Annotated in this window: 56 protein-coding genes (2 of these 56 cut by a window edge); 31 read left to right on the top strand and 25 right to left on the bottom strand. The window is 69.4% G+C overall.

What is annotated here, in order from left to right; translation table 11 throughout:
* Positions 1-5 carry the 5' portion of a quinolinate synthase NadA gene (gene nadA, locus DM194_RS22760; protein ID WP_425457325.1) on the bottom strand. It extends 1,045 nt beyond the left edge of the window, so only the first 5 of its 1,050 coding nucleotides appear in the window; the start codon lies at positions 3-5; the stop codon falls past the left edge of the window.
* Positions 6-136: 131 nt separating this feature from the next.
* On the opposite strand from nadA, the gene DM194_RS28495 reads away from it, so the two are divergent.
* From DM194_RS28495 to DM194_RS22705, 12 genes are all read left to right on the top strand, one after another.
* Entirely contained in the window at positions 137-313 is a 177-nt protein-coding gene (locus DM194_RS28495; protein WP_176581488.1) for a hypothetical protein, read from the top strand.
* A 171-nt stretch (positions 314-484) separates the two neighbouring features.
* Positions 485-1,093, top strand: coding sequence for a TorD/DmsD family molecular chaperone (locus tag DM194_RS22755; protein WP_111069858.1), 609 nt, complete (start codon positions 485-487; stop codon positions 1,091-1,093).
* Complete coding sequence (locus tag DM194_RS22750) at positions 1,090-1,296, top strand: twin-arginine translocation signal domain-containing protein (protein ID WP_111069857.1); 207 nt, start codon at positions 1,090-1,092, stop codon at positions 1,294-1,296. Before DM194_RS22755 ends, DM194_RS22750 begins: the two co-directional genes overlap by 4 nt.
* Before the next feature lie 19 nt (positions 1,297-1,315).
* Positions 1,316-4,222, top strand: coding sequence for a formate dehydrogenase subunit alpha (locus DM194_RS22745; protein ID WP_111069856.1), 2,907 nt, complete (start codon positions 1,316-1,318; stop codon positions 4,220-4,222).
* A 29-nt stretch (positions 4,223-4,251) separates the two neighbouring features.
* Positions 4,252-4,887 (top strand): formate dehydrogenase FDH3 subunit beta, encoded by a 636-nt coding sequence (gene fdh3B, locus DM194_RS22740; protein ID WP_111069855.1) that lies wholly within the window; start codon positions 4,252-4,254, stop codon positions 4,885-4,887.
* A 44-nt stretch (positions 4,888-4,931) separates the two neighbouring features.
* Complete coding sequence (locus DM194_RS22735; protein ID WP_111069854.1) at positions 4,932-5,936, top strand: formate dehydrogenase subunit gamma; 1,005 nt, start codon at positions 4,932-4,934, stop codon at positions 5,934-5,936.
* Between the two features lie 185 nt (positions 5,937-6,121).
* A complete protein-coding gene (adh, locus tag DM194_RS22730) occupies positions 6,122-7,642 on the top strand; it encodes an aldehyde dehydrogenase (RefSeq protein WP_111069853.1) in 1,521 nt (506 codons plus the stop codon).
* Positions 7,643-7,733: 91 nt separating this feature from the next.
* Positions 7,734-8,129 (top strand): DUF779 domain-containing protein, encoded by a 396-nt coding sequence (locus DM194_RS22725; protein WP_111069852.1) that lies wholly within the window; start codon positions 7,734-7,736, stop codon positions 8,127-8,129.
* 135 nt (positions 8,130-8,264) lie between these two features.
* Positions 8,265-9,458, top strand: coding sequence for a nitric oxide-sensing protein NosP (nosP, locus tag DM194_RS22720; RefSeq protein ID WP_111069851.1), 1,194 nt, complete (start codon positions 8,265-8,267; stop codon positions 9,456-9,458).
* A gap of 3 nt (positions 9,459-9,461) precedes the next feature.
* Complete coding sequence (locus DM194_RS22715) at positions 9,462-11,300, top strand: hybrid sensor histidine kinase/response regulator (protein WP_111069850.1); 1,839 nt, start codon at positions 9,462-9,464, stop codon at positions 11,298-11,300.
* Positions 11,301-11,366: 66 nt separating this feature from the next.
* Complete coding sequence (locus DM194_RS22710) at positions 11,367-12,086, top strand: endonuclease III domain-containing protein (RefSeq protein ID WP_111070274.1); 720 nt, start codon at positions 11,367-11,369, stop codon at positions 12,084-12,086.
* A 226-nt stretch (positions 12,087-12,312) separates the two neighbouring features.
* The gene (locus tag DM194_RS22705) at positions 12,313-12,498 is read left to right on the top strand and encodes a hypothetical protein (protein WP_111069849.1); all 186 of its coding nucleotides are present in this window, start codon (positions 12,313-12,315) and stop codon (positions 12,496-12,498) included.
* A gap of 61 nt (positions 12,499-12,559) precedes the next feature.
* On the opposite strand, the gene scpC is transcribed toward DM194_RS22705, so the two are convergent.
* Both scpC and DM194_RS22690 read right to left on the bottom strand, forming a co-directional pair.
* Positions 12,560-14,068 (bottom strand): succinyl-CoA:acetate CoA-transferase ScpC, encoded by a 1,509-nt coding sequence (gene scpC, locus DM194_RS22700; protein ID WP_111069848.1) that lies wholly within the window; start codon positions 14,066-14,068, stop codon positions 12,560-12,562.
* A gap of 721 nt (positions 14,069-14,789) precedes the next feature.
* The gene (locus tag DM194_RS22690; RefSeq protein ID WP_111069847.1) at positions 14,790-15,425 is read right to left on the bottom strand and encodes a LysE family transporter; all 636 of its coding nucleotides are present in this window, start codon (positions 15,423-15,425) and stop codon (positions 14,790-14,792) included.
* Positions 15,426-15,888: 463 nt separating this feature from the next.
* Here DM194_RS22690 and DM194_RS22680 point away from each other — a divergent pair, with 463 nt between their 5' ends.
* The gene (locus DM194_RS22680) at positions 15,889-16,665 is read left to right on the top strand and encodes a DUF1194 domain-containing protein (RefSeq protein ID WP_111069845.1); all 777 of its coding nucleotides are present in this window, start codon (positions 15,889-15,891) and stop codon (positions 16,663-16,665) included.
* Between the two features lie 27 nt (positions 16,666-16,692).
* Here DM194_RS22680 and DM194_RS22675 read toward each other — a convergent pair whose 3' ends face one another.
* A complete protein-coding gene (locus tag DM194_RS22675) occupies positions 16,693-16,881 on the bottom strand; it encodes a hypothetical protein (protein ID WP_246024598.1) in 189 nt (62 codons plus the stop codon).
* Between the two features lie 289 nt (positions 16,882-17,170).
* On the opposite strand from DM194_RS22675, the gene DM194_RS22670 reads away from it, so the two are divergent.
* Entirely contained in the window at positions 17,171-18,565 is a 1,395-nt protein-coding gene (locus DM194_RS22670; RefSeq protein ID WP_111069844.1) for an ethanolamine ammonia-lyase subunit EutB, read from the top strand.
* Entirely contained in the window at positions 18,562-19,326 is a 765-nt protein-coding gene (eutC, locus tag DM194_RS22665; RefSeq protein ID WP_111069843.1) for an ethanolamine ammonia-lyase subunit EutC, read from the top strand. Before DM194_RS22670 ends, eutC begins: the two co-directional genes overlap by 4 nt.
* A gap of 35 nt (positions 19,327-19,361) precedes the next feature.
* On the opposite strand, the gene DM194_RS22660 is transcribed toward eutC, so the two are convergent.
* The 3 genes from DM194_RS22660 to DM194_RS22650 all read right to left on the bottom strand — a co-directional run bounded on the left by DM194_RS22660 (position 19,362) and on the right by DM194_RS22650 (position 23,937).
* Positions 19,362-20,588 (bottom strand): polyhydroxyalkanoate depolymerase, encoded by a 1,227-nt coding sequence (locus tag DM194_RS22660; RefSeq protein WP_111069842.1) that lies wholly within the window; start codon positions 20,586-20,588, stop codon positions 19,362-19,364.
* Between the two features lie 251 nt (positions 20,589-20,839).
* Entirely contained in the window at positions 20,840-21,649 is an 810-nt protein-coding gene (locus tag DM194_RS22655; protein ID WP_111069841.1) for an endonuclease/exonuclease/phosphatase family protein, read from the bottom strand.
* Positions 21,646-23,937 (bottom strand): VTT domain-containing protein, encoded by a 2,292-nt coding sequence (locus DM194_RS22650; protein WP_111069840.1) that lies wholly within the window; start codon positions 23,935-23,937, stop codon positions 21,646-21,648. Before DM194_RS22650 ends, DM194_RS22655 begins: the two co-directional genes overlap by 4 nt.
* 255 nt (positions 23,938-24,192) lie before the next feature.
* Between DM194_RS22650 and DM194_RS22645 the strand changes: the two genes are divergently transcribed.
* From DM194_RS22645 to DM194_RS22635, 3 genes are read left to right on the top strand one after another with little or no spacing between them, the layout of a single operon-like run.
* The gene (locus tag DM194_RS22645) at positions 24,193-24,957 is read left to right on the top strand and encodes an ABC transporter permease subunit (RefSeq protein ID WP_111069839.1); all 765 of its coding nucleotides are present in this window, start codon (positions 24,193-24,195) and stop codon (positions 24,955-24,957) included.
* Positions 24,958-24,973: 16 nt separating this feature from the next.
* On the top strand, positions 24,974-25,765 hold the full coding sequence (locus tag DM194_RS22640) for an ABC transporter permease subunit (protein WP_111069838.1): 792 nt from the start codon (positions 24,974-24,976) through the stop codon (positions 25,763-25,765).
* Positions 25,762-27,471 carry an oligopeptide/dipeptide ABC transporter ATP-binding protein gene (locus DM194_RS22635; RefSeq protein ID WP_111069837.1) on the top strand — a complete coding sequence of 570 codons (1,710 nt, stop codon included), beginning with the start codon at positions 25,762-25,764 and terminating at the stop codon, positions 27,469-27,471. Before DM194_RS22640 ends, DM194_RS22635 begins: the two co-directional genes overlap by 4 nt.
* A 106-nt stretch (positions 27,472-27,577) precedes the next feature.
* On the opposite strand, the gene DM194_RS29005 is transcribed toward DM194_RS22635, so the two are convergent.
* Both DM194_RS29005 and DM194_RS22625 read right to left on the bottom strand, forming a co-directional pair.
* On the bottom strand, positions 27,578-28,201 hold the full coding sequence (locus DM194_RS29005; protein ID WP_111069836.1) for a cold-shock protein: 624 nt from the start codon (positions 28,199-28,201) through the stop codon (positions 27,578-27,580).
* Positions 28,202-28,456: 255 nt separating this feature from the next.
* A complete protein-coding gene (locus tag DM194_RS22625; protein WP_111069835.1) occupies positions 28,457-28,954 on the bottom strand; it encodes a YchJ family protein in 498 nt (165 codons plus the stop codon).
* 204 nt (positions 28,955-29,158) lie between these two features.
* On the opposite strand from DM194_RS22625, the gene DM194_RS22620 reads away from it, so the two are divergent.
* From DM194_RS22620 to lhpI, 4 genes are all read left to right on the top strand, one after another.
* On the top strand, positions 29,159-29,824 hold the full coding sequence (locus tag DM194_RS22620) for a ribonuclease HII (RefSeq protein WP_111069834.1): 666 nt from the start codon (positions 29,159-29,161) through the stop codon (positions 29,822-29,824).
* Between the two features lie 89 nt (positions 29,825-29,913).
* Positions 29,914-30,996 (top strand): site-specific DNA-methyltransferase, encoded by a 1,083-nt coding sequence (locus tag DM194_RS22615; RefSeq protein ID WP_111069833.1) that lies wholly within the window; start codon positions 29,914-29,916, stop codon positions 30,994-30,996.
* Between the two features lie 88 nt (positions 30,997-31,084).
* Positions 31,085-31,468, top strand: coding sequence for a dihydroneopterin aldolase (locus tag DM194_RS22610; protein WP_111069832.1), 384 nt, complete (start codon positions 31,085-31,087; stop codon positions 31,466-31,468).
* Between the two features lie 35 nt (positions 31,469-31,503).
* A complete protein-coding gene (gene lhpI, locus DM194_RS22605; RefSeq protein WP_111069831.1) occupies positions 31,504-32,406 on the top strand; it encodes a bifunctional Delta(1)-pyrroline-2-carboxylate/Delta(1)-piperideine-2-carboxylate reductase in 903 nt (300 codons plus the stop codon).
* 63 nt (positions 32,407-32,469) lie between these two features.
* Here lhpI and DM194_RS22600 read toward each other — a convergent pair whose 3' ends face one another.
* From DM194_RS22600 to DM194_RS22585, 4 genes are all read right to left on the bottom strand, one after another.
* Positions 32,470-32,958 (bottom strand): hypothetical protein, encoded by a 489-nt coding sequence (locus DM194_RS22600; RefSeq protein WP_111069830.1) that lies wholly within the window; start codon positions 32,956-32,958, stop codon positions 32,470-32,472.
* A gap of 110 nt (positions 32,959-33,068) precedes the next feature.
* Complete coding sequence (locus DM194_RS22595; RefSeq protein WP_111069829.1) at positions 33,069-33,767, bottom strand: phosphatase PAP2 family protein; 699 nt, start codon at positions 33,765-33,767, stop codon at positions 33,069-33,071.
* Positions 33,768-33,847: 80 nt separating this feature from the next.
* Positions 33,848-34,801 carry a D-2-hydroxyacid dehydrogenase family protein gene (locus tag DM194_RS22590; RefSeq protein WP_111069828.1) on the bottom strand — a complete coding sequence of 318 codons (954 nt, stop codon included), beginning with the start codon at positions 34,799-34,801 and terminating at the stop codon, positions 33,848-33,850.
* Positions 34,802-34,814: 13 nt separating this feature from the next.
* Complete coding sequence (locus tag DM194_RS22585) at positions 34,815-35,795, bottom strand: phosphoribosylaminoimidazolesuccinocarboxamide synthase (RefSeq protein WP_111069827.1); 981 nt, start codon at positions 35,793-35,795, stop codon at positions 34,815-34,817.
* Positions 35,796-35,900: 105 nt separating this feature from the next.
* On the opposite strand from DM194_RS22585, the gene DM194_RS22580 reads away from it, so the two are divergent.
* Positions 35,901-36,665, top strand: a complete 765-nt coding sequence (locus DM194_RS22580; protein ID WP_111069826.1) for a 4'-phosphopantetheinyl transferase family protein — start codon at positions 35,901-35,903, stop codon at positions 36,663-36,665.
* A 44-nt stretch (positions 36,666-36,709) separates the two neighbouring features.
* On the opposite strand, the gene DM194_RS22575 is transcribed toward DM194_RS22580, so the two are convergent.
* The 6 genes from DM194_RS22575 to DM194_RS22550 form a co-directional block, all read right to left on the bottom strand.
* Positions 36,710-38,137, bottom strand: coding sequence for a S41 family peptidase (locus DM194_RS22575; protein ID WP_111069825.1), 1,428 nt, complete (start codon positions 38,135-38,137; stop codon positions 36,710-36,712).
* A 311-nt stretch (positions 38,138-38,448) separates the two neighbouring features.
* Complete coding sequence (locus DM194_RS22570) at positions 38,449-39,171, bottom strand: sugar transferase (protein ID WP_246024597.1); 723 nt, start codon at positions 39,169-39,171, stop codon at positions 38,449-38,451.
* A 133-nt stretch (positions 39,172-39,304) separates the two neighbouring features.
* Positions 39,305-40,351 (bottom strand): hydrogenase expression/formation protein HypE, encoded by a 1,047-nt coding sequence (gene hypE / locus DM194_RS22565; protein ID WP_111069824.1) that lies wholly within the window; start codon positions 40,349-40,351, stop codon positions 39,305-39,307.
* A gap of 52 nt (positions 40,352-40,403) precedes the next feature.
* The gene (locus DM194_RS22560) at positions 40,404-40,649 is read right to left on the bottom strand and encodes a HypC/HybG/HupF family hydrogenase formation chaperone (RefSeq protein ID WP_111069823.1); all 246 of its coding nucleotides are present in this window, start codon (positions 40,647-40,649) and stop codon (positions 40,404-40,406) included.
* A gap of 17 nt (positions 40,650-40,666) precedes the next feature.
* Positions 40,667-41,710: a hydrogenase nickel incorporation protein HypB gene (gene hypB, locus DM194_RS22555; protein ID WP_111069822.1), complete on the bottom strand. Its 1,044-nt coding sequence runs from the start codon at positions 41,708-41,710 to the stop codon at positions 40,667-40,669.
* A 93-nt stretch (positions 41,711-41,803) separates the two neighbouring features.
* Positions 41,804-42,997 (bottom strand): nickel-dependent hydrogenase large subunit, encoded by a 1,194-nt coding sequence (locus DM194_RS22550; RefSeq protein WP_246024596.1) that lies wholly within the window; start codon positions 42,995-42,997, stop codon positions 41,804-41,806.
* 309 nt (positions 42,998-43,306) lie between these two features.
* Between DM194_RS22550 and DM194_RS22545 the strand changes: the two genes are divergently transcribed.
* The 5 genes from DM194_RS22545 to DM194_RS22530 all read left to right on the top strand — a co-directional run bounded on the left by DM194_RS22545 (position 43,307) and on the right by DM194_RS22530 (position 47,318).
* Complete coding sequence (locus DM194_RS22545) at positions 43,307-44,170, top strand: DUF3618 domain-containing protein (protein ID WP_111069821.1); 864 nt, start codon at positions 43,307-43,309, stop codon at positions 44,168-44,170.
* Positions 44,171-44,182: 12 nt separating this feature from the next.
* Positions 44,183-45,244, top strand: coding sequence for a YihY/virulence factor BrkB family protein (locus tag DM194_RS22540; RefSeq protein ID WP_111069820.1), 1,062 nt, complete (start codon positions 44,183-44,185; stop codon positions 45,242-45,244).
* Positions 45,245-45,537: 293 nt separating this feature from the next.
* Entirely contained in the window at positions 45,538-45,702 is a 165-nt protein-coding gene (locus DM194_RS28310; RefSeq protein ID WP_162630172.1) for a hypothetical protein, read from the top strand.
* A 234-nt stretch (positions 45,703-45,936) separates the two neighbouring features.
* On the top strand, positions 45,937-46,635 hold the full coding sequence (locus DM194_RS22535) for a hypothetical protein (protein ID WP_246024595.1): 699 nt from the start codon (positions 45,937-45,939) through the stop codon (positions 46,633-46,635).
* An 86-nt stretch (positions 46,636-46,721) separates the two neighbouring features.
* Entirely contained in the window at positions 46,722-47,318 is a 597-nt protein-coding gene (locus DM194_RS22530; protein ID WP_111069818.1) for a HutD/Ves family protein, read from the top strand.
* Positions 47,319-47,427: 109 nt separating this feature from the next.
* Here DM194_RS22530 and DM194_RS22525 read toward each other — a convergent pair whose 3' ends face one another.
* On the bottom strand, positions 47,428-48,759 hold the full coding sequence (locus tag DM194_RS22525) for a GH1 family beta-glucosidase (protein ID WP_111069817.1): 1,332 nt from the start codon (positions 48,757-48,759) through the stop codon (positions 47,428-47,430).
* A gap of 2 nt (positions 48,760-48,761) precedes the next feature.
* Complete coding sequence (locus tag DM194_RS22520; protein WP_111069816.1) at positions 48,762-49,100, bottom strand: acyl carrier protein; 339 nt, start codon at positions 49,098-49,100, stop codon at positions 48,762-48,764.
* 268 nt (positions 49,101-49,368) lie between these two features.
* On the opposite strand from DM194_RS22520, the gene DM194_RS22515 reads away from it, so the two are divergent.
* Entirely contained in the window at positions 49,369-50,790 is a 1,422-nt protein-coding gene (locus DM194_RS22515; RefSeq protein WP_246024594.1) for a nucleobase:cation symporter-2 family protein, read from the top strand.
* Here the strand turns inward: DM194_RS22515 and yddG are convergent.
* The gene (yddG, locus tag DM194_RS22510) at positions 50,787-51,740 is read right to left on the bottom strand and encodes an aromatic amino acid exporter YddG (RefSeq protein WP_111070270.1); all 954 of its coding nucleotides are present in this window, start codon (positions 51,738-51,740) and stop codon (positions 50,787-50,789) included. The two genes, DM194_RS22515 and yddG, sit on opposite strands and share 4 nt — an antisense overlap.
* A gap of 184 nt (positions 51,741-51,924) precedes the next feature.
* Here yddG and DM194_RS22505 point away from each other — a divergent pair, with 184 nt between their 5' ends.
* Positions 51,925-52,665, top strand: a complete 741-nt coding sequence (locus DM194_RS22505; protein WP_246024593.1) for an AraC family transcriptional regulator — start codon at positions 51,925-51,927, stop codon at positions 52,663-52,665.
* Here the strand turns inward: DM194_RS22505 and DM194_RS22500 are convergent.
* Both DM194_RS22500 and DM194_RS22495 read right to left on the bottom strand, forming a co-directional pair.
* Positions 52,662-53,351 (bottom strand): alpha/beta fold hydrolase, encoded by a 690-nt coding sequence (locus DM194_RS22500; RefSeq protein WP_111069813.1) that lies wholly within the window; start codon positions 53,349-53,351, stop codon positions 52,662-52,664. The two genes, DM194_RS22505 and DM194_RS22500, sit on opposite strands and share 4 nt — an antisense overlap.
* 121 nt (positions 53,352-53,472) lie before the next feature.
* The gene (locus DM194_RS22495; RefSeq protein WP_176581486.1) at positions 53,473-54,090 is read right to left on the bottom strand and encodes a DedA family protein; all 618 of its coding nucleotides are present in this window, start codon (positions 54,088-54,090) and stop codon (positions 53,473-53,475) included.
* Positions 54,091-54,301: 211 nt separating this feature from the next.
* Here DM194_RS22495 and DM194_RS22490 point away from each other — a divergent pair, with 211 nt between their 5' ends.
* Positions 54,302-54,709, top strand: coding sequence for an Lrp/AsnC family transcriptional regulator (locus DM194_RS22490; RefSeq protein WP_246024615.1), 408 nt, complete (start codon positions 54,302-54,304; stop codon positions 54,707-54,709).
* On the opposite strand, the gene DM194_RS22485 is transcribed toward DM194_RS22490, so the two are convergent.
* A protein-coding gene (locus tag DM194_RS22485; protein ID WP_111069812.1) for a winged helix-turn-helix domain-containing protein crosses the window boundary here: on the bottom strand, positions 54,669-55,142 show its end. 813 nt of this gene lie beyond the right edge of the window; 474 of the gene's 1,287 nt are visible here — the last part of the coding sequence; its start codon lies off the right edge, out of view; it ends in the stop codon at positions 54,669-54,671. The two genes, DM194_RS22490 and DM194_RS22485, sit on opposite strands and share 41 nt — an antisense overlap.

Genomic DNA, 55,142 nt, shown 5'->3' with positions numbered 1-55,142 from the left:
ACCATATTTGCTCTTTCAGAGCATATCAAGCGGAAAAGAGGATCGGGCAACATTCCGTCTTCGCCGGTGTTATCGCCGCCGTGGGTCGGACCTGTATCGGGTCTGGCAAGTTCGCGTGCTGTCCGGAGATTCGCCGATGAAAGCCTTCCTCGCCGCGCTCTGCGCCATCGTGGTCCTGGCCACCGGGGCATGGGCGCTCCTGCCGACCATGTTCGCCCGATACGCCGACGAGACCTTCGCCGCCGCCAGCGTGCGGGTGGGAGAAGAGGCATCCATCGGGCAGCGCAACTTCTCCGGCCTTCCGCAGAAGTGATGCCGGCGGTCATCGATGATGACCGCGGGTACCCGGGCCGACAGGGGAAAGGATTATTCCGGCCGGGTTGCCTCGACCGGATGGAGGCAACCTTTGTCCCTGTCGGCGGTTATCCCAGATGAGACCAAACATGGCCTTTGGGTTTTGTCGGGAACGGCTTGCGGGAGTGTGATGACGGTTCATGATCCGGAAAGCGGCGCGGACGGCCTGCGCGCCGACGTCTACCGTCTGCTGGCGCTGACGCTGGCGGCGCCGCCGTCCGCCGATCTTCTGGGACTGCTCGGCGGCCTCACGGGCGATGGCACGGCGATGGGCCGCGCCTTCGACGACCTCGCATCGCGCGCCCGCGCCGCCAGTCCGCGGGAGGCGGAGCGCGAGTTCAACACGCTGTTCATCGGCGTCGTCCAGGGCGAACTGGTGCCCTACGCCTCCTACTACCGCACCGGCTTCCTGACAGACCGGCCGCTGTCCGCCCTGCGCGCCGACCTGCAGGCGTTGGGGCTGGAGCGCGCGCCCGACGTGTCGGAGCCGGAGGACCACATCGCCGCGCTCTGCGACGTGATGGCGGTGCTGATCCGCGAAGGAGCCGATCCGGCGGTGCAGCGGCACATGCTGGACAGCCACCTGACGCCCTGGGCCGGGCGCTTCTTCCGGGATCTGGAGGGGGCGGAGGCCGCCGCCCTCTATCGCCCGGTCGGCACCATCGGCCGCCTGTTCCTGGAGATCGAGGGCGAAGCGCTTACCGGACAAATCGACCAGCTGGAGGGAGCCGACGCATGAAGACGCCAGAACCCCCGCGCAATCCCCTGCAGCGCCGCGATATCCTGAAAACGCTGGGATTGGGCGCGGCCGGCGCCGCCGCGGCCACCGTGCTGCCCGGCGGCGAGGCGGCGCAGGCCATGGAATCGCCGCAGGAGCAGGTGAAGGCCCGCTACCGCGAAACCGAACACGTCAAGCGCTTCTACGCGCTGAACCGCCTCTAGAGCGGTCCGGAGGGTGTCCATGCTGGTCAAACGGTCCTCAGCGAAAGCGTCGCGCGCCAAGCGGTCCGGTCTGTTCGGGGCGCTGTCCGACAGCCTGGAGTCGGGCGTCAGCCGCCGCGGCTTCCTGCGCCGCTCCGGCCTAGCCGCGGGCGGCATCGCCGCCGTCGGCGCGCTGCCGGGCGGCATGATCCGCAAGGCGGAGGCGGGTCCGATCCTGCCGAACATCGAGGTGGTGACGCGCAAGAACGTCTGCACCCACTGCTCGGTCGGCTGCACCGTGATCGCGGAGGTGCAGAACGGCGTCTGGGTGGGGCAGGAACCGGGCTGGGAAAGCCCGATCAACCAGGGCACCCATTGCGCCAAGGGCGCCTCGGTGCGCGAACTGACCAAGGGCACCCGCCGCGTCAAATACCCGCTCAAGCTGGTCGACGGCGTGTGGCATCGCATCAACTGGGACCAGGCGATCGAGGAGATCGGCAACCAGCTTCTGGAAATCCGGCAGGCCTCGGGGCCGGACGCGGTTTTCTGGCTCGGCTCGGCCAAGTTCTCCAACGAGGGCGCCTATCTGTACCGTAAGCTGGCCGCCTTCTGGGGGACCAACAACGTCGACCATCAGGCGCGCATCTGCCATTCCACCACGGTCGCCGGCGTGGCGAACACGTGGGGCTACGGCGCCATGACCAACAGCTACAACGACATCCAGAACTCCAAGGCGCTGCTGATCGTCGGCGGCAACCCGGCGGAGGCGCACCCGGTGTCGATGCAGCACATGCTGCGCGGCAAGGAGCACAACCGCGCGCCCTTCATCGTCATCGACCCGCGCTTCACCCGCACCGCCGCGCATGCCACCGAATATGTCCGCATCCGTCCCGGCACCGACATTCCCATCGCCTGGGGCCTGCTGTGGCACATCTTCGAGAATGGCTGGGAGGACAAGGAGTATATCCGCCAGCGCGTCTACGGCATGGACGAGATCCGCGCCGAGGTGAAGAAGTGGACCCCCGAGGAGGTGGAGCGCGTCACCGGCGTTCCCGGCTCGCAGCTTCGCCGGGTGGCGGAGGTGCTGGCGAAGAGCAAGCCCAGCACCGTCATCTGGTGCATGGGCGTCACCCAGCACACGGTGGGCACCGCCAACGTGCGCGCGCTGTCGATCCTGCAGCTTGCGCTGGGCAACATCGGCATGGCCGGCGGCGGCGCCAACATCTACCGCGGCCACTGCAACGTGCAGGGCGCCACCGACTTCGGCCTCGATGTCAGCACGCTGCCGGCCTATTACGGGCTGGCCGAAGGGGCATGGAAGCATTTCGCCCGCGCCTGGGACGTCGAATACGACTATCTGAAGGGTCGCTTCGGCTCCAAGGATCTGATGGAGACCAAGGGCATCCCGACCACCCGCTGGTTCGACGCGGTGCTGGCCAAGCCGGGCGAGATCGACCAGCCGAGCCCCTTGCGCGCCATGATGTGCTTCGGCCATGGCGGCAACACCGTCACCCGCATGCCGGAGATGGTGAAGGGGCTGGAGAAGCTGAGCCTGCTGGTCATCGCCGACCCGCACCCGACCACCTTCGCCGCCATCAAGGAGCGGCGCAACGGCACCTACATCCTGCCGGCCTGCACCCAGTTCGAGACCGACGGGTCGCGCACCTGCTCCAACCGCTCGATGCAGTGGGGCGAGAAGGTGGTGGAGCCGATCTTCGAATCGAAGGACGACTACACCATCATCTATCTGCTGGCGCGCAAGCTGGGCTTCGCCGACGAGATGTTCAAGCACATCACGGTGGAGGAAACCCGCCCGGTGCCGGAGGACATCCTGCGCGAGATGAACCGCAGCTGCCTGTCCATCGGCGCCACCGGCCAGTCGCCGGAACGGCTGAAGATGCACATGAAGCATCAGGCCGATTTCGACAAGATCACCATGCGGGCAGCCTCCGGCCCCTGCGCCGGCGACTATTACGGCCTGCCCTGGCCCAGCTGGGGCCATCCCGAGATCAGGCATCCGGGGTCGGCGGTGCTCTACGACACCTCCAAGCATGTGATGGACGGCGGCGGCGTCTTCCGCGCCCGCTTCGGGGTGGAGCGCAACGGCGTCTCGCTGCTGGCCGACGGCTCCTATTCCAAGGGGTCGGAGATCGAGGACGGCTATCCCGAATTCACCATGGCCGTGCTGAAGAAGCTGGGCTGGGACAAGGATCTGACCCCGGAGGAGATGCGCGTCATCCAGGCCATCGGCGGCGGCGACGTGGACAGCGTCAGCTGGCAGACCGACCTGTCGATGGGCATCATCCGGGTGGCGCTTAAGCATGGCTGCGTGCCGCACGGCAACGCCAAGGCGCGCGCCGTCGCCTGGAACCTGCCCGACCCGGTGCCGATCCACCGCGAGCCGATCTATTCCCCGCGGCCGGAACTGGTGAAGGCCTTTCCGGCCATCGAGGACCGGCGCGATTTCCGCCTGGTCCAGCTCGCCCGCTCGCTCCAGTTCAAGGTGGCCGACAGCGACCTGCGCCAGCGCTTCCCCATGGTTCTGACCTCCGGCCGTCTGGTCGAATACGAGGGCGGCGGCGAGGAGACGCGATCCAACCCGTGGCTTGCCGAACTGCAGCAGTCGATGTTCGCGGAGATCAACACCAAGGACGCCGAACGGCTGGGCATCAGGGACGGATCCTGGGTCTGGGTCTATGGGCCGGAGGACGGCAGCAAGGCCAAGGTGAGGGCGCTGGTGACCGACCGCGTCGGCGGCGGCACGGTGTTCATGCCCTTCCACTTCTCCGGCTTCTGGCAGGGCGACAGCTTGCGCGACAACTACCCGCCCAACACCGATCCCATCGTGCTGGGCGAGCCGGTCAACGGGGTGACGACCTACGGCTACGATCCCGTCACCTTCATGCAGGAAACCAAGGTCACCCTCTGCCGGGTCGAGCCGGCATGAGCGGAACGCGACAGGGAAGCAGGTAGAACATGGCCCGGATGAAATTCCTGTGCGACGCCGAACGCTGCATCGAGTGCAACGCCTGCGTCACCGCCTGCAAGAACGAGCATGAGGTTCCCTGGGGCATCAACCGCCGCCGGCTGGTCACGCTGAACGACGGCAAGCCGGGCGAGCGGTCGATCTCCATGGCCTGTATGCATTGCGACGACCCGCCCTGCGCCGCGGTGTGCCCGGTCGACTGCTTCCTGCAGACCGCCGACGGGGTGGTGCTGCACAGCAAGGACCTGTGCATCGGCTGCGGTTATTGCTTCTACGCCTGCCCGTTCGGCGCGCCGCAATTCCCGCGCACCACCGATTTCGGCAGCCGCGGCAAGATGGACAAATGCACCTTCTGCGCCGGCGGTCCCGAAGCCGACAACAGCGTCGAGGAATACCAGAAATACGGCGCCAACCGGCTGGCGGAAGGCAAGCTGCCGCTCTGTGCCGAGATGTGCTCCACCCGCGCGCTGATGGGCGGCGACGGTGCGGTGCTGGCCGACATCTACCAGGAACGCTCGCTGCGCCGCGGCTACGGCTCGGGCGCGCCGGGCTGGTCCACCGCCTACAGGCGCAACGACCGCGGCTCCTCCTTCGCGCCCGGCGGGACGGGCACCGGAGGGGCGTGACCGGCGCCCTCCCAAAAGAGAGACCATACCGGGAGACCCAACCCATGCGACCCCTGCACGCCCTGCTGCTGCTGATCGCCCTGCTGGCCGTTCAGAGTCTGGCCGCTCCGACTTTCGCACAAGCGCAGCTCTATCAGGCGCCCGGCCCCGATTCGCCCACCACCAAGGAGCAGGTGCCGCTCTACGTCCCGCAGGACGACAAGCTGATCGGCCGCGTCAGCATCCCGGACCAGAAGCTGGCGGTGCTGGTCCAGCCGCAAGGGCGGGAATGGCGGGAGTGGCGCAGCCACACGCTGCGGCTGGCCATCGGCGGGCTGGCCATCGGCATAACGGCGGTGCTGACGATCTTCTTCCTCTACCGCGGCACCATCCGCATCCATGGCGGCAAGTCGGGACGGCTGGTCCTGCGCTTCAACGGGCTGGACCGGTTCGCCCATTGGACGACGGCGGTCAGCTTCCTGGCGATGGCGCTCACCGGGGTGATCCTCACCTTCGGCCGGACGCTGCTGATCCCGCTGATCGGCCATCAGGCCTTCACCCCGCTGGCGGAATACTCCAAGTCGATCCACAACTTCGTCAGCGTGCCCTTCGTCGTCGGGCTGCTGATGATCATGGCGCTCTGGCTGCGCGACAACATCCCCGAGAAGTCCGACTGGCAATGGATAAAGACCGGCGGCGGCCTGTTCTCCAAGGCCGGCGGCCACCATCCGGAAGCCGGGCGCTTCAACGCCGGGCAGAAGGGGGTGTTCTGGGGCATCGTGCTGGGCGGGATCGGTTTGGCGGTCACCGGCTATCTGCTGATGGTGCCCTTCGCCTTCACCGGCATCGGCGGCATGCAGATCATGCACGTCGTCCACGGGCTGCTGGCGGCCCTTCTGATCGCGGTGGTGATCGGCCACATCTACATCGGCACCATCGGCATGGAAGGCGCCTTCGACGCCATGGGCAGCGGCGAGGTCGACGAGGCCTGGGCCATCGAGCATCACCGCCGCTGGTACGAGGAGCAGCTGCGCAAGGGCTATGTCGAGGGGCGGCAGCCGGCGGAGTGAGCGGCCGGCCGGAAAGTGGCAGCCCGAAGGGGGGCTGGATCGGGTGGTGAACGAACAATCCCGCCACCCGATCGTCTCCTTCCATAGTACAATTTACCCTCCGCCTCCAAGAGTGGCTGAATGGCGCCGACAAACGCGCCGGACCGGGAACCTGACCGGCTCGCCACACTGAGAGGAACGGCCCAATGCTCCACCAGGCTCTCGACACGCTCCAGAAGCAGATCGCGCTCCGCCCCCGCTACGACAACTTTATCGGCGGCCAGTGGGTGGCGCCGGTGGACGGCCAATACTTCACCAATCTGACCCCGATCACCGGAAAGGCTCTGTGCGAGGTCGCCCGGTCCCAGGCCGCCGACATCGAACTGGCGCTGGACGCCGCGCACAAGGCCAAGGACGCCTGGGGCCGCACCTCGCCGACCGAGCGCTCGAACATCCTGCTGAAGATCGCCGACCGCATGGAAGAGCGGCTGGAGGTCATCGCGCTGGCCGAGACGCTGGACAACGGCAAGCCGATCCGCGAGACCCGCGCCGCCGACGTTCCGCTGGCCATCGACCATTTCCGCTACTACGCCGGCTGCATCCGCGCCCAGGAAGGCTCGATCGCCGAGATCGACCACACCACCTACGCCTACCATTTCCATGAGCCGCTGGGCGTCGTCGGCCAGATCATCCCCTGGAACTTCCCGCTGCTGATGGCCGCCTGGAAGCTGGCCCCGGCGCTGGCCGCCGGCAACTGCATCGTGCTGAAGCCGGCCGAGCAGACCCCGATGGCGATCATGGTCCTGATGGAGATGATCGGCGACCTGCTGCCGCCCGGCGTCGTCAACGTCGTCAACGGCTTCGGCATCGAGGCCGGCAAGCCGCTCGCCACCAGCAAGCGCATCGCCAAGATCGCCTTCACCGGCGAGACCTCGACCGGCCGCCTGATCCTGCAATACGCGTCGGAGAACATCATCCCGTCGACCGTCGAGCTGGGCGGCAAGTCGCCGAACATCTTCTTCGAAGACGTGATGGCCGCCGACGACGAGTTCCTGGACAAGGCGCTGGAAGGCTTCGCGATGTTCGCGCTGAACCAGGGCGAGGTCTGCACCTGCCCGAGCCGCGTCCTCATCCAGAAGTCGATCTACGACCGCTTCATCAAGCTGGCGGTGGAGCGCGTCGCCAAGATCACCCAGGGCCATCCGCTGGACGGCGCCACCATGATCGGCGCCCAGGCCTCGCAGGAGCAGCTGGAGAAGATCCTCTCCTACATCGAGATCGGCAAGGCCGAGGGCGCCAAGGTGCTGATCGGCGGCGAGCGCGCCCATCTGGGCGGCGAGCTGGAGGGCGGCTATTACGTGCAGCCGACCATCCTGGAAGGCCACAACAAGATGCGCATCTTCCAGGAGGAGATCTTCGGCCCGGTCGTCGCCGTGACCACCTTCGAGACCGAGGAAGAGGCGCTGGCCATCGCCAACGACAGCGAGTTCGGCCTGGGCGCCGGCGTGTGGAGCCGCGACGGCAACCGCGCCTTCCGCATGGGCCGCGGCATCCAGGCCGGCCGCGTGTGGACCAACTGCTACCACCTGTATCCGGCGCATGCCGCCTTCGGCGGCTACAAGAAGTCCGGCATCGGCCGCGAGACGCACAAGATGATGCTCGACCACTACCAGCAGACCAAGAACCTGCTGGTCAGCTACAGCCCGAAAGCGCTCGGCTTCTTCTGAGCCCTGCTCCTCCCTATCGGGCAAACCTGGGCCGGGGGCGCGTCCCCCGGCCTTTTTCTTTCCGCGCGTGGTTTCATGATAAAGGACCACCATGCCAGCCGTCTCCGCGCCGACCGACCGCGTCATCGCCACCCCCGAGGCCATCGCCCTGCTGGACCGCCTGGCGGCCAAGCACGGACCGCTGATGCTGCACCTGTCGGGCGGCTGCTGCGACGGGTCGGCGCCGCTCTGCCTGCCGCTCGGGGAGTTCCGGCTGGGCGAGCGTGACCTTCGCCTCGGCACCGTCGCCGGGGCGCCCTTCTGCATGGGCGAGGACACCTTCCAATGGTGGCGCAACACCCAGGTCATCCTGGACGTTATCCAGGCGCGCGGCGGCGGCTTCTCGCTGGAGGCGCCGGACGGCGTGCGCTTCACCGCCAAGGCCCGCCTGTTCACGGATGAGGAATTGGCGGGGCTTTCCGATCCGCAACCTGCAAACATGCTCTGACAGACCCTCAGCGGGGAGCCATCCTCAACCATGTCCTCCTTCACCGGCCCGCGGATTGGCCTTGCCCGCCGCCATCCCTGGAGTACCCTTGCCGGATCGCCTCCGCGGACGGAGCGGGAGGCGCGGGGGGAAGCCATGTCCGCAAAGGACAGATCGATAAAGACGCCTGCGGGAACGGCGGCCGGCGACGGCATGCCGCGCGCCGTCAGCCATGCCGAACGCCCCGCCGACGCCGCAAGGGAGCTGCGCGCCGGGCTGGGCGACGCGGCTCTGGAACTGGCGGTCGTCTTCTGCGCGCCGAGCTATGACAGGCAGGCGCTGGCCGACGCGCTGGCGGCGGAGTTCGGCATGGTGCCGGTGATCGGCTGCACCACGGCGGGGGAGATCGGCCCCGGCGGCTACACCACCAACGCGATGGTGGCGGTGGGCTTCCCGAGCGAGGACTTTTCCATCGTCACCGCGCTGGTCGACCATGTCGACCGTTTCGAGATCGCCGACAGCACCGCCATCGCCCGGTCCCTGCTGTCGCGCCGCGACCGGGCGATGGCGTCGCGCCCGGTGCCGCTGGGCGAGGAGGCCCGCAGCTTCGCCATGCTGCTGATCGACGGGCTGTCGATGAGCGAGGAGACGGTGGTCAGCGCGCTGCACAACGCGCTGATCGACATCCCGCTGTTCGGCGCCTCGGCCGGCGACGACCTGCATTTCGAACGCACCTTCGTCCTGCATGAGGGCGCCTTCCACCCCAACGCGGCGGTGGTGGCGCTGTTCACCACGACGCGGCCCTTCACCGTCTTCCGCACCCAGCATTTCGTCAGCTCCGACCGCAAGATGGTGGTCACCGGCGCCGACCCGCAGCACCGCATCGTCCACGAGATCAATGCCGAGCCGGCGGGCCGCGAATACGCCCGGCTGGTCGGGCTGGAGGGGGAGCCGCTGACCCCGATGATCTTCGCCTCCCACCCGGTGGTGGTGCGGGTCGGCGGCCAGTACCATGTCCGCTCCATCCAGAAGGTGAACGACGACGAGAGCCTGACCTTCTTCTGCGCCATCGACGAGGGCATCGTCCTGACCGTGGCGGAGGGGGTCGATCCGGTCGCCAACTTCGACGGGCTGATCGAGGGCATCGAGGCGGAGGTCGGCGCCCCCGACCTGATCCTCGGCTGCGACTGCATCCTGCGCCGGCTGGAGATGGAGCAGCGGCAATTGAACGCCGTCATGTCGGAACGGCTGGCGCGCCATCGGGTTGTCGGATTCTGCGCCTACGGTGAACAGGTGAACGGCATGCACGTCAACCAGACCTTCACGGGCGTCGCCATCGGAGGGCGCTAAGCCATGGCCGGCATCCCCACCCGCAGCCTGACCGCCCGGACGAGCGATCCCGCCGACCGCATCGCCGAGCTGGAGCGCGAGAACGCCAAGCTCCAGCGCATCAACAAGGTGCTGATGGACCGCGTCGAGCGGTCGATGGACTTCCAGGGCGGCGCCTTCTCGCTGTTCCAGACCGCCATCGTGCTGGAGCAGAAGATCCGGGAGCGCACGCTGGAGCTGGAGCGCGCCCTGCACAAGCTGGAGGACAGCAACCGCGCCATCGCCCGCGCCAAGGAGCTGGCGGACACCATGCGCACCCGCCTGTTCGAGGCGATCGAGTCGGTGAACGAGGGGTTCGCCCTGTTCGACTCCGCCGACCGGCTGGTGCTGTGCAACCGCAAATACCTGTCCTACTGGCCCTCGGTGGCGGGGCGCATCCAGGCCGGCATCCGCTTCAACGATCTGGTCGCCATGGTCGCCGCCGCCGGCGCGGTCAGCGAGCCGCCGCCCGACGTCTGGCTGCGCGAGCGGATGGAGCACCGCCACGACCTGAAGGGCGTCTTCCTGAACCGGCTGTCGGACGGACGCTGGATCCAGGTGAACGAGCGGCGCACCCGCGACGGCGGCATCGTCGGCGTCTACACAGACATCACCGTCATCAAGCACGAGGAGGAGCGGCGGCGCGCCTCCGAACAGGCGGAGAAATCCGCCCTGATGATGCTGAACGACCAGCTTCAGCAGGCGAAATCCCAGGCCGATCAGGCCAATCTGTCGAAGACCCGCTTCATCGCCGCCGCCAGCCACGACCTGTTGCAGCCGCTGAACGCCGCCCGCCTGTTCGTCTCGGCGCTGGCCGACCTGGAGCAGCCGGCCGGCAACATCGAACTGGTGGAGAACATCGACGTGGCCTTGGCGTCGGTGGAGGATCTGCTGTCGGCGCTGCTGGACATCTCCAAGCTCGACGCCGGGGCGGTGACGCCGGAGGTCACCGACTTCCCGCTGCGCGGCATCCTGGCGCCGCTCGCCACCGAATATGCCGCCGTGGCGGCGGAACGCGGCATCGATCTGAAGGTGGTTGGAACGGGGGCGGTGGTGCGCAGCGACATGCGGCTGCTGCGCCGGATCGTGCAGAACTTCCTGTCGAATGCGCTGCGCTACGTCCAGGGCGGCCGGGTGGTGGTCGGCTGCCGCCGGACCGGCGACGGCATCCGCATCGAGGTGTGGGACAACGGCCCCGGCATCCCGCGCGACAGGATCGCCGAGATCTTCCAGGAGTTCCGCCGCCTCGACACCCCCGTCACCAAGGGGCGCGACCGCGGCATGGGGCTGGGGCTCGCCATCGTCGACCGCGTCGCCCGCATGCTGGACCACCCCGTCACCGTGCGGTCGGAGCCGGGCCGCGGTTCGGTCTTCGCCGTCACCGTGCCGCGCGGCACCGAGCGCCGCGCCGTGCGCCCGGCCAGCGTCGCCGCCCGGCCGATGACCAACCGGCTGGCCGGAACCTCGGTGCTGGTGCTGGACAACGAGCCGGCGGTGGTGGCGGGGATGGAGGCGCTGCTGCGCGGCTGGGCCTGCGACGTGGTGTCGGCCACCAACGGCGACGAGGCGCTGGCCCTGCTGTCCGGCATGCCGCAGCCGCCCGACCTGCTGATCGCCGATTATCACCTCGACGACGGGGCGCTGGGCGTCAACGAGGTGGCGCGGCTGCGCGCCGCCTGCGGCCGCATCCTGCCGGCGGTGATCGTCACCGCCAACCGCACGCCGGAACTGGCCGACGAGGCCAAGGCGGCGGGCTGTCTGGTGCTGAACAAGCCGGTGAAGCCGGCGCAGCTGCGCGCGGTGATGTCCGGGCTGGTGGGGTAGCGGGACAGGGAAGCGGGCCGATGATTTACCGGTAACGCCTTACGGCTTCGTCTGTTGTCGGTTGTCATGACCGACCCCGCTGCGCTGCGCGACAAGGCGCTCGAAATCCACCGGCTGCTGTGCACCGTCTACGGCTGCCCGGTCGCCTATTTCCACAGCCTCGACCCGCTGAGCGAACTGGTGTCGTCGCTGCTGTCGCACCGCACCCGCAACGCCGCCTCCGGCGCCGCCTTCAAGGCTTTGCGCCGCCGCTGGCCCGATTGGGAGTCGGTGCGCGACGCGCCCGCCGCCGAGGTCGAGGCGGCCATCGCCGGCGTCACCTGGCCGGAGCAGAAGGCGCCGCGCATCCAGGCCATCCTGCGCCGCATCACCGAGCGGGTCGGCAGCCTGTCGCTCGACCTGCTGTCCGGCATGCCGGTGCCGGACGCCCGCGCATGGCTGGAGGAGTTGCCGGGGGTGGGGCCGAAGACCAGCGCGGCGGTGCTGAGCTTTTCCACCCTGCGGCAGGCGGCGCTGCCGGTTGACAGCCACCACCACCGCGTCGCCGTACACACCGGCCTGATCCCCGCCGGCCTCGCCGTCGGCCCCTCCCACGCCGTGCTGTCGGCGCAGTTGCCCGAGGATTGGGATGCCCAGCAGGTCTACGACAACCACGAGGTCATGATGCTGCATGGCCAGCGCTGCTGCTACCATCAGGCGCCGGCCTGCGACCGCTGCGTGCTGTTGCGCCTGTGCCCCACCGGTCAGGTCCTGCGCCCACCGGAGGAGGAGCGGGAAAGGGCGTGAGGGGGAGGCGAGGCCTATCGGAAGTCATCCCCGCCTTCGTGGGAGTGACGCATGAGAGAGTTGAAGCTTCAACGCAGGCTGTCGGCAATGCCCTCACTTCGTTCGTGTTGTGCCTTGCAAACCGCAGCCATTCCCAGAACGCAGGGCCATTGACCGTCAACAGGGCCATAATAGAACTCAAGAGTGACGAAGACGTCGCTCCGACGTTCATAAGACGAGGCCTGAGGTGATTCACAAAATTCTGGACGCGATCGATACCATCATCGCGGAAAAACGGGAGAACGGCCAGCTTGAGGAATGGCTCAAGAGCGGTGCCGCCCGGCGCTTCTGCGAGAAGATTTCGTCCGAGCGTAAGCACTATTATCCGGCGTTGCTTCTCTACATGGAGAGCAATGGCGGGCAGAGCGTGTAACAGCATACGGGTAACGGGGACGGGCCGCGGAATTCCGCGGCCCGCCCGTTTTCGAGGGGTCCTATTCGGCGGGCGTCGTCGTCGGCAACATGCTGCCGGTCTGCTGGAAGCGGAGGTGCCAGGCGAAGGCCTCCTCCAGAAGATGCGGGGTGTGGCCGCCGCGCTGAAGCGCCCGGCGGTGATAGTCGGCCGCCAACTCGCGGTAGCTGGGATGGACGCAGTTGCGGATGATGGTTTCCGCCCGTTCGCGCGGCGCCAGTCCGCGCAGATCGGCCAGACCGACCTCCGTCACCAGGATGTCCACGTCATGTTCGTTGTGGTCGACATGGCTGACCATCGGCACGACGCTGGAGATGGCGCCGCCCTTGGCCAGAGACTTGGTGACGAAGATGGAGAGGTAGCTGTTGCGGGCGAAGTCGCCGGAACCGCCGATGCCGTTCATCATCTGCGTGCCGTTGACATGGGTGGAGTTGACGTTGCCGTAGATGTCGAACTCCAGCGCCGTGTTGATGCCGATGATGCCCAGGCGGCGGATCACCTCCGGATGGTTGGAAATCTCCTGCGGGCGCAGCAGCAGCCGGCCCTTGTAGGAGCCGATCTTCGGCAGAACCTCGGCGTATTTCGCGGCGCTGAGCGTGATCGAGGAGCCCGACGCGAAATTCAGCTTGCCGGCGTCGAACAGTTCGAAGGTGCTGTCCTGCAGAACCTCGCTGTACATGGTCAGGTCGTGGAACGGCCCGTCGATCAGCCCGTGCAGCACCGAGTTGGCGATGGTTCCGATGCCGGCCTGGAGCGGCGCCAGCGAGTGGCTGAGCCGGCCCTGCTTGATCTCCCAGCCGAGAAAATCGATCAGGTGGCCGGCGATGGCGTTGGTTTCGGCGTCCGGCGGCAGGATGTTGGCGGAGCTGTCCTGCTTGCGCGTCACCACGATGGCCGCGATCTTCGAGGGGTCGATCGGGATGTACGGCAGGCCGGCGCGGCTTTCCGTCGTCATCACCGGGATCGGCTCTCGGAAGGGGCGACGGGTCGGGATATAGACGTCGTGCATCCCCTCCAGCTCCAGCGGCTGGGTCAGGTTCAGCTCGACGATGACCTTCTCGGCCAGGATGGCGAAGGTCGCCGAATTGCCGATCGAGGTGGTCGGCACGATGCCGCCGGTCTCGGTGATGGCGCAGGCCTCGATCACCGCGACGTCGACCGGTCCCATCTGGCGCGAGCGCAGCAACTCCACCGTTTCCGACAGATGCTGATCGACGAACATCACCTCGCCGCGGTTGATCGCCTTGCGCAGCACCGGGTCGGCCTGGAAGGGCAGGCGGCGCGCCAGAACGTCGGCCTCCGTCAGGATGCGGTCGATGTCGTTGCCCAGCGAGGCGCCGGTCATCAGGGTGATCTTCAGCTTTTCGGACTCGGCGCGTTCGGCCAAGGCCAGCGGCACCGCTTTTGCGTCGCCGGACCGGGTGAAGCCGCTCATGCCCACGGTCATGCCGTCCTTGATCAGCAAGGCGGCCTCTTCCGGCGGCACAACCTTGCCCCACAGCGACTTCAGGCGAATGCGATCTCGGTACATCGGGCGTTCCTTTTATGAGTGCTTTTTGGCGAATGGGAGACGATATGTTCCCATGCGGTCGCATTTTTCTTATTTGAAAATACTCATAAGGAGGGGTTGTCCAGCGCCGCAATTGTCCGTCCGGAATATCTGTCCATCCTGATGAGAATGGCTGGGCGAATATCGGCAGTTCTGTGCGGAAATAGGCTGAAAACTTGTGAATGACAGGGATCGAGGAATGAAACTCTATTTCATTTTTGCCGAGTCCAAGCTGTTTCTTGGTTCCCGTTCTCTTCACGCCGTCAGTGGCCACGCCTCGCCATGGGTCAGGGCGGGCATCACCATCGTCTCGGCTGCATCGACCGAGAGAGCGGCGAGATCAGAAAGCCCTGCGGGCCGCTGCAGCCGGATTCGGCCAGCCAATGCCGCCGTTCGGCGGTCTCCAACCCCTCCGCCACGGTGGACAGCAGCAGCTTCCAGGCCAGGGCGATGACTCGAGCGGGGCGATTCTATGAGGTTTCTGTAACCGGGATCCGGCGCTTATTGCTGACAATGCATATTGCTGCATGGGGCCATTCCCGCGACGCATGGCTACCATTCAGCATTGGTAATACCAGTTCGTGTGCGGCGCAGCATATCTTGGCTTCGCCCATTCTCGGGGCGTTTCCTCCCTAAACTGCAGGGCCGCGCATTTGCGCGGCCCTTTTTCTTTGCGGAAAACGGAGGGGAGCGGGGAGGGGCGTCAGACCCTGCGGGCGAGCGCCAGCAGTCCGCCGGCGCCGATCATCAGGCCGCCGGTCAGCCGGTTGAGGGACCTCGCCGCCGACACCGTCGTCAGCTTCGCCGCCAGACGGTCGCCGCCGGTGGCATAGGCCATGATCCAGCCGAACTCGATCACCACCATGGTGGCGACCAGCGCGATCAGTTGCGGCGCCAGCGGCGCGCCCGCGTCGATGAATTGCGGGAACAGGGCGCCCATGAAGACCAGGGCCTTGGGGTTGCTGAAGGCGACCAGGGCGCCGCGCAGGAACAGCCGCGTCGCCGACCCCTCGCCGGTCGCCGAGGCCGCGGCGTCGCGGCTGCCGGCCGGTTCCACCGGCGCCCGCCACGCGGCGATGCCGAGCCAGGTCAGATAGGCCACGCCGGCCCAGCGCACGATCTCGAAGGCGAGCACCGAGGTGGAGAGCAGGGCGCCCAGCCCGAAGGCCGACAGTGCCGCCATCACTGCCAGCGCCGCGCACATGCCGGCCCCGCCCCAGGCGGCGCGCCGTGCGCCGAAACGCAGGCCCAGGCTCATCGCCAGCAGCATGTTCGGCCCCGGCGTCATCGAGATCACGAAGGCGGTGGCAAAGAAGAAGGCGAGCGTCTGCCACGTCATGGTCTGGTGCCTCGACAACGGGGGGTAAGCAACAATCGGCTGCACCACAGCAGCATGCGCGCGGTTCCGCCGCAAGCGGTGGCGGCGAAACTCAGCCATGCCTGCCGGTGCGGGTTCAGGACAAGCCCCCCAGGACCCGTCGGGCGCCGGTGGTCTGGCGATGCGTCGAAGCTTATGCGGACATGATCTGCCGGACGGAAACGGGCGCGGCGGATACGCCGGTCGGATTGCCCCTTACGGCTTGAGCTGTGCAGGCGATCGGGCTTTTTTCACCCATTAACAGTGACTCAGCCACGGATGGCGCCGGTCATTCCGGGTCGCGGCGGCGGCGGAGTACTCCGCCTTGGCCCTCTGTTGCGGCGGGAATCGCCCGGCAAGGCATGGACAGGGACCGTTCGCATACCAATCCTCAGTCCTTCGTCCGAGGCCAGGCGTCCGGACAGCCGTGGCGAAGGGGGTGCGTATGCGTGCATACCGTCTTTTGGCCCAACTCCTTGCCGGCCTCCCGGCCTGCGTCCTGATCCTCACGTCCTTATGCCTGTCCTTGCCCGCGGCACCGGCCGCAGCCCAGACGCCGGTGGATCTGGAACTGATCCTGGCGGTGGACGTGTCCGGCAGCGTCGACCCGGACGAGGCGAAGCTCCAGCGCAACGGCTATGTCCAGGCGCTGCTGAATCCGAAGGTGCAGGCGGCGATCCGCGGCGGTCCCTTCGGCCGCATCGCCGCCACCTATGTAGAATGGGCGGGGGAGAGCCACCAGCACACCGTCGTCGGCTGGACCGAACTGAGCGATACGCCCAGCATCGAACGCTTCGCCGGCATGGTGGCGGAGGCGCCGATGATGACGGAGCAATGGACCTCCATCAGCGCCGCCATCGACTTTGCCGTCCCACAGTTCGAGAACAATGGGTTCGAGGGCACGCGGCTGGTCATCGACGTGTCGGGCGACGGCGAGAACAACCGGGGCCGTCCGGTGGAGGAGGCGCGCGACGCCGCCGTCGCGCGGGGCATCACCATCAACGGGCTGCCGATCCTGAACGACCGGCCCAATCCGTGGGGCGGGGCGGCGCCGAACGACCTGGAGGGCTATTACCGTGACCATGTCATCGGCGGCCCCGGCGCCTTCCTGGTCCCCGCCCGCGACTTCGACGCCTTCGCCGACGCGATCCTCAGCAAGCTGCTGCTGGAGGTGTCGGGGCTCCAGCCCGCCGGGTGGGAACGGGACCTCGCGGCCCGCTGAGCGGGGCCGTCCGGTTTCGATAGGGCCTCAATCCACCGCACGGTCGATTGCGCGGCCGGCCTTTTCGGCCGGACCCGGCGGGTCGATGGCGTCCTTGATGCTCTGGCCGGCGTTGTCGATGGACTCGCCGGCCCGCTCGGCCGGGCCTTCATTTTGGCAGGCGGCAACGGCGACCAGCGGCAGAACCAGGACGGCGGTGCGCAGCAGCGTCAGCATGACGGTCTCCTTCTTGCGTGGCGCGCGGCGCCCGGTGGCGGGCGGCGCGCTGCGGTGCGGGATGAACGGAACGGCCGGGCTGCGGGTTCGGCCGCCTACCCGATTGCACCGCCGAAGGTCGCGCTTGGGCTGAAGCTTGCCCGGATGGGCTATTCTTTCCTCTTCCGGGACGGGAGAGGGACGTTTCCCCGAAGTTCGGACCCCGTCCGCATTTTGTGTTCTACGGTCAATTGCCCGCCCTTCGTCCCGTGCCATAATCGTCCCGGGATCAGACGGGCGGGAGGCCGGCATGGCTGGTTACCATTGTGATCTTGGGCGGCAGCGCCATCGTTTCGACGACCTGAAGGCGCTGATGGCCTGCGCCTCACCACGGCGGTCGGGGGACGAGTTGGCGGGCATCGCCGCCGACAGCGACGAGCGGCGGGTGGCGGCGCGCATGGTGCTGGCCGGCCTGCCGCTGAAGACCTTCCTGAGCGAGGCGCTGGTCCCCTACGAAACCGACGAGGTGACGCGCCTGATCATCGACCGCCACGATGCCGAGGCCTTCCGGCCGGTGGCGCACATGACGGTCGGACAGTTCCGCGACTGGCTGCTGTCCTACGAGGCCGACGGCGCGGCGCTGACGGCGCTCGCCCCCGGCCTGACGCCGGAGATGGCGGCGGCGGTGTCCAAGCTGATGCGCAACCATGATCTGGTCTGCGTCGCCGCCAAATGCTCGGTCATCACCCGCTTCCGCACCACGGTCGGACTGCCGGGGCGGCTGTCGAGCCGGCTTCAGCCCAACCACCCGACCGACGATCCGACCGGCATCGCCGCCTCCACGCTGGACGGGCTGCTCTACGGCATCGGTGACGCGGTGATCGGCATCAACCCGGCGACCGACAACGTTCCGGCCTGCATCGCTCTGCTGGAGATGCTGGACGCCGTGCGCACCCGCTTCGACATCCCGGTGCAGTCCTGCGTGCTGGCCCATGTCACCACGACCATCCGGGCGATCGAGCGCGGCGCGCCGGTCGACCTCGTCTTCCAGTCCATCGCCGGCACCGAGAAGGCCAATGCCGGCTTCGGCGTCACGCTGTCGCTGCTGGCCGAGGCGCAGGAGGCCGCCAAGGCGCTGAAGCGCGGCACCATCGGCGACAACGTGATGTATTTCGAGACGGGGCAGGGATCGGCGCTGTCGGCCGACGCCCATTTCGGCGTCGACCAGCAGACCGTGGAGGCCCGCGCCTATGCCGTCGCCCGCGCCTTCGACCCGTTGCTTGTCAACACGGTGGTCGGCTTCATCGGCCCAGAATACCTCTATGACGCCAAGCAGATCACGCGGGCCGGGCTGGAGGACCATTTCTGCGCCAAGCTGCTGGGCGTGCCGATGGGCTGCGACGTCTGCTACACCAACCATGCCGAGGCCGACCAGGACGACATGGACGTCCTGATGACGATGCTGGCGACCGCGGGCGTCAATTTCCTGATCGCGGTGCCCGGCGCCGACGACGTCATGCTGAACTACCAGAGCCTGTCCTACCACGACGTGCTCGGCCTGCGGCATCTGCTGAAACGCCCGCCGGCCCCGGAGTTCGAGGCGTGGCTGGACAAGGCCGGCTGGCTCGACGAACAGCGCCGCCTGCCGCCCTGGCCCGATCAGAGCCCCGTCGTCTCCGCCCTGCTGGGGAGCGCGGCCCGATGAGCGACGCGCAAAAAGACCCCTGGGCGCGCTTCCGCAGCGCCACCCGCGCCCGCATCGCGCTCGGCCGCAGCGGCGACGCCCTGCCGACCGGGGCGCTGCTGGAGTTCCAGCTGGCCCATGCCCGCGCCCGCGACGCGGTACACAGCGCGGTCGATTTCGACCGTCTGGCCGCCGACCTCGCCCCGCTGGAAACGCTGCGCGTCCACAGCGCGGCCGCCGACCGGCCGACCTACCTGCGCCGCCCGGACCTCGGCAGGCGGCTGGACCCGGCCAGTGCGGCGGCCCTGCCGGGCGGAGAGTGGGATCTGCTGTTCGTGATCGCCGACGGGCTGTCGGCCGCCGCGGTGCAGGTGAACGCGGCGCCGCTGGTCCATGCCTGCGTGGCGCGGCTGGGGCATCCGCGCATCGGCCCGGTGGTTCTGGCCGGGCAGGCGCGCGTGGCGTTGGGCGACGAAGTGGCGTCGGCCATGGGCGCCCGGCTGGTGGCGCTGCTGGTGGGCGAGCGGCCCGGCCTGTCGGCCGCGGAGTCGCTGGGGGTCTATCTGACCTGGGATCCGAAGCCCGGCCGCGCCGATTCAGAACGCAACTGCATTTCCAACATCCATGCCGACGGCCTGTCCATCGGAACGGCCGCCGACAAGCTGTGCTGGCTCGCGACCGAAGCGGCGCGGCGTAGACTCACGGGGGTCGCCCTGAAGGAGGACGCCCCGTCCCTCGCCGGCCCGGATGATGGCCGATTGAGCGGGGCTATCGAGGGGTGATGGGGCGTCCGTAGCCGGCGGCCCCCCCATCGTTCTCACTCCCCGTCGTGGCTCCGGATGAAGCTGCGGATTTCCGGGAGGATGGCTTCGCGCCAGCGGCGGCCGTTGAAGATGCCGTAATGGCCGACGCCCTTCTGGAAATGCGTCTTGCGCATCCCGTCCGGCAGGGACGAGCACAGGCGCTGCGCCGCGATGGTCTGGCCGGGGGCGGAGATGTCGTCCAGCTCGCCTTCCACCGTCATCACCGCGGTCTTGCGGACCGCCGCCGGCTCCACCTTGCGGCCGCGGGACACCATGGTGCCGTTGGGCAGAGCGTGCTTCTGGAAGACCGTCTCGATGGTCTGCAGGTAGAACTCCGCCGACAGGTCCATCACCGACAGGTATTCGTCGTAGAAGCGGCGGTGCTGCTCGGCCGAATCGCCGTCGCCGCGGACGAGGTGGCGGAACAGCCCGACATGCTCGTTGATGTGGCGGTCGAGGTTCATCGACATGAAGCCCGACAGCTGGATGAAGCCCGGATAGACGCGGCGGAAGGCGCCCGGATAATAGACTGGGACCGTGGTGATCACGCTGCGCTCGAACCACTTCAGCGGGCGTTCCATCGCCAGCTTGACCGGCACCGTCGGGTTGGCCATCGGGTCGATCGGGCCGCCCATCAGGGTCATGCTGCGCGCCTGCACCGGCTCGTCCGCCGCCGCCATCAGCGACACCGCCGCCATCACCGGCACCGCCGGCTGGCACACCGCGATGACGTGGGTGTTCGGCCCCAGGAAGCGGATCAGCTCCGCCACCGTGTCGATGTAGTCGTCCAGGTCGAAGCGCCCGGCCGACATCGGCACCAGCCGCACGTCGATCCAATCCGTGATGTACACGTCGTGGTCGCGCATCAGCGCCTCCACCGTGCCGCGCAGCAGCGTGGCGTGGTGGCCCGACATCGGGGCGACCAGGAGCACCTTCGGCTGGCGCGGCGTGCCTTCCGGCTTGGCGAAGTTCAGCAGCTTGCAGAAGGGCGATTGCCAGACGAACCGTTCGGTGACCGGCACGGTCTGCCCGTCGACCACCGTCTCGGCCAGCCCGAAGGCCGGCTTGCCGAAGCGGCGGGTCGTCCGTTCCACCAGCTCCGCCCCGGCGGCGACCGCCCGGCCGAGCTTGGTGTAGGACATCGGAACCAGCGGGTTCTGGAAGGTGTGCTGGGCGGCTTCGGCCCAGAAACGCATCGGCCGCATGGCGGCGTGCTGCATGTCGTACAGGTGATACAGCAAATCAGATCCTCACGTCACGGCAACCCCCGGTCGGCCAGGGTTCCTTATTCTTTCGACCACTTATTGATCGTATTACCAACCATATCCTTCGACAGGGGTCGCGTATAGGTCAAGAGCCTTTTCGCATTTGCAAAGCTCTGTTGTTAAAAGAACATTGCAGTGCACAAAAAATTATCAACCGCAACGATCCCGCTATGACCTCGGCGTGCGGCTCCGTTGGTCATAGCGACGTTCGGGGAAGCGCCTGACGATCAGGGGACGGCCAGAACGGCGCGGACCGGCAAATGGTCCGATGCCCTGCGGGTCAGGATGCTGCGCACCACCTCGAAAGCGGGGATTTGCAGACCCCCCGTCACATAGATGCGGTCGAGCCGCAGGGTCGGCATGCGGGCGTGGAAGCTGCGCGGGTTGGCGACGTCGGAGAAGGAGGCGGCCAGATGGCGCAGCCGCGGCGAGCTGGGCGTCCATTCGTTCAGGTCGCCCATGAACAGGGTGGGCAGCTCCGGCTGGTCCAGCACCCGCGACAGTATGTCGCCGACCTGCTTGGCCCGTTCCCAGGGGTCGAGGCCGAGATGGGCGACGATCACCCGCACGGGGCGGCCCTCCACCTCCACCACCGCGTCGATGGCGCCGCGCGGCTCGCGCTTGCCGACGGAGAGGTCCATCGTGTCCATCGAGCGCACCGGCAGGCGGGTCAGCAGGCAGTTGCCGTAATGGGCGCGTTCGTTGTGCTTGGTCGGGCCGGCATAGGCCTTCATGCCCGTGTGCCGTTCCAGGAAGTCGAACTGGTCCAGCCCCGATTCGCCGCGATGGTGCCAGCCGACCTCCTGCAGCCCGATCAGGTCGACATCGAGGTCGCGGATCACCTGGGCGATGCGGTCGGGCGCGAATCGGGCGTCCAGCCCGACGCAGCTGTGGATGTTCCAGGTGGCGACGCTGAACGCGGTCATGCCGTCCGGGATCGGGGAACTGCGGCGGTCGGCGGGGCGGGGACGGCGGGCACGGGCTGCGCGCAACGCGGCGGCGATGCGCTGGACACGTTCACGGCTGAAACGGATCACGGTTCCAAAATCCTTTCGTCTGGCCTGTCGTCTTCCCGGTCATTTTCCTGTGTCCTCGGCCCGGCCTTCCGTCCCGACCGGCCGAGCAGCCGGCTCGTCAGCCAGCCGAGCCCGATCGCCACCCCGCCCATCGCCACCAGCAGCGCGATGTCGGCGACGCCGGGGTTGCCGATGGTTCGTTCAAGCTGGTGCCCGAGCAGGTTGAAGGCAAGGATGCCGGGCGCAAGACCGACCATCGTGCCGATCACATAATCGCTGAAGCGCAGCTTCGACACACCCGCGGCGAGATTGACCAGGGTGTAGGGCGCCACCGGCACGGCGCGTACGCCGGCCACCGCGGCGATGCCGCTGTCGGCCAGCTTCTCGTTGAGCCGCGCGATCAGCGGGCCGGCATGCCGGTCCAGCAGGTCGCGGCCCACCATCCGCCCGGTCCAGAACATCGCCACCGCCGAGGCGACCGCCCCGCCCATGGCGGTGGGGAAGCCCCACCACGGGCCCATCACGATGGCGGTGGCGGCGATCAGCACGGTCAGCGGGAACATGACGTAGCCGCCGGCGACATAGGCCAGGATCACCCACAGCGGCGCCAGCGGGCTGTCGCGCAGGGACTGGAAGACCGCCAGCACGGCGTCCAGCGTCGCCCATTCGCTCAGCGCGGTGTAGCGCCACATCCCCCACAGCCCGACGAGCGCCAGGATTCCGGCCAGCATCAGCCATTGGCGGGTGCGCGGGATCCGCGACGGCAGCACCCGGCGCACGATGTCCACCGCGTCGACCGGGTGTTCGGGATCGAAGACGCGGACGTCGGCGACGGCGGCGGCCAGCCCGTCCGGCTCGGGGTCGTGCAGCGGCTCCAGCGTGCGGCCCATCGCCTTGCGCCCCATCGGCTTGCGCAGCGACTCGATGGCCGCGGCGAGCGAGCCCAGCCGCCGCTGCGCCGACGCCACCGCGGCCGGGCTGGTGCCGAGATGCTCGGCGATCAGGTCGTTGCGCGTGTGGCGGATCGCCCGGCGGGTCTCGGCCTCCTCCGGCCCCGGCCCGGCTTCCAGCGCCAGGTCGCATTCGGTGTCGAGGCCCATGGAGCGGTTGTTGAGGTTGGCGGAGCCGATGCGCAGCAGCCGGTCGTCCACAACCATGACCTTGGCGTGCACGGTGATGCAGGCGCCGCCGTCGGTCAGCGCGGCGAACATGTGGAAGCGGCCGTGCCGGTCCGCCTCGCGCAGCTCGCGGGTCAGCCGGGCGCGGGCGCCCAGCATGACGGTGTTCTCAAGCCAGCTGGTGGTGCGCACCGGGTTGACGACGATCACCTCCGGCCCGTCCTCCTCCGCCAGCCGGGCCTTCAGCGCCTCGGCCACCGCGCTGGAGGCGAAATACTGGCTTTCCAGGTAGATGACCTCGCGCGCCGCGGCGATGGCCTCCAGATAGAGCGCCTCGACCTCGCGCACCGCCTCGCGTCCGTTGCAGGCGGGATCGGTGCGGGCGATGCCGACGCTCACGCCGCGCAGCAGCGGCTCCAGTCCCGGCGGCCAGGGGTCGGCGGCCAGCGGATAGCGGCGGGCCGGGCGGCCGGGCGACGGGGCGGGGGGCAGCAGCGTCTCGCCGGTCGCCCGCGCCCAGCGTTCGCGGAACATCTCGCCCAGCGCGCGGGCGGCGTTGCCGTCGACCGCCATCATCACGTCGTGGAAGGGTTCGTAATGCTTGCCGTCGGGCTGGCGCCGCCGCGGGTCGTCGGCGCGGTGGGCGCGGGTGTCCCAGCGGTTGGCGGTGATGTCCAGCCCGCCGCAGAAGGCGACCCGGTCGTCGATGACCAGCAGCTTCTGGTGATGGCAGGCGCCGGTCGGATGGTCGCCGTCCAGCCGGTATTGCAGGCGCCGGTGGGTCAGCCAGTTGCGCAGCATGAAGGGGTGCGACCAGCGGGCGAGGTCGAACAGCTCCGCATAGTCCCATTTCAGCACATGGATGTGCAGGTCCGGCCGCGTCGTCGCCAGCCAGTTCAGCAGCGTGCCCAGCCGGTCGGGCCGGCGCGGCCGGCGCGTCTGCGGCATCAGGCGGATGCGGGCGTCGAAATCCCAGGCGGTCAGGTAGATGGTGCGCCGGGCCCGCCGCATGGCGGCCTTGGCCAGCGCGAAGTAATCCTCGCCGTCGACGATGACGCCCAGCCGCTCCGTCTCCTCCACCCGCCAGCAGGTCCGTCCCGGTTCCAGGATCGGCCGCGGCACCCCGGCTGAACCGGTGGCGTCGGACGGCGGTCCGGTGAAGGGGAGCGGCTGAGGCGTGTGGGCGTACATGGGGACCGGTCGGCTGTGTGTTCTGGGACATAACATCTGGGAAGGCCTTTCCCTCCCCGCCCTCAGCCATTTGGTGAAAGCCGCCGGGAATTGCAGCCATCCCGGCCACGCTGCCGGTCGAAAAATCCGGGCGGGGCGGCTTTTCCGCCCCGGTTCCGGGACAGGCGCCAATTTTGTTGCCCCATGGGGGCAGGGGCGCTTACGGTCGCATGACGCACCCCCATATGTCGTATTCCATCCTTTATCGCCCCTCCGATGCCGCGCCCCCTGATCCGCCGCCTGATCGATGCCGTGCCGACCGCCATCCTGCCGATGGCGGCGGGGATCGGACTGTCGGCGCTGGTGGCGCCGCAGCCGGACGCCGCGGCGGCGCTGCTGCGCGGGCTGGCGGTGACGCTGCTGCTGACCCTGCCGTCGCTGGCGGTGGGCACCGCGCTGGGCGCCCTGGCCGGCTCCTGGGCGGCGGTGGCGCCGCGCTCCGCCGGCGGGCTGATCGGCCGCTTCCTGGCCGGGGCGGGGCCGCTGCTGCCGGGGTTCCTGCTGGCCGCCGTCGCTGCGCTCGCCGTGCGGGCGGGGGCGTCGGCGGCGCCGCTGGGCTGGACGGCGCTCGCCATTCCCGCCGCCTGCCAGGCGGCACGGCTGTCGCGCCCGGCGATGGAGCGCGCGCTCGGCGCCGGGCCGGAGGGCGACGCGGTGCGCATGGCCCGCGGCCTGGGACTGGACGAACGCATCGTGCTGCGCCACCACGCCCTGCCGCAGGCGGTCGCCCCGGTGATGGGGGGGCTGCGCGCCGCGGTGCTGGCGTCGGTGGTCGGGGCGGTGGCGCTGGAGAGCCTGTTGGACCTGCCGGGGGCGGGGGCGCTGATGATCGACGCCGCCCGCGCCGGATCGGCGGCGGGGGCGCTGCCGCCGCTGGTGGCGCTCTGCGGGCTGACCGCGCTGCTCGGTGCTCTCGGCCTCGCCGCGCGCGACTGGATCGATCCGGCCAACCACAGCTCCACGCCCTATGACGGGGCGTGACGGACGAAGGAACCCGATGGCCGAGTTCGAGCATTCACCGCTGTCCCATCCGGTGCCGCCGCGCGCCGGCTTCGCCCGTGGCCTGTCCGGGGCGGCGGTGCTGGTCGCCCTGGCGCTCGCCTCGGCCGCCGCGCCGCTGATGGCCGACGGCGCCGTCATCCAGCGGCTGGGCGCCGATCCGGTGGCCGCCGCCCTGCTCGACGGGCGGGGCAGCCTGTCCTTCGCGCTGCTCGCCGCGGTGCTGGGCGGGGCGCTGGGCATCGGCTGGGCCCTGCTGGCCGGGCTGCTCGGCAAGCTGTCGGGCGCCCGGGCGGAGCGGCGGACCATCGCCGCCGCCCACCGGCTGGCCGGCCTGCCGCTCGCCCTGCTGGTGCCGCTGACCGGCGGGCTGGTGGGGGAGGTCGGGCCGCTGGCCGTCGTCACCGCGCTGACCGCCGCCCCCGCCGTCGCCGCGCTCGCCCATGCCGAGCTGTCGGCGCTGCTGCGGGCGGAGTTCCTGACCGCCGCCCGCGCCGCCGGCCTGCCGGAAGGCGAGGTGCTGCGCCGCCACCTGATCCCCAACGCGGCCCGCCCGCTGCTGGCCGCCGGGACGCTGGCCCTGCCGCGCGTGCTGGCGGCGGAGAGCGCGGCCAGCCTGCTCGGCCTCGGCCTGCCGCCGGCGCTCGGCAGCTGGGGTGCCTCGGTCGGGCTGGCCGCGCGGCTGGGCGATCCGGTGGCCTTCGTTCCGCCCGCCCTGCTGCTGGCGCTCGCCCTCTGGGCGGCCTGCGCCATCGCCGATGCCGCGGTGGCGGGAAGCCGCAAGCCATGAACCACATCGCCCCCAAAGCCGCGCCGGTGGAAACCGAGGGGCTGACCCTGATGCTGGGCGACCGCGTCCTGCTCGACCGCGCCAGTCTGCGGGTGGAGCGCGGGGAGGTGCTGGCGATCACCGGCGGTGCCGGCAGCGGCAAGACCGCGCTGCTCGCCGCGCTCGCCGGCCAGCCGCCGGCCGGGCTGGGCATGGCGGGCAACGTCCGGGTCGAGGGGCGCCTGCTGATCGCCCAGGGAGGCCGTCTGGCGCCGCGCCGGCCGCTCGCCCTGCAGGTGGCGGAGGTGGTCGGCCATCATCTGGGGCTGGACCTGCGCGGCGCGTTGCGCCGGATGGCCGACGGGCTTGACCGCATGGGCGTGCCGCCCGCGGCCCGCCGGTTCGACCTGCCGCCCGAACAGCTGCCGGACTCCCTGCGCTGGGCCTGCCTCTTCGCCATGGCGGCGGCGGTGGCGCCGGCGGTGCTGCTGGCGGACGCGCCGGCCGCCGGGCTGGACCCGACCGTGCGGCTGCGCCTTCTCCACCGGCTGGCCGACTGGGCGCGGGCGGACGGGGTGGCGCTGATCCTGGCCGGACGGCCGGAGGACGGCGTGGCCGGTCCCGCCGACCGCGTGCTGTCCCTGCGCCGCGGCCGGCTGCTGCCCTACGAGCCGCCGCGCATCGCCCCGGCGGCGGCGATGGAGGCGCCGGGGACCGCCCGGCTGCATGCCCGCGGCGTCGGCATCGCCTATCCGCTCGCTCCCGGCCCGAAGGGGGAGGCGCGGACGCTGACCGTTCTGCACGGGATCGATCTGGATGTCGGCCTGGGGGAGACGGTTGCCCTGCTTGGCGAGACCGGCAGCGCCAAGGCGACTCTCGCCCGTTCGCTGCTGTGCCTGCCGCCGCCGACGGCGGGGGCGGTGGTGTGGATGGGCCGCGATCTGGTCGCCGCCGCCGCGCCGCCTGACGGTGGGGCCGGGGAGGATGCGGATCCCGGCGGCCTGCGCCGCGCCCGGCGCGACCTGCAGCCGCTGTTCCCCGACCCGGCCGCCTCCTTCGATCCCGCCATGACCATCGGCGCCCAATTCGCCCTGGCGCTGGAAAGCCTGCGTCCCGACATCGCCGCCGACCGCCGCGACCTGCGCATCGACGAGGCGTTGGAAGAGGCCGGGCTGCGTCAGGACACCGCGCTCCGCTGGCCCGGCGGGCTCGGCAAGGCGGAGGCCGCCCATGCCGGGCTCGCCCGCGCCCTGCTGCCGGAGCCGCGCATGCTGATCGCCGACGAGCCCGCCGCCGGCCTGTCGGCGGAGGAGCGCGACGCCTTCCTCGACCGCCTGACGGCGGTGCGCGACCGGCGCGGCCTGGCGCTGGTGCTGGCGACCGACCGCTATCTGGAGGGACTGCGCGATGCCCATCGCGGCATCGTCATGCTGTCGGGTCGGGTGGTGGAGAGCGCCGATTCCGAGACGCTGAGGACGGCGCCGCTGCATCCCTATAGCCGGGCGATGCTGGCCGCGGCCCTTGGCGAGCGGCCGGACCTGGAGGGCGACGCGCCGTCGGCCTTCAACCCGCCCGGCGGCTGTGCGCTGCGCCGCCGCTGCCCGCTGGCCCGCGATTTCTGCGCCCAGGCCGTCCCGGCGCTGGAGGAGGTGGCGCCCGGCCACCGCGTGGCCTGCCATTACTGGGAGACCGCTCACGACGAGGGTGAGCCTGCGCGGGATTCGTGAACCGTTGCGGCGGCAGGGGGCCGGGCAGGTTTCCGGGTCCGGGCATGAAAAAGCCCCCGCTCCGGTGGAGCGGGGGCTTTTTCACATCACAACGACCGATGAGAGATCAGGCCATCTCGATGCGCTGAGCCTCGGGGCCCTTGGCGCCCTGGCGGATGGTGACGCGGACCTGCGCACCGTCATCCAGGCCGCTGATGCCCGACCGCTCCAGCGCACGGATGTGCACGAAGATGTCCTTGCCGCCGGTGGACGGGGCGATGAAGCCGAAGCCCTTCGACACGTTGAACCACTTCACCGTGCCGTCGACGGTCTCGCCGCTGTCCGAGTCGCCGTAGCTGTCGCCGCCGTAGCCGCCGGAGCTGTAACCGCCACGGCTGCCGCCGCCGTAACCGCCGCCGCCGTAACCGCCGTCGTTGCCCCAGCTGTCACGCTCGCGCGGGGCGCGCGGGCGGCTCGGAGCGGCGGTCGAGGTGTCGACCGCGTGGATGGTGGCCACCTGCGGGCCCTTCGGGCCGCGCGACAGGTCGCAGGTGATGGTGGCGCCTTCGGGCAGGCTGTCGTGTCCGCAGAACTGCAGAACCGTGGAATGCAGGAAGGCATCGGGCGAACCGTCGTCGGGGGTGACGAAGCCGAAGCCCTTGGTGGCGTTGAACCACTTGACGGTAGCGCGGATGTCGCGCTGGGTAATTTCAGGAGCGCGGAAGGAAGAGCGCTGCGGACGGTCGAACATCAGTATCGTCTCATCTGTCGTGTTAAACCCCATCCCGGCAAAGCACCAAAGAGGGAGACCCGGAACAGGGCCAGCGAAGGATGATCGCTTCCGCCCCATAATTCAATCGTCATTCCGCGATTCGGCCATGCGCGCATGACAAAAGCGCCGCCGCCGCCCATTTGCTGGGCGGGGCGGGGCGATTTCGCCGAAATTGTGCAGGTGCAGCGTGACGAATCACCCGCGACTCAGGGTCCGGCCGTCACGCATGCCGGCTCAGGCGCCGTGGCACTTCTTGTACTTCTTGCCGCTGCCGCAGGGGCAGGGGTCGTTGCGGCCGACCTTCGGGCCGCTGCGCGGACGGGCGCCGAGCTGCCCGTCCACATAGAACCAGCGGCCGTCCTGGTGGGTGAAGCGGCTGGTCTCGTGGTGGGTCATCGGCTTGCCGTTCATGCTGAACCGGGCGACGAACTCCACGATGCCGTCGCTGTCGCCGGGCTGGCCGGCCTCGGTCGAGCGGATCTCCACGCCGGTCCAGACGCTGTTCTTGGCCCAGGTCTCGATCTCTTCACGGTTGAAGTCGTCGCGGGTGCTGGGCAGCAGCGTGTCGTGCAGGTAATCGATGTTGCCGGTGGCGAAGGCGGAATAGCGCGAGCGCATCAGCGCCTCGGCCGTCGGGGCGGGCATGCCGGCCAGATAGGGACCGCAGCAGGCGTCCAGCGGCTTGCCGGAACGGCAGGGGCATTCGGCGGCGGTCTGGGTCGTGTCGGTCATGGCCTGCTCTCGGGGGTGATGGCGTGGTCCGGCGTCGCGAGCCGCCGTCCCGGACGGGGCGGGCAGGCTTGCGGGGCGCATCCATAGCGCAGCCATACGCCGCTTCTCAAGAGCTTGGTTGACGCAAGTGGGCGCGGCCTTGCGCCCGGATTCCGCTGCCGCTATCAAGCGGCCCCATCCCTCCTTCCGGAAGGCCGTCCGCCGATGCCTGCCAAAGCGCCCCGCAAAGCTGCCGCTCCCCGGCAGCGCCCCGATCTGTCGCTGGAGGCCGGCTTCGGTCCCGGCCGCCGCGTCTGCGGCATCGACGAGGTCGGGCGCGGTCCGCTCTGCGGCCCGGTGGTCGCCGCCGCCGTGGTCCTGCCGCCCGAAGGGCTGCCGCCGGAGATCGCGGCCCGGATCAATGACAGCAAGGCCGTCATCCGCCGCCTGCGCGAGGAGATCGAGCCGGCGATCCGCGCCCATGCGCTCGCCTTCGCCATCGCCGAGGCGTCGGCGGCGGAGATCGACGAGCTGAACATCCACAGGGCGACGCTGCTGGCGATGAAGCGGGCCTATCTGGCGCTGCCCGGTCCGACCCCCGACGCGGCGCTGGTCGATGGCAAATTCACCCCGGACATCGCGTGCGAGAGGGTGGCGGTCGTCAAGGGCGACAGCCGCAGCCAGTCGATCGCCGCCGCCTCTATTCTCGCCAAAGTGGCGCGCGACAGCGAGATGTTGCGGTTGTCGGCCCAGTATCCACACTATGGATGGGATCGAAATGCCGGCTATCCGACGCCAGAGCATCTGGACGCGCTGACCCGCCATGGTGTCACGCCGCATCACCGAGTCAGTTTTGCACCAGTGAAACGGCAAAAGGCACTAAGCGGTTGAGCCTTCGTCACTTGGCAAAGAAAGCTGTTGACGGCGACTCGGCCGCGACTCATTGTCCGGCCGAGTCCCAGTTCTTTGCCGGTCGTGAAATGCTCCCTGAAAACCGTATCCTGGTCGGCGATTGCGTCGCTCTCATGAACGATCTGCCGCCCGCGTCGGTCGATCTCGTCTTCGCCGATCCGCCCTACAATCTCCAGTTGGGCGGCGAGCTGCTGCGGCCGAACCACACCCGCGTCGCCGGGGTGGACGACGAGTGGGACAAGTTCGACGATTTCGAGACCTACGACCGCTTCACCCGCGACTGGATGACGGCCGCCCGCCGCATCCTGAAGCCGGAAGGCTCGCTGTGGGTGATCGGCAGCTACCACAACATCTTCCGCGTCGGCGCCACGCTGCAGAATCTGGGCTTCTGGATTCTGAACGACATCGTCTGGCGCAAGACCAACCCGATGCCGAACTTCCGCGGCACCCGCTTCGCCAACGCCCATGAGACGATGATCTGGGCGGCCCGCGACAAGGATGCGCGCTACCGCTTCAATTACGACGCGATGAAGAACCTCAACGAGGATCTTCAGATGCGCAGCGACTGGCTGCTGCCGATCTGCAGCGGGTCTGAGCGCCTGCGCGACGAGGACGGCAAGAAGACCCACCCGACGCAGAAGCCGGAATCGCTGCTGTACCGGGTGATCCTGTCCTCGTCCCGTCCGGGCGACGTGGTGCTCGATCCCTTCTTCGGCACCGGCACCACCGGCGCGGTCGCCAAGCGGCTCGGCCGCAAATGGATCGGGCTGGAGCGCGACGACACCTACGTCAAGGCGGCCCAGGCCCGCATCGACGCGGTGGAGGAGGCGCCGGACGCCGCGATCCTCGACACCCCGCCCAAGCGCGCCGCGCCGCGCGTCCCCTTCGGCTGGGTGGTGGAACGCGGGCTTCTGCGCCCCGGCTCGACCCTGTTCGACCAGCGTCGCCGCGTCGCCGCCCGCGTGCGCGCCGACGGCACGCTGATCGGCTCCGGCCCGCGCGGCGACCATCGCGGCTCGATCCATCAGGTGGGCGCGGCGATGGCCGGCCTGCCGGCCTGCAACGGCTGGACCTTCTGGCATTATGAGGAGGGCGAGGATCTGCGCCCGATCGACGTGCTGCGCGAGCGCATCCGCTCTGAAATGCACTGACACCCTCCCAGATCTGTCCATCCGTTATGGGCATCGGCCGGGACGGCTGCTTGGCAGCGGTGGCGTTGCCGTGTTAGGGCTGTCGCCCATGAACAAGCTCTTCGCCACCGTCACCGCCCCGGTGCCGCGCTCGGCCCCGGCGGCGCTGTCCACCCGTTGTTTCGTGCGCGATCTGGTGTTGGACGCGCTGATCGGCGTCTATGCCCATGAACGGCTGAAGCCCCAGCGCATCCGCCTGAACCTGGACCTCGAGGTGATCGCCCCCGGCGTCACCGGCGAGGACATGGCGACCATCGTCAAGGGCGTGGTCACCCAGGGCCACGTCACGCTGGTGGAAACGCTGGCGGAGCGCATCGCCGAGCGCTGCCTCGCCGACGCGCGGGTGACGATGGCGAAGGTGCGGGTGGAGAAGCTGGACGTCTTCCCCGACGCCGCCAGCGTCGGCGTGGAGATCGAGCGCGCCCGCGCCTGACCCTTTTCCATTCCATAGAGAGGAAGCCGCCTCCCGTGTCGTCGCTCGCCGTCCTTACCGCCGAACAGACCGCCGCCCGTCTTCCTTTCCCCGCGCTGTGCGACGCGGTGGCCTCGGCCGCCCGCGACTATGCCGCCGGCCGCATCACCAGCCCGGAACGGCAGGTGCTGCCGCTGCCGGACGGCGGCGTGCTGCTGTCGATGCCGGCCACGGCGGCTGACATCGCCATCCACAAGCTGGTGAACGTCAATCCCGGCAATGGCGCCAAGGGCCTGCCGACCATCCATGGCGTGGTCAGCGCCTTCGACGCCCTGACCGGCGCCCCCCGGGTCATTCTGGACGGCCCGACCGTCACCGCGCGCCGCACCGCCGCCGTGTCGATGCTGGCGATCCGCACGCTGGCCCCGGCTCCGCGCCATGTGGCGCTGCTCGGCGCCGGCACCCAGTCGGCCGGCCATGTCGCCGCTCTCGCCGCGCTCCATCCCGGCATCCGCGTCGACATCCACAGCCGCAGCCTGGACAGCGCCACCGCCTTCTGCGCCAGGCAGGAAGCGCCGGGGGTGGAGTTGCGGCCGATGAGCGGCGCGGTCGATCCGGCGGCGGAGGTGGTGATCGCGCTGACCACCAGCCTGTCGCCCATCTATGACGAGACGCCGCGCCCGGACCGCCTGCTGGTCGGCGTCGGCGCCTTCAAGCCGGAAATGGCGGAGTTCGGCCCGACCGCCGTCCATGGCAGCGAGCTGTTCGTCGACGATCCCGCCGGCGCCCGCCACGAAGCCGGCGACTTCATCCAGGCCGGCGTGGACTGGGCGGCGGTCAAGTCGCTGGTCGATGCGCTCGACGGCCGCGCGACGGACGGGCGCCCGCGCCTGTTCAAGAGCGTCGGCTGCGCGGCCTGGGATTTGGCCGCGGCGCGCTGCGCGCTGGGGCAGGGGTAAGGGCGCAGGGGAGGGGGCGCAGGGATAGGGGAGGGGTATTGGCCCCGAGCCGAGCCCGCTCCCTCACTCCAGCGCCGGTTTCATCCGCTGGCCGACGCGCCGTTGCGTGTCGACGGCGGCGCGCAGGCGGTCGCGGGCGGCACCCCGGCTGCCGGCTGCCGCGGCCGGACGCAGGCCGTTGAGCGCCGCCAGGAAGTTGGAGCCGGCGCGCGCTTTCGGTTCGACCGCCTCGCGGGGCAGCGACAGCATTTCCTGCGTCACCGCCTCGCGGTCGGCGCTACGGTCGGCGGTCTTGCCCTTCGCTTCGGCGCGGGCCTGCTGCGCCTCCACCCGCGCGCGGGCGACGATGCGTTCGCGCAGGTCGGTGTCGAGCGTGCGGAAGACGCGCGACGCCTCGGCCAACTCGCGTTCCTGCCCGCTGTCGAGGGTACGCTTCAGGGCGTTCGCCAGCAGGCGGCATTCCAGGACGCCGGGCACCCGCTCGCGCTCCACCGCGCGGGCAAGGACGCCAACGGCTTCAAGGGTTTCGCGGTCGAGTGCGCCGTGAGGCATGATGCGGCTTGGTCCGAAAGGGTTAGGGCCGACACTATCGGCGGGCAGGCCTCCGTATTCAACCCGCTTGTTAACCTTTTGTGCGCCGCACCCGCCCGGTCGGCGGCCTCTCAGCGCCCTGCCGTCGCTTCCGGCCGGTCCTGCTCCACCGCGCCGCGCCGCTGCAGCCATTCGGCGACCATCCAGCAGAAGGCTGCCCAGGCGGCGCCGACGCTCCAGCCGGCGAGCACGTCGGTCGGCCAATGGACGCCCAGATAGACGCGGCTCGCCCCGATGACGAGCGTCAGCAGCATCGCCCAGGTCAGCAGATAGGCCTTGGTCCGCCGGCCCTCGACGAACTGGGCCAACAGGGCGCCCAGCGTCAGGTACACCACGGCCGACTGCATGGCGTGGCCGCTGGGGAAGCTGGCGGAGATCACCTGATCGCCATGCGGCACCAGATCGGGGCGGGCGCGGTCGAACAGCATCTTCAGCAGGGTGCTGAGCGTTCCGCCGCCGCCGATCGACACCAGGACCAGCAGAGCCGCCGCCCGCTTGTGCAGCAGAAGCAGGAAGCCAAGCGTGGCGACGGTGACCATGGTGAGGATGGTGGTGCTGCCGAGCGAGGTGATGTCCCGCGCCATTCGTGCCAGCCACCATGGGCCGCCGGGCTGGTCCGGGTTCAACGGGTCGCGCAGGGCCAGAAGCAGGCTCTTGTCGAAGGCGCTGGTTTCGCCCTCCATCACCTCGCCGGCCAGTTCGACGAAGCCGAACAGCAGGCCGGCGACCACCGACATGCCGATCAGCATGCCCAGCTGATGCCGGCTCATCCTTGCCCAGAAGCCGCCCCGGCCGCCGTCTGCAACCCTCTCCCGCCAGCTCACCGGTGCCCTCCGTCCCTGTTTCCCGTTCAGCCGGGAGAGAGCAGCCGCACCGGTGAACCGGCCGTCCAGGCCAGGATGTCCTCCAGCGCGTCGCGGTAGAACACCGCGTAATTCTCCCGCGTCACGTAGCCCAGATGGGGCGTCAGAACCGTGTTGGGAAGGTCAAGCCAAAGGCTGTCTTTCGGCAGGGGCTCGATGGGGAAGACGTCGATGCCGGCGCCGGCGATATGGCCGTGGCGCAGCGCATGGGCCAGCACCGCCTCGTCCACCAGACCGGCGCGCGAGGTGTTGACGAGGAAGGCCGTCGGCTTCATCGCGCTGATCTCCGCCAAACCCACCACGCCGCGGGTGCGCCCGCTCAGAACCAGATGGATGCTGACCACATCGGAGGCGGCGAAGAGATCGCGTTTTTCGACGCGGGTCACGCCGGCGGCGGCGGCGCGTTCGTCGGTCAGGTTGGGGCTCCAGGCCGCCACCTCCATGCCGAAGGCCTGGCCGACCTGGGCGACCCGGGTGCCCAGCTTGCCCAGCCCGACGAGGCCCAGACGCTTGCCGGCGAGATCGCCGGTCAGGCCGGTCTGCCAGTGGCCTTCGCGCAGGGCCCGCTCTTCAGCGGGGATGCGCTTGGCCAGCGCCAGGATCAGGCCCCAGGTCAGTTCCGCCGTGGGCGTGCCGACCATGCGGGTGCCGCAGACGGGGATGCCGCGGGCGGCGCAGGCCGCAAGGTCGACGGCATTGTTGCGCGCACCGGTGGTGACCAGCAGCTTCAGGTTCGGCAGCCGGTCGACCAGGGATGCCGGGAACGCTGTCCGTTCCCGCATGATCACCAGCACGTCGAAGGGCTCCAGCGCCGCGGCCGCCGCCGTCTCATCGCCCAGCGGCCTGTCGAAGACCGTCAGGTCGCTCCCCGCCGGCAGCTGCGACCAGTCGGCGAGGTCGCGCGCGACCCCCTGATAATCATCGAGGATGGCGACGCGCATGGAGCCCGCCCTCTTACTTGGTGAAGTAGGGCGCCAGATTGGCGCGGATGCGGTCGAGCACCGGGACGGCGGTCGCCGGCACCTCGAACGGGCGGCCGGTGATGGTCTCGCCGGCTTCGATGTAGACGCGGGCGGCTTCCAGCACCACGTCGGCGGGGATTTCCGGAACGTCCTGGGTGTAGGGATCGCAGCGGGCGACGACCCAGTTGCGGACGAAATCCTTGTCGAAGCTCTCCGGCTTCTCGCCGGCCTCGAACCGCTCCTGATAGCTGCCGGCGAACCAGTAGCGCGAGCTGTCGGGGGTGTGGATCTCGTCGGCAAGCAGGATGTTGCCGTCCTCGTCGAAGCCGAACTCGTACTTGGTGTCGACCAGGATCAGGCCGCGTTCCGCCGCCATCTCCTGGCCGCGGGCGAACAGGGCCAGCGCCTTGTCCGACACCTCGTCCCACTGGGCGCGGGTCAGCAGGTTGCGCTCCACGATCTCGGTCGCGGTCAGTTCCTCGTCATGGCCGGCGTCGAAGGCCTTGGTGGTCGGCGTGATGATCGGGGTGCCCAGCTTCTGGTTCTGGCGCAGCCCGTCGGGGAAGATGTGGCCGTACATCTCGCGCCGGCCCTGCTTGTACATCGACCAGATCGAGGTGCCGGTGGTGCCCGCCATGTAATCGCGGACCACGACCTCGACCGGCATGATGGTCAGCCGCTTCGCCACCACCACGTTGGGATCGGGGTATTCCAGGACGTGGTTGGCGCAGATGTCCTTCGTCGCCTCGAACCAGAAGCGCGCGGTCTGGGTCAGCACCTGCCCCTTGAAGGGGATGGCGGTCAGGGCGCGGTCGAAGGCCGACAGCCGGTCGGTGGTGATCAGGATGCGCCTGCCGTCCGGAAGGTCGTAGTTTTCACGCACCTTGCCGCGGTAATGATTGGGCAGCTCCGGGATGAAGGCGTCGCGAAGAACGTTGGTCAGGTGCGGGGCGAGCAGGGCGGTGTCAACCATGGGATCCTGGTCCGGATGCAGGGGGGCGGATGCGAGAGGCGCGCATGATACCCGAAACCCCTGCCGGAACCAGGGCGCTAATTCAAGAGGGAGGACCGCTGTCCGATGCATGACGCAATCATCGCGGAGCCGCCGGGCGGGCGTGCCGGCGACTATGTCCCGAGGCCCGGAACCGTCCGCGTCTGGTTCGCCGATCTGTCGGGACTGGCCGCGCACAAGGCGGCGTTTCGCGCCCTGCTCTCCGCCGACGAGGTGGAGCGTGCGGACCGGTTTGTGATGGAACGGCTGACCGACCGCTTCGTGCTGCGCCGCGGGCTGCTGCGGCTGTTGCTGGGGCGCTGCACCGGCCGCGATCCGGCGGGGCTGGTCTTCGACTACGGAACGCACGGCAAGCCGGCGCTGCCCGGCGGTCCCGCCTTCAACCTCAGCGACAGCGAGGACAGCCTTGCCATCGCGGTGGCGGCGGAGGGGCGGATCGGCGTCGACATCGAGCGGCTGCGCCCGATCGAAAGCGCCGACGGCATCGCCGACCGCTTCTTCCATGCGGCCGAGCGGTCCGCCCTGCAGCGGTTGGCGCCGGATCGGCGGGACGAGGGGTTCCTGCTGGCCTGGACGCGGAAGGAGGCATTCATCAAGGCGGCCGGCGTCGGGCTGTCGATGCCGCTCGACGAGTTCGCGGTGGAGGTGACACCGGGCGCGCCGCCGGCCCTGCTGGAGATCGGCGAGGGGCTGCGCGGCGAAGTCGGCGTGCCGGGCGACTGGAGCCTGTTCGACTGCCGGGTTCTGCCGGACACCGTCGCCGCCATCGCGGCGCATGGCACCGGCTGGACGGTGGAGACGCGGGTGATGGATGAGGGGTTCGTGGGATAGGAAAACGCCCTCTCCCCTCGGGGAGAGGGGAGCTCAGACCTGACTCACTCCCCGCCGGCCAGGGTGCCGGTCAGGCGGTTGCGGATGGCGGAGACGGCGCATTCCAGCGGACGGTCGTCGTCGGGGCGCGGGGCCTTGTCCATCACGTCGGGGCACATGTCCTCCGCCATCCAGACCTGCGGCTTGGGCGGGGTCGGGGCATTGGCGTCGCAGGTGGCGGGATCCGGGTGGGTTTCCTCGGTGTTGCCGTGGGTCGGTTTGACCTCCAGGTTCGGCGAGACGCCGAAGCAGTCCACCAGCGCCCCCGATGGGCGGTAGTAGCGGGCGGTGGTCAGGCGGATGCCGGTGTCGGCGCTGAGCGAGGAGATCGTCTGAACCGACCCCTTGCCGTAGGAGCGGGAGCCGAACAGCAGCGCCCGGTGATGGTCCTGCAGGGCGCCCGCCACGATCTCCGACGCGGATGCCGAGCCGCTGTTGATCAGCACCACCACCGGCAGCCCGGCCAGCAGGTCGCCCGAGGTGCCGCGGTAGGAGCGGGATTCCTCCGGGTCGCGGCCGCGGACGGACACGATGTCCACCGTCTCCAGGAAGCGGTCGGCCACCTGCACCGCCTGCTCCAGCAGGCCGCCGGGGTTGTTGCGCAGGTCGATGACGGCGCCGGTCAGCCGGCCCTTCGCCTGCCGGCGCATGTCCTCGATCGCCGCGTCCAGCGCCGAGGAGGTGGACTGGTTGAAGGTGGCGATGCGGACATAGGCGACATTGCCCTCCAGCCGGTAGCGGACGGGCTGGATCTTGACGATGGCGCGGGTCAGCGAGACGCGGGTGTTGGCGTCGGTCGCCGGCGGGCGGCGGATCGACAGGGCGACGGAGCTGCCGACCGGGCCGCGCATGCGGGCGACGGCGTCGTGCAGGTTCAGTCCCTTGACGGCCACGTCGTCGATGCGGGCGATCAGGTCGCCGCTGCGCAGCCCGGCGCGGGCGGCGGGCGAGCCGTCGATGGGGGAGACGACCTTGATCAGGCCGCTTTCCTCGTCCATCGTCACCTCGATGCCGAGACCGCCGAACTCGCCCTGGGTCTGTTCGCGCAGGTAGCGGTAGCGTTCGCTGTCGAGAAAGCTGGAATAGGGGTCGAGCGAGCTCAGCATGCTGTCCAGCGCCGCTTCGGTCAGCACGCGGTCGCTGGCGCGCGGGTTCTCCGCCTTCTTCTTCTTCAGCCCGTCCTCCGCCTTGTCGACCAGCATCTGCGGGTCGAAGGGCTTCACATGTTCCGTCAGAACGCGGCGCATGGCGTCGGAAAAGAGGACGTAGTTGCGGTCGGCGGAAGACAGGGAGCCGTAGCCGCGGATCTTCGCGAAATCGGTGCGGTAGCGGTCGAGCGCCGCGACGGTGTCGGCGCGGCTGGCGGGCGCCACGGCGCAGGCGGGCCCGATCGCCACCATCATCAGCAGCAAGGCAGCCAGCAGCTTCGCCATCCTAGGCCCCTCTTGACTGGCCGGTCCAGCCGGCGGTCTTACGCTCATCGTTCACTTATACCAGTGTTTCGCCGGTTGGGGTTTTGCCGGTTGGCACGACCCTAGCACGTCGTTCCGCCATTCTCAAAGTGCACCCCGGTTTCGGCAAGAGTGTCATGCGGCAGGCACAGTCGCGGAGGACGGCCGCCAAGTGACGGCCGCCGGCTTCCCTTACCGGAAATGGTGTGCGCAGACAGCAATGTCGCGCGCCCGGATGGGACGCGCGGCCGGTGTGAAGGGATGAGTGCTTTCGGAGAGTGGAAGAAGGACGGTCAGTAGGCGCCGCTGCCCTTCACCACCACCCGCACGGTGCGCAGCATGATGCCGATGTCCGTCCAGAAGCTCCAGCCCACCACATAGGCGGTGTCGAGCTGGACGCGGCGCACGTAATCGACGTCGCTGCGGCCGCTGACCTGCCACAGCCCGGTCAGGCCGGGGCGGCAGCGGGTGTAGAAGGGAAAGCAGGCGCGGTAATAGGGAACCTCGTCGTCGATGATCGGGCGGGGGCCGACCAGGCTCATGTCGCCGCGCAGGACGTTGAACAGCTGCGGCAGCTCGTCCAGGCTCGACTTGCGCAGGAAGCGGCCGACCCGGGTGATGCGCGGGTCGTTGCGCAGCTTGCGCGCCGTCAGCCATTCGGTGCGCGCCGTCTCGTCGGTGGCGAGCAGCCGCTCCAGCACCTCGGCGGAGTTCACCACCATCGAGCGGAACTTCAGGCAGGTGAAGGACCGTCCGTCGGCGCCGATGCGCCGGTGGCCGAACACCGCGGGCCCGCCGTCGCGGGCCACCATCCAGGCCAGCACAAGCATCAGCGGCCCGAACAAGGCGAGCAGCCCCAGGGAGCCGACGATGTCGAAGGCACGCTTGACGCGATGCCTGTGCAGGGGTGGGCAACCGGGAAGCCGGTCCATCGCCTGCATCGCCGACCGGGTCCCGGCCATGCGGCCGGGGTCCAGACGGGGAGCGCCCAAAAGGGCGATGTTGGACAACGCCATAATATTCTCTCGTCGCTGAACGTCTCTGGTCAGGGCATAGGATCATCCGAGAGAGGCAACGGCCAGCGCGCGAAAGGGGTCCTGCCAATGGGACGGGACGATTGGAAAGGGTGAGTTAGCCCGCCGGTACGGGTCAGCAGATCCGGGGAAGCTGCTCTCCGGTCAGCCAATCCACGATCCGGCGGCCGCCGAAGCGGGTCTCCATTTGAACGAATCGATGGGGGTCCTCCACCACACATCCGATGCAGGCGGCATCCCGTCCCAGAGGGTGGCCGCGCATGGCGGCGAGCATCCGGTCACGCTCCTCCGCCGCGCAGATCGCGATCAGCTTACCTTCGTTGGCGGCGTAGAGCGGATCCAGACCCAATAATTCGCAGGCGGCGGTGACTTCCGCCCGAACGGGGATGTCGGCCTCGCGCAGCCTCATGCCGACGCCGGACTGGTGGGCGATCTCGTTCAGCGTCGTCGCCAGCCCGCCGCGGGTGGGATCGCGCAGCACATGGACGCCGGGCACCGCCGCCACCATCGCCGCGACCAGACCGTTCAGCGCCGCGCTGTCGGAGAGGATCGCCGTCTCGAACCCTAGATTGTCGCGGGTCGACATGATGGCGACGCCATGGTCGCCCATGGTGCCGCTGACAAGGATGACGTCGCCCGGCCGCGCCCGGTCGCCGGAGGGGGCGACGCCCGGCGGCACCATGCCGATGCCGGAGGTGGTGATGAAGATGCCGTCGCCCTTGCCGCGCTCCACAACCTTGGTGTCGCCCGACACGATGGCAACCCCGGCCTCGCGCGCCGCGGCGGCCATGCTGTCGACCACCCGCTTCAGGTCGGCCAGCGGGAAGCCCTCTTCTATGATGAAGCCGGCGGTCAGGTGCAGCGGCACGGCGCCGGCCATGGCGACGTCGTTCACCGTGCCGTGGACCGCCAGCGAGCCGATGTCGCCGCCGGGGAAGAACAGCGGCGAGACGACGAAGCCGTCGGTCGTCATCACCATGCGCCCGCCCGGCACGTCGAAGGCGGCCTGATCGTTGCCCTGGTCGAGATACGGGTTGGCGAAGGCGGCGGCGAACAGTTCTCGCACCAGCTGCGCCATCGCCTTTCCGCCCGACCCATGGGTCATGTCCACCGCCCCGCGGGCGATGTCGAGCTTGCGGGTGAACAGGCGGCGGTCGGTCATGGCGGGTGGTCCGGGTGGTCGGCGGGTGTGTGGGGGGAATGACGTGCGCGGGTCAGGCCGCGGCTTCGGCGCCTTCAGCTTCCGCCTGCGCGACCTCGGCCAGGAGAGCGAGCGTTCGCTCGGCTTCCTCGGCGTCGAGGCGGGACAGGGCGTAGCCGACATGGACGATCACGTAATCGCCGACGGCGACGCCCTCCACCAGTTCCAGCGAGCAGGTGGAGGTGACGCCGCCCAGGCTGACGGTGGCGCGCTCGTCGGGCAGCAGGGCGGTGACCAGGGCGGGAACGGCAAGGCACATGGCGGCGGTCCTTCCGGTCAATCAGCAAATGTGGGGGCGGCGTGGGACGCGCGGGCTTCCGCCAGCCCGTCGGCGATCCAGTCGTACCACTCCTCCAATCCCTGGCCGGTGGTGGCCGACAGCTGGATCACCGCCAGCGACGGGTTCAGGCGCTGGGCATAGCCGATCATCCGCTCCACATCGAAGGTCAGATGGGGCAGCAGGTCGATCTTGTTGACGATCAGCAGGTCGGCGCGGACGAACATGTCCGGGTATTTCAGGGGCTTGTCCTCCCCCTCCGTCACCGACAGCACGACGACGCGGTGGGTCTCGCCCAGGTCGAAGCCGGCGGGGCAGACCAGATTGCCGACATTCTCGACGAACAGGACGCCATCCTCGGCGAATCCGCCCTCGGCGGCCAGCTTGTCGGCGGCCTGCGCCACCATGGAGGCGTCGAGGTGGCAGCCCTTGCCGGTGTTGACCTGCACCGCCGGGGTGCCGGTGGCGCGGATGCGGTCGGCGTCGAAGCTGGTCTGCTGGTCGCCTTCGATCACCGCGACCGGAAAGCGGCCCTTCAGGTCGGTCAGGCTGCGGGTCAGCAGGGTGGTCTTGCCCGAACCGGGGCTGGACATCAGGTTCAGCACGAACACCCCGCGCCCGGCGAAGCGGCGGCGGTTGATGTCGGCCAGCGCGTCGTTCTTCGCCAGGATGTCGCGTTCGAGTGTGATCAGCCGCGGCTGGTTCAGCGCGGCGCCGCCGTCGATGGCGTCGGGGCGGTCGGGACGGTGGTGGTGATGCGTGTGGGCGTGGTCATGCCCATGGCCATGGCCATGGTCGTGCGCGTGATCATGATCGTGGTGCCCATGACCGCTGTGGCTGTGGCGGAACACCGTGCCGTCGGGGGCGACATGTTCGTGGGTGTCGTCGTGATGGTGGTGGGCATGGTGGTGCGTCGCGCCGTGGCCCTCGCCATGGCGGTGGCGGTAGACCTTGCCGTCCGGGCCGATATGCTCATGCTCGGCATCGGCGGCCTTGCCGTCGATCCGGGTTTCGCCTTCGCCACATCCGCAAACCGTGCACATCACACGCTCTCCCACTCTTCGATCCGCATGGCATACGCCCTATCCGTTCGGCGGAGCATCATCGTCCCGGCCGCCCGCTTCGGCAAGTGCTCGTCATTCGTGTACCTCTATGCCGCAGGCGACGCAGGGGTCGAGCATCGCGACCAACAGCCGCGCCCGTTCCGCCGCATCGTCCCGGCCGCGCACCCGGGCGCCGGCCAGTCCGCGCGCCAGCGGGCCGTCGGCGGCGAAGTTCCAGTCGGTCGGCGCCACCATGCGGGCATCGGCGATCCGCCCGGCCTCGTCCAGCCGCAGCCAGTGGGCGAGCCGCCCGCGCGCCGTCTCCGCCACGCCGCAGCCCGAGCCCGGCGCCTGACCCGCCCGACCCGCCGCCATGGCCGGTTCGGCCGGGCACAGGCCGGCGATGGCCGCCTCCATCCGCCGCGGCAATTCCGCCAGATCGGCGAGACGCGCCGCGAACAGCCGGGCCAGACCGTCGCCGAAGCGGTCCGTCACCGAAACCACCAGCGGGTGCGCCGCCTGACGTTCCAGTGGGCCGGTCAGCGCCGGGCCGCCGTCGTGCCGCGGCCGGGTGGCGAAGGCCGGATCGCCGGCCAGCGCCGCGGCGAACCAGTCCGGCCGGCTTTCCCTCAGAAGGGACGTGCCGCCCGCTCCCCAGCTTGCCAGCTCCGGGTGCAGCAGCCGGGCGGCCAGACGCGCCGCGTCGCTGGCGCCAAGCCCGGCCCAGCGGGCGAGGTCGTCGGCATCCCGTGGCGGCGCTCCGGCGAAGACCTCCGCCGCCAGCCAGCCATTCATCCGGTCCAGTGCATCGCGCAGGGCCGCCGCGTCGGGCCGCAGGCCGCCGCCGCCCGGCCGCAACCCGTCCTTGCCGGGATAGAGCGCCGGCATGACCGCGGACACCGCCTGGCGCAAGCCGCGCAGGGCGGCCGGCCGCGGCGGAGCGCCAAGGCGCGCCGGCCATTCGACGACCGCCTGCCAGCCATGGCTGTCCAGCGCCTCGGCGTCGGTCAGCAGGTTTCTTGCGGTTTCCTGCGCGCCTGCGTCGATGCCCAGAGCCGCTTCGCAGGCGCGGGCGACGGCCAGGGCCTGCGCGGTTCCGCACAGGCTGAACAGCAGGGGAGCCAGCCGCACCGCCTCGTCCGTCCGGCGGCCGACCAGGGCGGCGACGGCGCGCGGGCGGCGGGTGGCGACCTCGGCCCGGCAGATGATGGTGCCGGCGCCCGTTTTGCCGTCGAGCCACAGCCGGACGGATACCGATCCCTCTGCGGGCAATGTGGCTGCGGTCATGGGGGCGTCCTGGGGCGGAAGGCGGCCCATCCTGACGGAACCGGGGTGCAGCACATTGACCTGCGTCAAAATACGGAGGTCCGGCGGGGCGGATCCCGTGCGCCGGCCCTGGCCGGGCTGAATCCTTCCGTGGGACTTAGCCTTAACCGCACCATGCAGCCCGGCTTGCCTGATGGTAGGCAGCGGAATCGTCTCTTGAAGGACGGGGCGGGAGGGAAGCGTTCCGGCCCTTTGCCTGTGCAGGTCAGGCTGGAACAATCGCCTCCCCGTGCTGTTGCAAGCCGGCAGCCCCCACAGGAGACGTCCGGCATGACCAACCACAACGACGCCATTCCGCCCGCCGCTCCATCCACGTCGGTTCCCTCCGACCGCGCGGCCGCTGCCGGGGCCGCGACAGCGGCGCAGAATCGCCGGCCCGAGGAAATCGAACATGAGATCGAGTCGATCCGCGCCCGCATGGATGCGGTGATCGACGAGATCGAATTCCGCCTGTCTCCCGGCCAGATGTCCGGCGGGGTGGTGCAGGTGGTGCGCGACGTCATCGAGGGCGGCGGCGACGGCATGTCCGGCCGCATCGCCCGTGCCGTCCGCGCCAATCCGATCCCCGTAGCGCTGATGGGCGTCGGCGCTCTCTGGCTCGCCTGGGCGGTCGCCCGCACGCCGGAGGCCACCACCGAATTCGACGATTACGATCCCCACGGCCGGCATCTGGATCCGCGCAGCCGGCATCTGCTGACCGACCTGATCGCTGCCTGCCGCGACGGGTCGGAAGCCTTCCGCCGCGCCGACATGACCATCGCCGATCCGGCGCTGTCCTCCCGCCTGGAGACCCTGGCCGACCAGCTCGACCGCAGCGCCATGGCGCTGGACGACGAACTGCGCAACGGCGGCGGCTGGATCGAGACGGCGGGCGATGGCGGCCGGGTCTGGTCGCCCCTGCATGGCCTGGCGGAGGCGAGCGCGCGCAGCGTCGTGGCGGGCGTCGGCGGATCGGCCGGGCGGGGCGACCTGCTGGCGCGGCTGGAAAGCGGTCTGGACGGCACGCTGGCCCTGTTCCGCGATGCCCTGCGCGATGCGCCCGACGATCACCTGCAGGTCGTCATCGGCGCCCAGTTCCATGCCGTGGAGACCGCCCGCCACCGTGTCGGCGCGCTGCGCGAAGCCGTGGTCTGAGGAGGGCGGGTCATGCTGGGGTTGAGCCGCCGCCATTACTACGAGCACCGGAACCGTGTGAACGAATACCGTGCGGTCGGCTACGCCGCCAATGACGCGCGCGGCGGGAGCCGGAGCGGGCGGGGCCGGTCGGCGGAAACCCCATCCGACATTCCCGCAAAAGGCTGGAAGGACATCCTGCTGCGGGTGTGGGACGAGCAGAGCAAGGACAACGTGTCGATGCTGGCCGCGGGCGTCGCCTATTACGGGCTGCTCGCCATCTTCCCGGCCATCGCGGCGCTGGTCTCCATCTACGGTCTCGTCGCCGATCCGGCGATGATCGAGAACCAGCTGAGCCAGATGGGCGGGCTGCTGCCGCCGGAAGCCCTGTCCATCGTCAGCGACCAGGCCCGCAAGGTGGCGACGGCCCCGTCGGAAGGGCTGGGTTTCGGCCTGATCTTCGGCCTGCTGCTGACCCTGTGGAGCGCGTCGCGCGGCACCAACTCGCTGGTGGCGGCGCTCAACATCGCCTATGGCGAGCAGGAGACGCGGGGCTTCATCAAGCTGGCCTTGCTGTCGATGGGCCTGACGGTGGCAGGCCTGCTGTTCGTCATCGTCGCCATGGTGATGATCGTCGCGGTGCCGGCCGCGATCAACATCATCGGGCTGCAGGACACGCCGATCGGCTGGATCGCCAGCCTTGCCCGCTGGCCGATCCTGGCGGTGGCGATCATCCTGGGGCTTGCCGTCTTCTACCGCTACGCCCCCGACCGCCGGGAGCCGCAATGGCGCTGGGTCACCTGGGGTTCGGCGACGGCGACTCTGGTCTGGCTGCTGGGGTCCCTGGGTTTTTCCATCTACGTGTCGAATTTCGGCAGCTACAACGAGACCTACGGGTCGGTCGGCGCCGTCGTGGTGCTGCTGCTGTGGTTCAACCTGACCTCCTACGTCGTGCTGCTGGGGGCCGAGCTGAATGCGGAGATCGAGCATCAGACCGCCCGCGACACCACCAGCCGCGACGGACGGCCGGCCCGGCCGATGGGGCAGCGCGACGCCTATGTCGCCGACACCCTGGGCGAACGCAAGGCGAGCTAGTTTTAAGGCAAGCTAGTCGGCGAAAATGCCGCTTGGCAGGGCGGCGGCCGCGCGCTATGGTCGCCGTCATGCAACAGGCGCTTTCCATCGCGTCCTCCGGACGCTCCCGATATTTTGGCCGCTGGTTTCGTCCGGCGGCCTAGGAACGCGCATCTGTCGCTCATTCCCGAAGCCGCCCGGACCGACCCGCGGCGGCTTTCGCGTTTGTGACCTCGGCCCTTGATGGGCTGCACATCCTCAAAATCCGAACACGGGCGATCCGGGCGGCCTCATCATCCGCAAGAGAGGTTGTCATGTTCGATTTCGATGTCGTCACCGGCCCCACCCAGCCGCCCCACTGCCCCCCGGCCGACGAGCCGGCCGCTCCCGAGTCGGCCCCGCAGACTGCGGCACTGACCGCCGCCGCCGCCGCGCAATCCGTTTCGAACCCGCAAACAATGGGAAAGCCGCGATCCTGAGCGGGGGGTCGGGGACGCCGCCCATGGCGTGCGGACCGATAATCCCAGCTTTGGACCAAAAAAATCACGAATCCTGCCTATGTTCCGCCGGCTGTTGTCGTATACTTCCTTAGGGCAGACGTGTCCGGGTGGCGGCGCAGCCGGCCGCACCATTGTGGGTACCTCTCGGCGGCGTCCGGATCCGCTCGTTCGGATTTGGGCGTTTTGGTCGGATCGGAAGAAGGATGACGGATCATGGCGGATGATGCTCTCTCCAGCGTCAGCTCTATGGTGTCCGGCCTCAACGCGTCGATCAAGAACGCGGTCGAGGCCATCAGGAAGTCGCAGAGCAACCAGGCCGTCGGCGACGTCCAGGAATTTTCCAAGACGGTCAGGAAGTCGGCGCTGACCAGCACGGCCGGCGCCACCGACATCGGCGTGCTCGCCAAGAACACCACCCGCCTGAACGTCGCCAGCACGCTGGCGGCGAACGACAAGGTCGATTTCTACAAGTTCAAGGTCACCACCAAGGGTGAGATGACCATGGGCCAGGTCGGCGACGACGGCGTGCGCGTCCAGCTGATGAACCGGCTTGGCCGGGTGATGGCCGACAGCGATCCGAAGTCCGGCGACAATTACGACTCCTTCAAGAAGCTGCAGGCCGGCAATCTGACGGTCGACAAGGGCGACTACACCCTGCGCATCACCCGCGACAAGGGGCAGTCCGACAAGGATCCCAAGAACTACGCCTTGCAGGTGGTGATGGGGAACTACAGCAAGGATTACGACACCGTGGCCCAGGCGCCGGCCAAGGGCGACACCGGCCTGGCGCTGACCACCGGGCAGCAGGCGACGCTGGACGGGCTGAACAGCGCCATCGGCAGCCTGAACTCGATCCCCACCGGCCAGACCGGAACGCAGAAGCTCATGGGCAGCTTCAACCTTTTCGTTTGAGGCTCTTCGCCTGCGGCTCTTCGTCTGAAGCATCGGCGCCGGCTGTGCTATGACGGTGCGGAGTTCATCCGCGCCGGAGCCCGACCTTGCCCAGCCTCACCCTCCTGAACCCCGCCGATCACCGCCGCGTTCCCTGGAAGAATGGCGGCGGCGTCACCACCGAACTGGCGGTGGAGCCGACTGCCGGCCCGACTGCCGGCCCGTCTTCCGATGGGCGCTTCCTTTGGCGGGTCAGCATCGCCGACGTCGTCGAGCCCGGTCCATTCTCGGCCTTTCCCGGCTATGACCGCCTGATCGCCGTGGTGGAGGGCGACGGCATGCGCCTGTCCGTCGATGGCGCCCCGCCGGTCGAACGGCGCCGACTGGACCCTGCCTTCGCCTTTCCCGGCGAGGCGAAGGTGTGGTGCGAACCGACCGCCGGTCCGATCCGCGACGTGAATCTGATGCTCGACCGCGCGTCGGCCACCGGCGCCCTGACCCTGCTTGCCGGTCCGGCCGCCGACCGTGCCGCCGGCGACGTGGTGCTGTTCCACGCCCTGGCCGGAACCGTGACCGTCATCCCCGATGGCGCGGACGCCCTGCCGGTTCCCGAGGGGCACAGCCTGCTCCTGCGCGATGGTGCCGCACGGGTGGAGGTGCCGGACGGGGCGGAAGCCGTGTGTGCGGCGGTGCGGCGGCGCTGAAGCGGATTGCAATCTGCTTTGGACCGCGACGGCGGCCCCGGCCGCTCATGCGGCCGAAGCCCGACCGGCGAATGAGGTCATCTGAAGCTGAAGCGAATGGAAACTCGCTTTAGGCTTTCGCCGACCGGATCAGCTCCGCATACCAGCGCGCCGAGTCCTTCGGCGTGCGGGCCAGGGTCTGGAAGTCCACATGGACGATGCCGAAGCGTTGTCCATAGCCGCTGCCCCATTCGAAATTGTCCAGCAGCGACCAGACGAAATAGCCGCGCACGTCGGCGCCCTGGGCCATCGCGTCGCGCATCGCGGCGTTGTAGATGGTCAGGTAGTTGATGCGGTGGGGGTCGTGGACGGCGCCGTCGGGGCTGACGGTGTCGCTGCCGCCGCAGCCGTTCTCCGTCACCACGATGGGCAGGCGGTAGCGGCGTTGGATGGTCAGCAGCTCGTCCCGGAAGGCGTCGGGAAAGATCGCCCAGCCGACGCCGTGGGTCGGCGAATCGGGCGGCGCGTCGCCCCAGCCGTAACCCCAGCTCCGGGCCGGGTCGGCCTTGGCGAAGATCGGGCCGTAATGGTTCAGCCCGAACCAGTCCACCGGCCGGGCGATGCGGGCCATGTCGCCGGCCTGCACGTAGGGCTCGATGGCGGCGGCTGTCTGCGGCGGATAATGGCCGAGGATCTGCGGGTCGCAGAAGACGAGGTTCCAATGCTCGTCCAGCAGCGAGGCCGCGGCGCGGTTTTCCGGCGTATCGGTCTCGGGGATCACGACCTGCCGGTTGTGGATGGCGCTGATCGAGGCGCCGGGCACCAGATCCCGCAGCACGTCCACCCCGGCGCCATGGGCGAGGTTGACGTGGTGGATGGCGCGCAGATGCTGAGCCCGGTCGACGATCCCCGGCGCGGCCCAGGGAATGGCGTAGCCGAACAGGGTGAAGACCGAGAATTCGTTGAAGGTGATCCAGCGCTTCACCCGGTCGCCGTAGCGCCGGGCGCAGAGCGCGGCATAGTCGGCATACCAGCCGGCGCAGTCGCGGCTGGACCAGCCGCCCGGATCCTGCAACGCCTGCGGCAAATCCCAGTGATAGAGGCACAGCCAGGGTTCGATCCCCGCCTCCATCAGCCGGTCGATCAGCCGGTCGTAGAAGTCCAGCCCCGCCTCGTTCACCGCACCGCGCCCGCGCGGCAGCACCCGCGGCCAGGACACCGAGAAGCGGTAGGCGTCGACGCCCAGCCCCTTCATCAGCGCCACATCCTCCGGCATGCGGTGGTAATGGTCGCAGGCCACGTCGCCGGTGTCGCCGTTCATCACCCCGCCCAGGGTGCGGCAGCGGACGTCCCAGATGCTGGCGCCGCGCCCGTCCTCGGCCGCAGCACCTTCGATCTGGTAGGCGGAGGTGGAAACGCCCCAAATGAAACCGGGCGGATAGGGAGAAGTCTGGTCGGTCATTTCTAGGCGGCAATCTCGTTGATGCCGCGGCAGCGGCCTTCGAACTCGTCGGAGATGAATTCGGGGCGCTTGTAATAGCCCTTGATCCAGCTCGCCAAGAGGCAAAGCTCCTCCAGCTTCACCAGCTCGTCCAGCGTCCCTTCCGGGAAACGGATGCCGAAGCTTTCGGAGATGTATTCCAGAACCTGTTCAACCTGGTCGATCGACAGCTGGATGTCGGTCTCCAGCGTCGCATTCCGGGTCAGCAGAGCTTCGTCCACCCCGTATTCGTCGCGGATCAGCTTCACGATCCAACGGAACATGTGCATCCAGTTGGATACACCCTCGATCGACTTGCTCATCGCGACGCTCTGTTCGGGTTGCGCGAAAGGGGTAGATTGCAGCGACTGTACCCGCGGATCGTTAACGAATACCGCAGCCTCCACTGCGGTCTCCACCCGGCGCGGCAAAAAACCGCGTGGGATTTGCCACCTGCGCGGGCAGCCTCCGTCGGAAGATGCACAGGACTTGTGCAGGCATGTTCGGTATCGGCCATGCAGGACGCGGCGCTGCGATGCGGCATGGGCCATGCATCGCAGCGCCGCACCACAGGACAGCGAGGCCAGCGCCATGACACGCGCAATCGACACGTCAAGCGCCACCGACACGTCAAGCGCCACCGACACGTCAAGCGCCGACGGCAGGACAGCCGCCCATCCCGTCGACGAAATTCTGCCGCCCTGGCGGCTGCTGGCGCTGGGGCTGCAGCATGTGCTGGTGATGTATGCCGGGGCCGTCGCGGTGCCGCTGATCATCGGCGGGGCGCTGAAGCTGCCCAAGGAGCAGATCGCCATGCTGATCAACGCCGACCTCTTCGTCTGCGGCTTGGTCACGCTGATCCAGGCGGTCGGGTTCTGGCGGTTCGGCATCAGGCTGCCGATCATGATGGGCGTCACCTTCGCCGCGGTCGGGCCGATGGTGGCGATGGCGGCCAACCCGTCGCTGGGCCTGCTGGGGATCTATGGCGCGGTGATCGGGTCCGGCATCTTCGCCATGGTGGCGGCACCGCTGGTCGGCCGGCTGCTGCGGCTGTTCCCGCCGGTGGTGACCGGCAGCGTCATAGCCATCATCGGCATCTCGCTGATGCGGGTCGGGGTGGGGTGGGCCGGCGGCGGTGTGGGAAATCCGCGTTTCGGCGACCCGGCCTTCCTGGGCGTCGCCGCCTTCGTGCTGGTGACGATCCTGGCGCTGATGAAGCATGGCCGCGGGTTCGTCCGCAACGTCGCGGTTCTGCTGGGTCTGGTGGCCGGGATGGTGCTGGCGATGGCGCTGGGCATGGTCAGCTTCAACGGTCTGGCCGAGGCGCCGTGGGTGGCGCCGGTCCGGCCCTTCCAGTTCGGCCTTCCGGTCTTCGACCCCATCGCCATCCTGACCATGTCTCTGGTGATGATCGTGGTGATGATCGAATCGACCGGCATGTTCCTGGCCGTCGGCGACATGGTCGGCCGCCCGGTCACGCGGGAGGATCTGGTCCGGGGCTTGCGCACCGACGGGCTGGGCACGGTGATCGGCGGGGTCTTCAACACCTTTCCCTACACGTCCTTCTCGCAGAATGTCGGGCTGGTCGGGGTGACCGGCGTGCGCAGCCGCTGGGTCTGCGCGGCCGGCGGGCTGATCCTGCTTCTGCTGGGGCTCTTGCCGAAGCTGGCCCATGTGGTGGCGTCGGTGCCGGCCTTCGTTCTGGGCGGCGCCGGGCTTGTGATGTTCGGCATGGTCGCGGCGACCGGCGTGCGGATCCTGTCCCAGGTCGATTACGCCAACCGGCGCGAGAACCTGATCGTCGTGGCGGTCAGCATCGGCGTCGGGCTGATCCTGCTGGTGTCGGACAAGTTCTTCTCGCAGATGCCGTCCTTCCTGTCGCCGCTGCTGCACAGCGGCATCCTGCTGGGCACCCTGACGGCGGTGGCGCTGAACTGGTACTTCAACGGCCTGGCGACCGGCGACCGGGCCCGCCAGGATGTCGCCGCCGCGGCGCATGGCGCGGAGGCTTAAGGGGACTTCCGCCGCAGCAGATCCTTGCTGGCGAGCAGCGAGCCGCCGGCGATCAGGGCGCAGGACACCCAGATGATCCCCGAATTGGGGGCGAGGCCGAACAGGACCAGCAGCAGGGTCGACAGCAGCGGCGCCAGATAGGACAGCGCCCCCAGCGCCCGGATGTCGCCGTGGCGCACGCCGAAGTCCCAGACGAAGAAGGCCGCCCCCACCGGGCCAAGACCCAGCAGCAGCATCGCTCCCCAGCCGGCAAGGGTCTCCGGCCACACCGTCTGCTCCAGTGCCAGATGGCAGAGCAGCGACAGAAGCGCTGTGGCGAGGCAGAAGGCGCTGACGGCGTCGGTCGGCGCCTCGCCGATCTGGCCCAGCCGGCGGCGCAGCACCGAATAGCCGGCCCAGGTGACGGCGCTGCCCAGGGCCGCGGCATAGCCCGGCAGATGCGCCGGATCGATGGAGAGTCCGCTCCCCAGGCCGCCGCTCCCGCCGCGTGCGATCAGCAGCGCGGTGCCCGCCAGCCCGGCGACGGCGCCGCCGACATGCCACGCCCGCAGCCGCTCCCCCGGCAGCAGGGCGGAGAACAGCACGATCAACAGCGGCCACAGGTAGTTGATCAGGTTGGCTTCCACCGGCGGCGCCGCCTGCAGCGCCATGAAATAGAGGAAGTGGAAGCCGAACAGCCCGCCCACCCCCAGCGCCCAGGCGGCGGGCGGCTGGCGGAAATAGCGCAAGGGGTTGTCGCCGCGCAGCATCGTCCAGCCGCTGCCGACCAGGAAGGCCAGCAGGAAGGAGGTCGCCACCAGCTGGAACGGCGGCACCATCGAGGCCAGCGTCGCCAGCGGGGCCAGCGTCGCCCACATCAGGATGGCGGTGAAGCCGACCAGGGTGGCGCGGTTGACGGACCGGCGGTCGGGCAGGGCGGGCCGGATGGCGGCGGCGGAGGGAGCGGGCATGATGGGGATCGGTCGGTTGGCGCGGATCGGACGACCATAGCCGGTGGACGGCATGCTGTCTTGACCGGGGCTCCGGCCGGGATTGACCGCTTCTCCGGCGGAAAGCTCCGCAGCTGTGGCTGTACGCCCCGGGGCCGACGGCGTAGCATGGCCGCCCCAACCCGATCGCCAGGAGTCCGACGGCGTGGCGTCCCCGCATCGGCCGAGCGTCAGCACCCGCAGCTATGACGGGTTCGAGCGGCGGCACACGCATGACCATCATCAGATCGTCCTGCCCGTCGCCGGTATCCTCGACATGGAGGTTGCCGGGGCGCGCGGTCGGGTGGGCGAGGGGCGCGGCGTGCTGGTGGCGGACGGGATGCCGCACAGCTTCCGCAGCGCCGGGACCAACCGTTTCGTCGTGCTGGACGTGCCGGCCGGCGGGCTGGTGCCGGAGGCCGCAGCGCATGCCTGCGACGCCTTCTTCCCCATCGACGCGGCGCTGGATGGCCTGGTGCGGTATCTGGCGGCGGAGGCGGCCGACCGGCCGCTCGACCCGGTGCTGGCCCACCATGCGGCCGGGCTGCTGCTGCGCGCCCTCGAATCGCGCCGTCCCACGCCCGCCGTGCCGGACGATCCGGTGGCGCGCGCCCTGACCCTGATGGCGGAGCGGTGCGAGGAGCCGCTGACGGTGGCGGAGCTTGCCGCCGCGGTCGGGCTGGCGCCCAGCCGCTTCCACGAACGCTTCCGAGCGCAGACCGGCACCACCCCGGCCCGCCGGCTGGCGGAGCTGCGGCTGGACCGGGCGGAGGCGCTGCTGCGCGCCGGCGACCTGTCCTTGGCGGAGGTGGCGTTGGCGGTTGGATTCTCCGATCAGAGCGCCTTGACCCGCAGCCTGCGCCGTCGCCGCGGCACCACGCCGGGGGCGCTGCGGAACGGGGTCTAGACCGCCGCGCGCGCCGCCTCGACGATCACCGCCGCCACCGCGTCGGGGCGCGACAGGTGGGGGGCGTGACCGCTTTCGACCTCAACGCTGCGTGCGCCGATGCGCGCGGCGGTGGCGCGCAGGAAGTCGGGCGGCAGCATGCGGTCCTGCGTGGCGACGATGTACCAGGCGGGCTTGGTCTTCCAGGCGGCGGCCGTGACGCGGGTGGCGAAGCAGGCGGCGGCCACCGGCCCCTGGGTCGCGGCCAGCAGGGCGGCATCCTCGGCGCCCAGATCCTGGGCGAAGTTGCGGGCCATCCCTTCCGGCGTCAGGGTCAGGAAGCGGCCCTTGTCGACCGAGACGCCCGACAGGCCGGCCGAGGGCGGGAAGGGCTTCAGTGTGTCGTTCGGCGATTGTCCGGCATCGGGGGCGAAGGCGGCGACATAGACCAGCCCCTTCACCCGCTCCTGCTCGCCGATCTGGGTGATGACGGCCCCGCCCCAGGAATGGCCGACCAGCAGCACCGGCCCCTTGGTCCGGTCGATGGCGCGCTGGACATGGGCGACGTCGTCGTCGAGCGAGACCAGCGGGTTCTGCACCGCGACCGCCGCCAGCCCTTCCGCCTGCAGGCGGGGGATCACCCGGCCCCAGGAGGAGCCGTCGGCGAAGGCGCCGTGGACGAGGATGACGGTCGGGGTGGAAGTCATGGGCTGATGCTCCCGCTGGCGGTCGGACCCGTCAGGGAGAGCATGCGGGGCGCGGCGCCGTCCAGCCGGGGCCGGGGAATTTTCCTCTGGGCGGAATTCCTAGGGGCGGACGCGGAGCCGGCTATTCCGCCGGCTGCTTGGCCGTCCGCCGGCCGAAGGTGGCGACCCGGTAGACGTACCAGAGGAAAATGCCCGCTATGACGATGTTGGACACCGGGTTCAGCCAGCCGGAAACCTGCTGATAGCGGTCCTCCAGCAGATAGCCGGCGGCGGCGAGGAAGGTCGTCCAGATCGCGGTGCCCACGGTGGTGTAGAGCAGGAAGGGCACGAGCGCCATTTCCGACACGCCGGCGGGGATGGAGATCAGCGTGCGCACCGCCGGGATCATCCGGCCGATCAGCACCGCCCGCCCGCCATGTTCCCGGAAATGGGATGCGGCCTGGTCGACCTCCTCGGGGCTGATGGTCAGCCAGCGGCCATGGCGTTCGGCCCAGTGCTTCAGCCGGCGGCAGCCGACCCAGCGGCCGATCGCATACCAGAACAGCGCGCCCGCCAGGGCGCCGGCCGTGCCGGCGACCACCACCAGGGGAAGGCTCAGGTCTCCGCGCGCGGCGGTGAAGCCGGCCAGCGGCAGGATCAGCTCCGATGGGATGGGCGGAAACAGGTTCTCCGCGAACATCAGCAGAGCCACGCCGAGATAGCCGGTCTGCTCCACCATGCTGACGATCCAGTCGAACACACTCTTCCTCCCGCGTCTGCCCAACCGGAGAACACCGGAGGGGCCGATTGGTTGCGATGCGGGGGACTCGCAGCCGCCGCCCGCCCGGCATATGTTCCTTTGGGTGATGGTTTCCGGCACGGATCGAAGAGAGGCGGAATTGGCGACGATCAAGCTCGACCGGCATGAGAAGGGCATCCTGGCGGCCCTGCAGGAGAATGCCCGGCTGACCATGCAGGAGTTGGGCGACACCGTCGGCCTGTCGGCCTCCCCTTGCTGGCGCCGCGTGCGGTCGATGGAGGACATCGGCGTCATCCGCCGCTACACGGTCCAGCTCGACCCGCGCAAGCTGGGGCTCGGCGAATGCGTCTTCGCCCATGTCACGCTGGAACGCCACAAGGAGAACGCGGTCGAACAGTTCGAGACCGCCATCGCCGGCATGCCGCAGGTGCTGGAATGCTTCGCCGTCACCGGCGATGCCGACTACCTGCTGCGCATCGTCGTGCCCACCACCGAGGATTACGGCCGCTTCCTCAGCGAGCGCATCTTTTCCATCCCCGCGGTGTCGCACGTCAAATCGAGCGTCACCCTGAAGGAGGTCAAGTTCGAGACCCGGCTGCCTCTGGACCATCTGGAGTGAGCGGAGCGTCGGCGCCGGTCCACTGCAAGGTCGCCGCCAGGGCCGGGGCCAGATCGCCGCCGCCGCAGACCGTCACGCGCTTCAGCCCCAGCCAGCCCGCCAGCCGCCGCAGTTCCGCCGCCAGGGGCGGGGCGACGGTTTCGGGACGGGCGTGGGGTTCGGCGTGGGCGGCCCGGACCAGCAGGGCGGCGGCATTGCGGTCGGATTTCAGGTCGACGCGGGCGGCGATGCGCTCCTCCATCAGGAAGGGCAGCACGTAATAGCCATGCTCCCGCTTGTGGGCGGGGGTGTAGATCTCCAGCCGGATGCGGGCGCCGAACAGGCGCTCGGTGCGCTGCCGCTCCCAGATCAGCGAATCGAAGGGGGAGAGCAGGGCGCGGGCCGGCGCCTTGCGCGGAACCCGCAGGTCGGGAGTGACGTAGGCGATGCGCTC

This window comes from Azospirillum ramasamyi (assembly GCF_003233655.1).
Lineage (GTDB): Bacteria > Pseudomonadota > Alphaproteobacteria > Azospirillales > Azospirillaceae > Azospirillum > Azospirillum ramasamyi.
This window is presented reverse-complemented; position numbering and strand designations above follow the sequence as displayed.

Coding starts and splice junctions, on each gene's coding strand:
- DM194_RS28495 (WP_176581488.1), top strand. CDS start 137: ATGAAAGCCTTCCTCGCCGCGCTCTGCGCCATCGTGGTCCTGGCCACC.
- DM194_RS22755 (WP_111069858.1), top strand. CDS start 485: ATGACGGTTCATGATCCGGAAAGCGGCGCGGACGGCCTGCGCGCCGAC.
- DM194_RS22750 (WP_111069857.1), top strand. CDS start 1,090: ATGAAGACGCCAGAACCCCCGCGCAATCCCCTGCAGCGCCGCGATATC.
- DM194_RS22745 (WP_111069856.1), top strand. CDS start 1,316: ATGCTGGTCAAACGGTCCTCAGCGAAAGCGTCGCGCGCCAAGCGGTCC.
- fdh3B (WP_111069855.1), top strand. CDS start 4,252: ATGGCCCGGATGAAATTCCTGTGCGACGCCGAACGCTGCATCGAGTGC.
- DM194_RS22735 (WP_111069854.1), top strand. CDS start 4,932: ATGCGACCCCTGCACGCCCTGCTGCTGCTGATCGCCCTGCTGGCCGTT.
- adh (WP_111069853.1), top strand. CDS start 6,122: ATGCTCCACCAGGCTCTCGACACGCTCCAGAAGCAGATCGCGCTCCGC.
- DM194_RS22725 (WP_111069852.1), top strand. CDS start 7,734: ATGCCAGCCGTCTCCGCGCCGACCGACCGCGTCATCGCCACCCCCGAG.
- nosP (WP_111069851.1), top strand. CDS start 8,265: ATGTCCGCAAAGGACAGATCGATAAAGACGCCTGCGGGAACGGCGGCC.
- DM194_RS22715 (WP_111069850.1), top strand. CDS start 9,462: ATGGCCGGCATCCCCACCCGCAGCCTGACCGCCCGGACGAGCGATCCC.
- DM194_RS22710 (WP_111070274.1), top strand. CDS start 11,367: ATGACCGACCCCGCTGCGCTGCGCGACAAGGCGCTCGAAATCCACCGG.
- scpC (WP_111069848.1), bottom strand. CDS start 14,068: ATGTACCGAGATCGCATTCGCCTGAAGTCGCTGTGGGGCAAGGTTGTG.
- DM194_RS22690 (WP_111069847.1), bottom strand. CDS start 15,425: ATGACGTGGCAGACGCTCGCCTTCTTCTTTGCCACCGCCTTCGTGATC.
- DM194_RS22680 (WP_111069845.1), top strand. CDS start 15,889: ATGCGTGCATACCGTCTTTTGGCCCAACTCCTTGCCGGCCTCCCGGCC.
- DM194_RS22675 (WP_246024598.1), bottom strand. CDS start 16,881: ATGCTGACGCTGCTGCGCACCGCCGTCCTGGTTCTGCCGCTGGTCGCC.
- DM194_RS22670 (WP_111069844.1), top strand. CDS start 17,171: ATGGCTGGTTACCATTGTGATCTTGGGCGGCAGCGCCATCGTTTCGAC.
- eutC (WP_111069843.1), top strand. CDS start 18,562: ATGAGCGACGCGCAAAAAGACCCCTGGGCGCGCTTCCGCAGCGCCACC.
- DM194_RS22650 (WP_111069840.1), bottom strand. CDS start 23,937: ATGTACGCCCACACGCCTCAGCCGCTCCCCTTCACCGGACCGCCGTCC.
- DM194_RS22645 (WP_111069839.1), top strand. CDS start 24,193: ATGCCGCGCCCCCTGATCCGCCGCCTGATCGATGCCGTGCCGACCGCC.
- DM194_RS22640 (WP_111069838.1), top strand. CDS start 24,974: ATGGCCGAGTTCGAGCATTCACCGCTGTCCCATCCGGTGCCGCCGCGC.
- DM194_RS22635 (WP_111069837.1), top strand. CDS start 25,762: ATGAACCACATCGCCCCCAAAGCCGCGCCGGTGGAAACCGAGGGGCTG.
- DM194_RS29005 (WP_111069836.1), bottom strand. CDS start 28,201: ATGTTCGACCGTCCGCAGCGCTCTTCCTTCCGCGCTCCTGAAATTACC.
- DM194_RS22625 (WP_111069835.1), bottom strand. CDS start 28,954: ATGACCGACACGACCCAGACCGCCGCCGAATGCCCCTGCCGTTCCGGC.
- DM194_RS22620 (WP_111069834.1), top strand. CDS start 29,159: ATGCCTGCCAAAGCGCCCCGCAAAGCTGCCGCTCCCCGGCAGCGCCCC.
- DM194_RS22615 (WP_111069833.1), top strand. CDS start 29,914: ATGCTCCCTGAAAACCGTATCCTGGTCGGCGATTGCGTCGCTCTCATG.
- DM194_RS22610 (WP_111069832.1), top strand. CDS start 31,085: ATGAACAAGCTCTTCGCCACCGTCACCGCCCCGGTGCCGCGCTCGGCC.
- DM194_RS22600 (WP_111069830.1), bottom strand. CDS start 32,958: ATGCCTCACGGCGCACTCGACCGCGAAACCCTTGAAGCCGTTGGCGTC.
- DM194_RS22595 (WP_111069829.1), bottom strand. CDS start 33,767: ATGAGCCGGCATCAGCTGGGCATGCTGATCGGCATGTCGGTGGTCGCC.
- DM194_RS22590 (WP_111069828.1), bottom strand. CDS start 34,801: ATGCGCGTCGCCATCCTCGATGATTATCAGGGGGTCGCGCGCGACCTC.
- DM194_RS22585 (WP_111069827.1), bottom strand. CDS start 35,795: ATGGTTGACACCGCCCTGCTCGCCCCGCACCTGACCAACGTTCTTCGC.
- DM194_RS22580 (WP_111069826.1), top strand. CDS start 35,901: ATGCATGACGCAATCATCGCGGAGCCGCCGGGCGGGCGTGCCGGCGAC.
- DM194_RS22575 (WP_111069825.1), bottom strand. CDS start 38,137: ATGGCGAAGCTGCTGGCTGCCTTGCTGCTGATGATGGTGGCGATCGGG.
- DM194_RS22570 (WP_246024597.1), bottom strand. CDS start 39,171: ATGGCGTTGTCCAACATCGCCCTTTTGGGCGCTCCCCGTCTGGACCCC.
- hypE (WP_111069824.1), bottom strand. CDS start 40,351: ATGACCGACCGCCGCCTGTTCACCCGCAAGCTCGACATCGCCCGCGGG.
- DM194_RS22560 (WP_111069823.1), bottom strand. CDS start 40,649: ATGTGCCTTGCCGTTCCCGCCCTGGTCACCGCCCTGCTGCCCGACGAG.
- hypB (WP_111069822.1), bottom strand. CDS start 41,710: ATGTGCACGGTTTGCGGATGTGGCGAAGGCGAAACCCGGATCGACGGC.
- DM194_RS22550 (WP_246024596.1), bottom strand. CDS start 42,997: ATGACCGCAGCCACATTGCCCGCAGAGGGATCGGTATCCGTCCGGCTG.
- DM194_RS22545 (WP_111069821.1), top strand. CDS start 43,307: ATGACCAACCACAACGACGCCATTCCGCCCGCCGCTCCATCCACGTCG.
- DM194_RS22540 (WP_111069820.1), top strand. CDS start 44,183: ATGCTGGGGTTGAGCCGCCGCCATTACTACGAGCACCGGAACCGTGTG.
- DM194_RS28310 (WP_162630172.1), top strand. CDS start 45,538: ATGTTCGATTTCGATGTCGTCACCGGCCCCACCCAGCCGCCCCACTGC.
- DM194_RS22535 (WP_246024595.1), top strand. CDS start 45,937: ATGGCGGATGATGCTCTCTCCAGCGTCAGCTCTATGGTGTCCGGCCTC.
- DM194_RS22525 (WP_111069817.1), bottom strand. CDS start 48,759: ATGACCGACCAGACTTCTCCCTATCCGCCCGGTTTCATTTGGGGCGTT.
- DM194_RS22520 (WP_111069816.1), bottom strand. CDS start 49,100: ATGAGCAAGTCGATCGAGGGTGTATCCAACTGGATGCACATGTTCCGT.
- DM194_RS22515 (WP_246024594.1), top strand. CDS start 49,369: ATGACACGCGCAATCGACACGTCAAGCGCCACCGACACGTCAAGCGCC.
- yddG (WP_111070270.1), bottom strand. CDS start 51,740: ATGCCCGCTCCCTCCGCCGCCGCCATCCGGCCCGCCCTGCCCGACCGC.
- DM194_RS22500 (WP_111069813.1), bottom strand. CDS start 53,351: ATGACTTCCACCCCGACCGTCATCCTCGTCCACGGCGCCTTCGCCGAC.
- DM194_RS22490 (WP_246024615.1), top strand. CDS start 54,302: ATGCAGGAGTTGGGCGACACCGTCGGCCTGTCGGCCTCCCCTTGCTGG.